We start from the raw sequence: 57,671 nt of genomic DNA, 5'->3' as shown, positions 1-57,671 counted from the left end.
TTCTCTTCACAAAAAGCAAAGTCAGGATTGATATGCCTAGCCTTAGTGATAATCTCTTCCATAAGGGCTGCGGGCATAGCATGTCCCATATCCATCATCACTCCATCAATTCCAAAGGTTTCTTGATAGTAAGGAATGACTCCTGACAGTTTATCCCATAGAGGACGATTGACGTTTTTTTCCTTTGCTAACTTAGGATCGTAATAACGTATGGTATTATAGGCAATGTAATTATAGTCGTTTCTTGTATTGTCTATAGGGTAATTATACATCCTCAAATATGTTACATCTGACCATGCCGGTTGAGGATCATCGGGTGGCCAGTCGGCAAAGGCACCGGGAATGACCAATCGCCCTTCTTCGGTATAAGCGACATACTTCCCTTGCTCTACTTTAATTTCTTCCGGTTGTGGAGGTGCTTTGAAAAGGGAGCGAAATTTTAGATCAGGCATGTGATAAGTCCCTTTCCCATGAGGAATAAGCTTGATTTCATCTAGCTCTTTTTGTAGGAAAGCTGGACTACTGTATTCCTCTACTCTGGAAGCATCAATCCAGTAATACCACTCTGGGTGCTCTTTGACCCAATCTCCCCCTAAAGAAGAGGTTCTCAGTACAAACTCCACAATGACTCTCATCCCCATAGAATGTGCAGCTTCGACAAAAGCTTGAAACTGTTCTTCTACGCTAAAGTCAGGCAATAGGGGATCTGCCAGAAATTGATCCAGTTTATATTGATTTTTAATCGCATAGGGAGAACCTAAATCCCCTCGGTTGCCATCTTCTCCAATACTTGTAATCGGAAGACAGTATACTGTATCTATACCTAAGGAATGAAGGTAAGGAAGTAAAGCAATACTTTTTAAAAAAGTACCTGTTTCCCTAAAACCATTTAAGCTTAAGGTAGTGTCGTGTGTGGCTATGCCCACATGTCCATCCTGATCGTGGTCATAGGAAGTGGTCATACGGGGAAAAAGATTGTAGAATCGGCTGTGCATGGTCCAATTGCCACCACTAATCTCCGAATGATGTAATAGGGATAGAGGTTGTTGGTAGTCTTTTCCTTCTTGTTGTTGATGAAGGATGCGATCGATTAGATCGGCATACCATCGACTAGGATTTTTTTTCAAGGGCCTGCAAGCACCTTCTACTCCATCCCATAAGGAAGGAATATAGTATTCCCGTTCATCTTGATCAGCCTGTTGCTGGAAGTAATGGCTGATTTTCTGAAGTATGGTCATCTTTTGTTGTGGTATAGTTTCAAAGATTAAACCACCAAAATATTGAATAATTTATTCAGTTTTAATGATTCTACTCAAGTGGTTTTAATGGAATATACATAATTCAACTTACCTCGTTCACAATCAAAAAGTTAATATGAGGCGAAAAATTACAGGAAAGCAAAGATCATAAGGAGTTTCGGTAGATTGCTTATGGATTATCGTTTAAAAAAGATTGAAAAAAGTTTATTGGTTATTGTTTATCGCTTATTGTTTAAAAAAAGTGTTGAAAAAATACCGATAGGGTATTGTATGTTACTTAGGGTTAAAATAATTTTCTTAACCGATAATAACCTAATCACTATGAAAAAAACAATCAAAATTATCTCATTACTGACCTTACTGTTGCCTGGAATTTCTCTGGCGCAAGCTCCCTGTCAAAATCCCATTTTCGTAGAGCAAAATGGGTTGGTGGTTGTTGAGGCTGAAAGTGCCGCTCAACTGGGGAATGGATGGAAAATTGAAAATGCTTATGCGGAAGCTGCATTAGGAGGAGCGTATATTGTTTACAAAGGAGGGAACTACTTGCATCAAGTGCCAGCCAGTACGATTACTACCTATAAAATAAAGATCAGTACTCCTGGGAAGTATCAGTTTAAATGGCGTTCCCGTAATGGGCAGGGTGCTATTGCTAGTGATCAGGAAAATGATAGCTGGTTAAACATAGAAGCGGATGAGTTTTATGGAGAAGCTGGGGGAAAAGTAGTTATCGGAGCAAACTATGCCAAGCTGTGGGTACATAGCATGGATCAATGGAGCTGGGAAGGAAAAGGGGAGTATGAGGAAGCCAATGGATTGCGTTTATTTGCTCAGTTCAATCAGGCTGGGACTTATACGGTTAATATCGCAGGACGTTCGAATGGACATCCGGTTGATCGTTTTGCCCTTTTCTTAAAAGAACAATCAACAGCAGCCGTAAATGACGCAACCATACCTTCTTCAATAGACTGCGGCAAAGGAGTAGAGACCAAAGAGTGGGCAGATTCCTTAGGCTTGTCAATGGGATATGCTTCAGGCTTTGTAATCGATGGTGAGTTAGATACGCTTTGGGAGTCTGTGGAGACACATAAAGTAGCCTATGATGTGTTGAATCAAGGAGTGCCTGCCAATACTGATTTAAGTGCGACCTATAGGTTAGCCTTCGATACGGGGTATGTATATATTTTTGCAGAGGTGAAGGATCAACAAGTATTAGTATCAGAAGGAGACAAGGATACAGAGGTCGCCTATGACGATCATATATTAGTTGGGTTCAATCCTGATGGCAAACATGAAACAGGAGGAGCTTTAGGGGAGGATGCGGTGACGCTACGTTTTGGGTATGGTAGAGAAGATACGCAATGGATAGGTCTTGGAGCCTGGAAGTCAGACGCTACTGTAATGTATCGTTCCAAAGTTATAACAGGAGGATATACGATGGAAATACAAATCCCATGGAGCGGCATTCTAGGGGAAGGTGAAAAGCCAGTAGCTGGAAGTCTTATGGGATTTGAGTTAGAGGTTGTTGATCAGGACGGACAGGGTGCTGCCAATAATCATCTGGCATGGGCCAATAATACCAAGGTGAACGCAGGCCACAATGATACCCGTAAATGGGGATATATGACTTTGCTGGAAATCCCTGAGAAGGAAATCATTCAATCCGTAGAAAATCATTTGTCTACGCAGTTGCTGGTCTACCCTAATCCTATGTTGAATCAGGAGTTTCAGCTGAGAACGGAAAACACACAGCCTCTACAATTGACTTTAGTAGATCTTAATGGTAAGGTGATATGGGAGCGGTCTATACAAGGTCAGCGACAGTATCTTTTAAAACCAGAGGTGCCAATGGCAGCCGGAGTGTATTTGTTGCAAGTAAGAAATCGTCAAGGTGCGACAGCAGTACATCGATTGCTAGTAGATTAATTTATGGTAGGGTCGCCCCCAATGCTGTCAATTTAAGCTGAAAGTAAAAAGGTAGAAACTGGTCGTAGGGTCCTCCCTACGACCTGCAGCGGGTTTGCACTACGCTTTCTACATGCACTATTTCCTTAAGTTGACGACATTAACTTTAACTAGTGATATAGCTTGTTTCCAAACATCCCGTAAATTAATTTCATTCTTCATTCTTCATTCTTCATTCTTCATTCTTCATTCTTCATTCTAATATTAGGCTGTCTTCACTTTTTTCTCCTAACTCTTTTTCCCCTCCTACTTTTTTTCGGAACTTGCACCCTATCATGAATGAACATAAGTATTACATTATTTATAAGCCGTTTGGTATGCTGCCTCAGTTTAAGGACGAGGCGGGTCGTCCTGTGTTGGGAGAACTATATGATTTCCCTAAAGATGTGTATCCAGTAGGACGTTTGGATATGGACAGTGAGGGATTACTGATCCTTACCAATGATACAAAATTAAACCACCGTTTACTCAACCCGAAGTTCAAGCATAGTAAAAAATACTTGGTACAAGTAGATGGGGCTGTTACACCACAAGCGATACAGCAGTTGGAGAAAGGAGTGACGATTTCTGTCAATAAAAAGAAGCATCACACTTTACCTGCCAAGGCACAAATTTTAGATCAAGATCCTCAGCTTCCAGATAGGGATCCTCCAGTGCGCTTCCGAAAAAACATACCGACTTCTTTTATCACGCTAACCTTGACGGAAGGCAAGAACCGACAGGTACGTAAAATGACCGCAGCGGTAGGCTTTCCCACCTTGCGTCTGATCCGTATTAATATTGAGAAGCTGCGTTTGGGGAATATGCAGCCTGGAGAGGTGATGGAGTTAAGTAGAAACCAGGTTTATAAGGCATTGTTTAACGAGAAGAGGAAGTAATCAGTTATCGGGCGCCATGCAATGGTTATCGTTTACCGGTTATCGCTTATTGTTTAAAAAAAATGTTGGTAGGTTGTTACTTATCGTTTAGAGGTAAAATAGTTTACCTTAACCGATAACCGATAACCATTGCATGGCACCCGATAACCGATCCTTTCAAATAGTGATTTTCAAAGCGATAATAGGATTGTGCATACTTTTTGTGATTACTTGTTCGTTGATTACATAAAAAATTAAATAATCGATCACCTCATTCCGATTAGGATTATAGCGACCGTTTGTGGGGTATTGTTTGCCGTTTAATATTCAGCCTAAATTAAACGATAAGCGATAAGCGATAAGCGATAAACGATAAGCGATAAGCGATAAACGATAAGCGATAAACAAACTATTAATGCGTTACCTCATTTTCATCATTTTCATAGGACTTAGTCTCCCGTTATCGGCCCAGATCACTGCTCCGAAGTATTCCAATGAGTACCTTTTCATTGGAGCAGGAGCCAGAGGGTTAGCCATGGGCAATACACAGGTGGCCATTGTTGATGATGCCACTTCGGGTTACTGGAATCCGGCTGGTATGTTGCAGATAGATAGCCGATATTCCGGAGCGTTGATGCATGCTCAGTATTTTGGTGGAATAGCCAATTATGATTATGCCTCTTTTGTGGGAAGGGTAGACCAGCGTAGTCGCTTTGGTGTATCTGTGATTCGATTCGCGGTGGATGATATTCCAGATACCCGTTACTTGTTTGACAACGGACAGGTGGATTATTCCAGGGTGACGTCTTTTTCTGCCGCTGATTATGCGTTTATCTTTTCCTATGCTCACAAGTTTAACCTTCTGAAGGATTTCAATTTTGGCGCCAATGCCAAGGTGCTTTACCGAAACGTAGGCATTTTTGCGAATGCCTGGGGATTCGGCTTGGATTTTGGCTTGCAGACAGAAATTTCCGGATGGCAACTAGGAGTGGTTGGTAAAGACATTACAACCACCTTTAATGCCTGGAGTTTTAACCAGGAAGCACTCTATGATATTTATGCTACTACAGGTAATACCTTACCGAATAATTCCTTGGAATTAACCTTACCTCGATTGATGCTAGGGGTGGGGAGAGATATTATGTTATGGAAAGGAGCCAATGAGACCAGACCTTTAGCTACCATGTTGCTCTCTGCAGGACTAGACCTCACTTTTGATGGACCAAGAAATACTTTGCTTCAAACCCCTGTATTGAGTGGAGACCCTCATGCTGGCGTAGAATTTGCCTTTTACGAGGTAGCCTTTGTCAGAGGAGGGATAGGAGGTTTTCAGGCCATCAAAGGAAGTACCGGAGGAGATATTCCCGAACAATGGGTGATGCAACCTAGTTTCGGGATAGGAGTAAAGCTTAAGACTTTTACCCTGGACTATGCTTTTTCTACTTTATCAGAGGAAGTTGGAGGATTATATTCCCATACCTTCTCTCTAAAAGCAGACCTGGAAGCCTCCAAGAATAAAACACCACGCTACCAAAAACGCAGAGCCGTAGAGTTTTATTAATCAATACACGTAACAGTTCAATTCGATTCAACAACCTTAGCATGTACCAGAGAATACTACTGACTTTTTACAGCTCACTAATTACCCTCCTTCCAGCCATCGGGCAAGTATACCAGATGGATACGAGTAACTACAATTGGATGAACAAGGAGGTTCCCCACTTGAAAATTACTGTAAAGGAAGATGGCATCTATAAAGTAACTGGCAGAGAGCTAGAAGAAGCCGGTTATGAGCTACTCGCTACCAAGTTTTCCGAGCTAAAGATGCTTTATAGAGGCAAAGAGGTAGCCATCAAAGAAGTAGATCAGAATGGGGATGATATCGTGAATGAGTCCGATTACTTTCTGTTCTATGGGCAGAAAAATGACGGGGCGTTGGATAAGGTACTTTTTACTCAGGATGGAGGAGAACCTGTCAATCCTTATCAGAGTATGTATGGTGATGAGTCAGCTTATTTTTTGGTAAAGGAGCAATTGGGTGAGGGGGAGTTTCATAAGCGAATTAAGGAAGCTGCTCCAATTACAGGACCTACTGCTGCGCCTGAGCATATTTTGAAGGAACAGTTGCATAGTTTTAGGGATAGGGTGGTGCAAGGGATTGATGTTTTTGCAGAGCCTGGCTATGGCACGTTTGGTAGTAGCCGTTATGAGAAAAAAGAAGGATTTGTAGAAGCCCTTTCTAAAGGCGGCACGATAGAGAAACGCTTTATATTACCAAATATAGAGGAGTCTTTGTTGGGTACTGAGAATGCCCGTTTGGAAACGAATATATTACCTGTTTTAAGGGCTGAAAATTATGAATCGGATATACAATTACAGGTTGAAGAGGGAACGACAATCTCAACAAGAAAGTTGATAAAAAACCGGTCATTTCTTATTGATACTCCTCTGAGTAGAGATTGGATCAGTAACGGAACGCTACGGTTGGTAATAAAAGATGGCAATCATACGACAGGAGATAAGAGCAATCAATTTTCAGCGGCTTATTATAAAATAACCTACCCTTTAGCTAGTGTGCAAACCAATGAAGGGGATATTCAGATGGTTTTGGCAGAATCGACGACAGCATATCATTTTAATGTAGATAAAAGTAGTGATCAAACTGTAGTATGGGATGTAACCGATCCATTATATCCTCAACCTTTATTTAGAGATGAAATTCAAGGAAATTATAAGGGCAGGTCACATGGGGCAATTTTTCGGCAAGTTATCGTTTCCTCTCAGGCTAGGGAAGTGTCAGGTGTAGTCAAAGCGGACTTTGTGGATTATACTTCTGATATTCCTTACAACTACTTTATTATTACTCATGATAATTTACTTGAGTATGTTGATGAAAAAGGGAAGGTGCATTATCCAGTCAATGAATATGTGAAATATAGGGAGGGTACTGGTTATCAGGTGTTAAAGATGACAATTGAAGAAGTATATAATACATTCTCTTTTGGAGAACGTACTCCTTATGCCTTGAAAGCTTTTGCCCGTATGGTAGATCGTACGTTTAGGTATGAAACTCCTCCCAAGTTATTTATTATTGGAAAAGGGATATCTCTGGAAGAAGATAAAACGCTTACACATCCGGATAACTTAATCCCCCCTTTAGGGATACCAGCTTCCGATAATAATATCGTAGCAACCCATTATTCTTCATCATACACTATGAGTATGGCAGTGGGCCGATTATCTGCCGTGACTCCTCAGCAAGTAAAGAGTTACCTAGATAAAGTAAATAGAATGGAAAGCTCCGGATTTAAGCCAAGTCCAGGAGTGCAGGAGGTGCCGGGAGAACAAGATCTTTGGCGTAAGAATACTTTATTATTAGCAGGCGGATACGAAGATTCATTGCTGATCAGGGAGCGAGATCCAATAACAGGTGAGCCTGGGTCTAATGGGAAAAGAATGGATAAAGAGTTTTTTGTTGAACGTTTGCAGCAATATGCCTCTTATATTCAGGAAGGACCACTAGGTGGGGTATCACCGTCTTTGATTATTAAAAGCTCTAGCTCTAATACAACAGAGTTGATTGATGTCAGTAAGCAGATCAATCAAGGAGTAGGATTGTTGATTTTCTTTGGACATGCAAGTATTTACGGTCCCGATTTAGATATTGGAAGAGTTGAGCGTGGTTATGAGAATGAAGGTCGATATCCTGTAATATTAATGAATGGGTGTTCTGGAGGGGATGTGTTTAGGAAAGGGGAAAGCTGGGCAGAGAACTGGATTTTGGCAGATAAAAAAGGAGCGGTTCTTTTTATTTCTAAAAACCGTTACTCTTTTCCGGAACAAGCAGACGAAGTTGCAGGTCAGTTCTTTAATCATACTTATGGTAGCAGGCTTAATCAGGGAACATTACATGAAGATGATTTTGGAAGTGTATCCGCAGGAGAAAAATTTAGGAGAGCGATAGAGGAATATACTTCTTGGTTTAATATTTTCCCTGGTTTTAGGGCCCTTGATTATATTTCTTTAGAGCAAATGGTTTTTCAAGGCGACCCTGCTTTAGTGATTACACCAAGAAACCCCTCAGTTGCGATCAAAAAAGATGAGTTTGAGCTACTACCTACCGGAAATGATTTACAGGTTTCTGCTCAGTCCAATTCATTTGCTTTTGAGTTTCCTTTATACAATTTCGGTAAAGTGCCAGAAGGTGTTGATTCTGTTACTATAGAGATTGAAAGAGTTTTTCCAGACCCAAGTCTTTCTGAGATCATCCGATTTCGTAAAAAGATTCCTAGGAATGTAAGTCAGGAGCGTATTGTTTGGGATAATACATTCGGAAAACCTTATGCTAATGGGGTGAATAAATTTACTGTGAGGGTTGATCCTCCTGTTCGGGATGTAGTCTTGAATAACAACGCTATCACCGATTTTGACTTTTATTATTCTTTTCCAGAGAATACCTTAAGGGTCGTAGCTCCCTTCGATCATGCTATCCTCAATCAGGATAGCCTAACTGTATGGATTGATGATCTCAATCCTAAGGCGAGAGAAAGAAACTATACCTTGACGATAGGAAGAGATTCTGCATTGACAGATCGTATCGAATTGGATACCACAGGTTTCGATATGCTGTCGTGGAAACTGGATGTAAAGACATTTTACCCTAGTCTAAAATCTGGAGATGTGGTATACCTCTACGCTGATTATAGTACGTATGAAGAAGGTGACCTGCAAGGAGGAGATACTGTATCTGTGACTTACGAGCCCACTTTAGCCAAAGGGTGGAAACAAACTGTAGCCCAGCAGGCTTTTGCTGATAGTGCCTTTACAAATTTGACCTATCAGTCTCCTTCCTTCTTCGTGAGAGGACGGGAGTTAACGTTGGATATGTATACTTCTTCTATATTTGGTGCAGATTGGAATATGACTTATGAAGGAGCTCCTTTAACAGGTAATGAAGCTACATCTGCAGCAAGAGAGTTAATTTTGCTAGGAGTCAGTGCGACCACGGGAGGTTATTATTTTCCTAATTATAACATATGGGGAAAAGGATTAGATCGTTTGGTTGGCTTTAAAGTGGACGAAAGAGATCAGACCGTAAGGGGACCAATGGTACGTCTCAATCAACTAGACCTTGTTGGTCAGAACAGCACTTTATTAAAAGCATTTGTAGAAGGAGATTCTTCCGTCGTGAAGCAAGATGGAGATTATGTAGTACTATTGAGTAGAGGGGGTATTGATATGGAGCAGATCGTAGCTTATGACTCAGCGGGAGTACTTACTTCTTTAGGGTTTGATACTAATGAACTGAAAAAAGTAAAGAAGAATGCTTTTATAGGGGTGGGACGTAGAGGTATGCTACGTTCTTTCCTGAATAGAAGTGATACGTTGATGGCTTCAGGGGAAAGAGCTGTAGAAGCTTCCTATACCATTGTTACGGTGCCTGATTCTGGTTCGGTGAAGTCAGAGTGGATAGGACCGGCAAGGCAATGGGAGACTTTAGAGTTTGAAGTAGCCCCAGGTGATCGATCAGATGATTGGGAGTTGGTAGTTTATGGAAAAGGTGATACTGGTGTAGTAGATTCATTGGGCACGTTTACTGCTGACGGACGTATAGGGTTGAATGAAATATACCAGCAGTACCCTTACCTCCGTTTGGAATGGAAAGTGGGTAGACCTGCGGCAGGGCAGCAGTCTTCTCAATTACGCGATTGGAAGGTGACGTATGCTTCTCTTCCCGAAGGCGCTCTCTACACCGAGAAAATCCAGCACACCGTAGAAGAAAGCTACCTGAATAAAGAGGATGCTTATTATCAAGGAGAAGACCTTCGTTTGCGTTATGTATTCAGGCTCTTGACGGAAGAAAAATATGAAGAGGCACTGCCTGTATTCTATTCCTTGAAAGGTAAGACGGTAGAAACGGATAGTATCCCCGCTTCGGTATGGGAACAGCAGGATTCCGTACACCTTAAGGTAAATGTAGATACTTGGAAAGAGTCCTTATTGGGAGGGAATAGTTTGTTCCTGACTGCAGGAACACCTGATAATGAAGTATACTTCTTTAATAATGTGAGAGAGTATGCTTTTCATGTAGAGGAAGATAAGGTGAATCCTTTATTGGAAGTGTTTTTGGATGGACGTAGAATTCTGGATGGGGATATTATCTCCCCAAAGGCGGAGTTAACGATTTCTTTAAGGGATGACAATCCATTCTTGCGCTTGTCTGAAAATACAGCGTCTGTGAAGATGAAATTGCGAAGTCAGGCTACCGCAGAAGAAGGAGGAGAGATCCTCTTGGAAAAAGACCTGAAGGATATAGGTTTGGTAAAGTCGGATAATAAGGGTAATAATCAATATACCGCTAGCTTTAATATAGCCCATTTGGTAGCAGATCAGAATAATGATGTTTCTAACCTAAGGGTTGTAGAAGGTGAACCTTTATTAAAAGATGGAGAGTATCAGCTATCTATAGAAGCTACAGATGTCAATGGAAACTATGTTGGAGGAAACTTGATTGAACAGGAAATAGATACGGTAGCTTTCAGACAGTCCTACAAGGTAGCCTTCACAGTAAACACAGAGGAGGCTGTAACGAATTTCTATCCATACCCCAATCCATTCTCAGATAATGTGCGCTTTGTATTTACCTTAACGGGAACGGATATTCCAGAGGAAATAAAGATTCAGATTATGACGGTGACAGGCAGGGTAGTTCGTGAAATTACACAAGAAGAGTTGGGACCTGTCCACATAGGTAACAATATTTCACGCTATGCCTGGGATGGAACGGATGAGTTTGGAGATCGGTTGGCCAATGGGGTATATCTCTATCGGGTGATTGTGAAGAAGTCAGGAGAAGTTATGAAAAAGAGTGATATTGATAAGGGTAATGATGGGTTATTCAAACATAATATTGGTAAGCTTTACTTGATGCGATAATGATAAAAAAGGGATTATTAGAGCTTGTTTGGAATCCAGATTTAAGGCGGCGTGCAACGCAGAAAACTTCTATAAATTGACTGAGAAAGTTCTGATTTGAGCCTAATAGTGGTTCTATTTGGGGATAATCAGGACTTTCTCAGTCAAAATTAGAGGAATTTTATTCCAAAAGATGTGGTTCCAAACAAGCTCTTAAATGATCCCTTTTTTTATGCAGTCGGCGATCAGTTGTACACTGTTGGAAAAGCCTGTTTTATGCAACATATTCTTTTGATGGGTACGTATCGTATGTACAGAGCTATTTAATTGGATTCCAATTTCCTTGGCCGAGAGACCTTGAGCCATTAATGTAATGATCGTAGTCTCTTGCTGCGTGAACTTGATGGGATTTTTATCTTTTGGAGTTAATGTGTAGGGGTCCAGGGAATAAAAAGAAGGAAACTTTGAGCTGATAAAGGAAATAGACTGATCAATTGAGGGATGCAGGTGTGTAATATCCGTGATGACATTAATGGTTTTACGGATCTTTCCGTAGGTATTTAAGGCAAGTACCTGTCCCTGTCGCAAGAAGGTTCTGTAGCCTCCGGTAGGTGTTTTTAAACGAAAAGTAGAAGAAGCTTTATAGTGGGGAACCTGCTCAATAGGAATGCGATTGTTGAAAAACTCAAAGGCTGCTTCTTCTTTGGCTTGCATCGTTTTTAGGTCATCAACATGAACCGCTTCCATGAGTGTGTTGATTTGTAAGGCTTCCTTATTGATTCCTACGACCGAAAAGGGATCTCCTCCAATACTTTCTATTTTGAGGTCACAGAGGTTGAAAATGAAATAAAAGTAATTTCCCGGAGCAAAATATTGTCCAATTTCTTCTACAATGGTTGGTTTTTGAATTGTGGTTTCTTGTATGTCTGTGAGGCTCTGGTTTTGCCAAACCGTAACCACTTGATTGATATACTGGTTCTTTGAGAGGGGCATGGTTGAGATCAGTTTCATGATATTACTGGGATTAAATATACTTAATTTTAGGTATTGTGCAAGGTGTTAGTTTTAGGCATTTTTGCAATAGACTACAGAACACAAATGAGAACAAAATGAGGTGTTTTATTCTGTCTTTGTGAAACTATTTGGTAACATGAAGATTACTTTCTTTGGAAGGATATTATAGACGGTATTTTTTCTGTTTACATTTCAATAGTAGCAGACTGGAAATAATGTCTAAAAGAGAAAACTAGGAATAAATACCTTGTAGCTAATTTGAAAAGAAGTAAAAAACAGGAAAACCTGAGAAAGCTTGTACTATCTCAGGTTTTTTATGCTTAATAGTAAGATGTTGCTTAATTGATTTTGAATATTTATAGGTCATACTATTAAACAGCTCTGTTGAATCGTTGAATTAAGCTTCGCTAGTTGAATCGTTGATTCGAGTTGAACTGTTTATCGAAGGTTTACTAAGGTAATCAAACAACAACTCAACTCGAATCAACGAGCGAAGCTTAATTCAACGGTTCAACGATTCAACAAAGCTGTTATGGTAGTATAACAGTTATTTATTCAAACGTAATTACGCTTCCAGCTTCTCAATCGCCACATCAATACGAGCCGCTACTTCTTCCTTACCAATAATCTCTTGCATGATCATTAGGTCTGGCCCCATTCCTTTTCCGGAAATTGCTAAACGAAGGGCAGGCATTACTTGTCCTAGTTTAAGACCAGCATCCTCAATCAATCCCATAAAAGTAGACTTGGCAGAGGCAGCGTTGAAGTCGGCATTATCCATAGCCACAATAGCGTCTTTGTATTTTGCCAATACCTCTACGGCTTCTGGCTTCCACTTTTTCTTTACAGTCTTCTCATCGTAGCTGTCAGGCTGCTGGAAGAAGAACTTACCTTCTGGCCAGAACTCGTTAGGGAATACCACACGTTCTTTCAGCTGATTAGCCACCAAGGCAGCTTTCTCTGGAGAACATTCGATACCTTCTTTTTCAAGGTCAGCCAATAGGTACTGTGCTAACTCAGTATCAGGCTTCTCTTTTAGGTATTGCTGGTTGAACCACTTCGCTTTGTCGTAGTCAAACTTCGTTCCCGCTTTACCTACACGCTCAATGGTAAATACTTCTACCAATTTCTCTAGGGTAAACATTTCGTCGTTGTTTCCTGGAGACCATCCCAGGAATGCCAGGAAGTTGATGAATGCTTCAGGAAGGAATCCATCTTCCTTGTACCCTTGAGAGATATCTCCTGTGCTAGGGTCAGCCCATTGCATAGGGAATACCGGGAACCCTAGACGGTCACCGTCACGCTTACTTAACTTACCATGGCCGTCAGGCTTAAGTAGAAGTGGCAAGTGTGCGAAGCGAGGCATGGTATCTTCCCATCCCAGGTATTGGTATAATAATACGTGTAAAGGTGCTGACGGTAACCACTCCTCACCACGAATGACGTGTGTAATGCCCATCAAATGGTCATCTACAACGTTTGCCAGGTGATACGTAGGCATCCCATCTGATTTCATTAGGATTTTATCGTCAATGGTGTGTGAGTGTACCATCACCCATCCACGTACCATGTCATTCAATCTAACCTCTTCCTTTCTAGGAACTTTCAAACGAATAACATATGGCTCACCAGACTCCAATCGACGTTTTACGTCATCTTCTGGAAGTGTCAGGGAGTTTTTCATTTGCATACGAGTGATTCCGTTGTACTGAGGGGTAGCAACTTTCGCCTTTTTCAGGCGCTCACGCATAGCATCCAGTTCTTCTGGCGTATCAAAGGCATAGTAAGCGTTTCCTTCGTCAATCAGCTTCTGGGCATACTCCATATACATGCCTTTACGCTCAGACTGTCTGTATGGGCCACACTCGCCCGGATTCCACGGAGACTCATCAGGAGAGATTCCTACCCATTCCAATGATTTCTGAATATACTCTTCTGCTCCCGGTACAAAACGTGTTTGGTCAGTATCCTCGATTCTTAGAAGGAACTCACCATTGTTGTGTTTTGCGAAAAGATAGTTAAACAATGCTGTTCTAACTCCACCGATATGTAGAGGTCCTGTGGGGCTTGGTGCAAATCTTACCCTTACTTTATCCATTATTAATTGTCTTTATTTATGCCTGTATTGAATTTTTTACAAGTCTAGGCGTTTTTCACGCGTAACCGCAAAAGTAATTAAAATATGTTCCTATTGACAAACTTAATAGATTGAAAGTTTGTAGACGATGAGATAATCGCTTATCGTTTTAAAAAAGTTGATCGCTTATTGGTTATCGCTTATCGTTTAAATAACTTCTTTCACCGCTCACCGCTCACCGCTCACCGCTCACCGCTCACCGCTCACCGCTCACTGCTCACTGCTCACTGCTCACTGCTCACTGCTCACTGCTCACTGCTCACTGCTCACTGCTCACTGCTCATAAGACCTTGATTTGATACTTCTGTAACAGTCCAATCAGATTTTCGGTAGAAAAAATAGCTCCTTTGACTACGTTGTTCTCAGGATCAATGGAGAAATTAAGAGCCGTACTTAAGTTTGCTTTGCGAAGGTTTGTTCGATCAAACGTGCTGCCAACTAGATCACAGGATTGAAAAACAGCTTCCTCTAGCTGTGTTTCTGTAAAGTCACATCCTTGCAGTTTACTGTTAAGGAAGCGCGTTTTTTTCATTTTTAATTGGTAGAAGGAGGAGTGAGAGAGATTACATTCCTCAAAGGATACGTCAAAGCCAAATGTGTTACATTCTTCGAAATGAATGCCCAATAACTTGCATGATTTGAATAGCACTTCCTGTAGTGCGGTATCGTGTAATGTGACATTACTCAGATCACACTCCTCAAATTCGCACTCCAAAAAACGAGTACCGGATAGGTCTATAGTAGAAAAGTTACAGTTTTGAAAGCGACAATATTCGTAAGTATTTCCAGTAATGGCTCCTTCCTGGAAGTTGATGTTATTAAAAGTTTGTTCTTCGTAAATGCTCATTGTCAATTGAATCGTTCAAGATGTCGATTTAGTTTATCGGCTATCATTAGAGCTTGTTTGGAATACGTCTTCAGATAGAAAATTCCTCTAATCACTGTTCAAATCAACTCAAATTTTTGACAAATAGAACCACTATTATTCTCAAATTTGAATCAATTTGAACAGGTTATAGAAATTTTCTCTATCTAAATCAGTATTCCAAACAAGCTCTAAAGTTCTGTTATCTACTTTGTTTCAATGATAATCGACAAGCAATAAACAAAAAGATAACCGATAAACCACTTAACATTACTTTGACGCTTCCATATACTTTTGCTCTACCACTTCCCAGTTAATGGCTTTTAAGAAATTATCGACATACGTAGCGCGATCATTCTGATATTTGAGGTAATAAGCATGCTCCCAAACATCAATACCTAAAATAGGGGTACCGTAAGTATTTTCGACTTGACGCATTAAGGGATTGTTTTGGTTAGGGGTATGACAAATGAATAACTTTTTATCGTCTCCCAAACAGACCCAAGCCCATCCAGATCCAAAGACACCTAAAGCTGCAGACCGGAAGGTGACGAGAAAATCCTCGTAAGAAACAAAGGATTGTTCGATAGCCTCTTTCAGGGTTTTTCCAGGAAGCTCTTTTCCTCTTGGTGTGAGTGTTTCCCATAAGAGGGAATGATTGTAGTGTCCTCCAGCATTTTGAAGGATATTTTCTTCTACAGTAGTTACTTGCCCTAGAATATCTACTAGAAGCTTTCCTTCTAAAGCACTTCCTTTCAATGCATTATTTAGTTTTCGGACGTATCCTGCGTGATGTTTTTGGTGATGTATATACATGGTTTGCTTATCAATAAATGGTTCGATAGCATCATAGGTATATCCAAGTTGGGGGAGTTCAAAGGGTTTGTTTCTTGCAAGTAATATTGTAGGAGCTAGACTAAGTGCTAAGCCTGTCCATCCAGCTTTCTGCATAAAATCTCTTCTTTCCATAGTATAGTGTTTGGGTTTTGTTTCCTTAACAAAGGAGTGAAGAGAATGGTTGAGAGAAGAAACGAAGGTGTAATGTAGTGGAGGTTTATAGATACAATAAGTAGGCTGTAAATTGATCGGTTTTAGTAAAAAGTGCACGAATATGAACACATTTGATTAGATGGGATATTAGGTGGTTGGTATTTAATTGATTGTTTTTCACTGTTTTGTGAGTTTTGGTACGTTCATGGTGACGTAATGAACAAGTGTCAAATTAAGAAACTAACGACTTTGCAAATGAGACCATAAGTCTCTCAATATATTTCTAGTGTCAGATTAACTACCTACAGTGAATAGTGATTAATTTTCAATTTTCAATGATTAATTAATGAATAGCAAATCGTTGAAAATTGAAAATTAATCATTAAAAATTAATATAAGTCTCTCAATTCTTTCAATACCGCCTCCATTTTCTCCTTAATACGTGAACTACTGCTCATATAATGGTTATGCATATAGCTGAAGATTAAAATCTTTCCTGATTTCGTAATCAGATAGCCACTAAGGGAATGGTTATTGGAAAGTGTACCAGTTTTTCCATAGATATATGGACTTTCCGCTTTGTAAAATCGACTCAATGTACCACTCTCACCACTTGCAGCCAGCATATTGAACAAGCGATCCTGAGGGATACTATGATAAAGCCTGTTGAATACGTGTACGGTATTTCTAGGAGTAAATAGGTTGTAGCGTGATAGTCCAGAACCGTCTACCCATCTTGGAGTATCAGGCAACTCAGGGAGTAGGGAATCCAGCGCATGACGAATCATCTTTCGGGAAGAAAATTCATCAGTCAATTCATTATGACACATTAATAGTAATTGCTCCGCCATGAAATTATCACTGGTTTGCATCATTACTTTTAGAAGGGAGTCAGTGGAAACGCTATTCACAAAATAACGTTCTTGCTCGTTTACAAATACAGGGTCATAGGGCTGTATTGGTATCTCACGGTTTAGAGTATCTTCTAATAATTGAATATTTAGTTCAGAGGAGTGAATAAATGGGATTTGCTCATTCATGTCAGCATTTTGTCCATACCTCAGGGTGAAAATATTGGACTTAAGGTCTCTACGTACAGAGGTATAGCTGCTATCCGGAATGACGAGTAAGGAGTCCACAAAGGCCATAGGGGATAGGTTGAAGAGCTCTTCTTCGGGTTGTTTGCTAACTGTAATGACGTTGCCATAGATCGGGAAAGCACTTCGTTCTGCTGAGTAATAATCATTGTAATCATCCCAGGCCCATCCTGGTCCAAAAGCACCCTCATAATAAGGCTTGTCCAGAAAAACCAATGTCTCCGTTCTGTTTTTTAAGAACTCCAAAACACGATCTTGCTCTTGCTCCATATTAGGGTTAAGGAGAGAGGGATCTGCTGTGCCCCAGAAAAAAAGAGAATCATTGCGTACCGTATATTCTAAGCCTTTGATCGAGTCTCCCAATATCCTTAAGGAAGTATAGAAGGTATAGATCTTGGTATTGGAAGCAGGAGTAAAGTAACGGTCGGCATGATAGTCATAGATCATTTCTCCCTTTGCAGGGTCGTACACAGCCAAGCCAGCCAGGTATTGTAATTCTTTCTCACTGTCAGTTACAGTACGGTGTATCTGTTTTACTAACTGTTGTTGCTTACAACCAGCTAGTAGTAAGAAGGCTAATAAGGTAAAAAATGCTAAGTAGTTCTTTTTCATAATCACGTTTTTAATAATCAATCACTTTTCACTTTTTCCATCTCTTCCAGTTTCTCCATCAAATAATCAAGGTCCGAAGCTGTATGCGTGGCATTAATCACAATTCGATTGAGTAAAGGGGAGGTTGCAGTAGGATAATGGAAGCTTGATATGACAATATTGTTTTGCTGAAGGTAGGCAGCCATCGCTTCTTTCTTTCCTGCAAAGACAGGGTAGTCTTTAAGGGTTTGGAAGTGATTTTGAATGATGCTTTCCTTTGTTATCTGTTTCAGGTTAGTACTTAAAAGGCTTTGTTGTTGCCTGATAATATCCATGGCATGTATAAAAGCATGTAAAAACCCTGGAGCAGCAGGAGAACTGCCTCCAAATAGCGGATTACCTTTAAGGGTATCAATGATATTGCGGTCTGCTAGAATAATGCCTGCTGGGAGACTATAGGCTTTCCCTAAAGAACCAAGCAATACCAACTTGATATGATATAGTTGAGCAATCTTAGTTTTTAATTCGTATAGGAGTTGATCAGCAACACCAAAAGCATGGGAAGCATCTACTACTAAGGTTATCTCCTTTGTAGGGTCTGTATCGTGTAGCCATTCAAAATCAATAGGTTGACAGAATAGAGGGTCAACAGCATTACAGAAAATAGTCACAGGACCTTCGTGAGCATTAATAACTGCTGCACCATGTTGATCGGCCTCCAGAAATATATTTCCCTCAGGCTGGTAGAGACAAGGATGTGTCCCTTTAACATAGAACCTGGGCATATCTTTAGAGTAAGCTTGTACAAACAACTGTGCTGCCAGCGTTCCAGAGGAAACCACAAGACTGTCTTCGGAGTACATCAGTTCAGCAAAGAAACGTTCGAATTGATCATAAATGTCCAATCGTAGGTTACCAAGCCTGGAAGCACCAAAATAGTGTCCGTAGCGAGAGAATCCTTCCATAAGAATTCCCCTGAAGCCAGTGTGTACATCTAGTCCCAGATAGGCCGTTCCTCCAAAGTACAAGTTTTCTTGTCCTTGCTGAAGAATACTTCTCCCCGATATTTTATTGGTGTCAAAATGCATAAGTCTTAGGATTAAAAAGACCTTGAAGGGTCCATTGTAGAAGCTACTATATTCTTGAAGAGGAAAAAAGTAGGAGGATGTAACTACTAGACTAAATGATAAGTTTGTAATTGGAGTAGTTACGGATCGTAACGTTATACGTATAATGCTACGACCCGTAGCGGTCTTATGCAGTGCATCCTATTTACAATGTTTTCCTAAGAGCTTGTTAACCATAAGGGGACTAAATTCCTTCTACCTTTATAAGTTCTACTCTTAAATGATGCAAGTTTTCTTCTAGTCCTACGGGATAGCTATGGGGGTTACTTAATCGTTTAATCCCTTTGTGTAGCTTTTGTAACTCTTGCTTGGTCCGCTCCCTACTTTCTTGAATACTAGGAGATTGATAAACGAGTTTCCCATTTCTGAAAATAGGGTGTAAGAGATCTTCATATGGTGTTTCCTCTGAGATCTTTTTATTACGGAAAGCGTTATTTGGGTCAATAATACAGCTACTCTTTGAAAGGGGCTGTAGCTCATTGTAGATCATGTCTGCCATGTATTGCCCGTCATCATACGTATACCTTCTGACTTGTTGCATGCCCGGAATGGATACCTTAATCATCTGTTCGGAAAGTTTAATTTTAGGCAACCATTCCTGTGTAGGGCTACTGCGAATACAGCCTAGTTTATATACTCCTCCTAAGGCAGGTTGATCATGGGCCGTAGCTAAACGTGTACCTACTCCCCATACAGTAATTGCTGCATCCTGTTCATTCTTTAAGCTGGAAATTAAGTATTCGTCCAGATCGTTGGAGGCTACAATCGTAGTGTCCGTAAGGCCGGCCTCATCCAATAATTTACGAGCCTCAATACTTAAGAAAGCTAAGTCACCAGAGTCCAGTCGAATTCCCGCCAGTCGATGCCCTTTTTGTTTTAAGTCTAAGCCAATCTTGATGGCATGCTTTACTCCTTCAATGGTATCATAGGTATCTACAAGGAGTGTACAGTTATTTGGTTGGGCTTGTGCGTAGGCTTCAAACGCTTCTGTTTCATTGTCATGGGCCATCACCCAGCTATGGGCATGAGTTCCTTTTACGGGAATGCCAAAGAGTTTTCCAGCCAATACATTGGAGGTGGCATCACAGCCTCCGATATAAGCTGCCTTACTGGCACTGATACTTCCATCTATACCTTGGGCTCGTCGTAGCCCAAACTCCAGGACTAGATCATCTTTGGCTGCTTCTTTGATACGAGCCGCTTTGGTTGCAATCAATGTTTGGAAGTTAATGATATTTAGAATAGCTGTTTCCAGAATCATGCATTGTAGTAGGGGGCCTTTAACCCTTAGTAAAGGTTGATTAGGGAATACAGGAGTACCTTCAGGAATGGCGTCTATATCACAATCAAATTCCATCGTGCGGAGGTAGTCAATAAAGCCGCTTTCAAATAGAGGGCTTCCATCATTTCCTTCTAGTTCCTGAAGATATGCCAGATCGGATTCTTCAAAACGGAAATTCTGCAGGTAGTCAATGATCGTGGAAAGTCCACAACTAATGGCATAGCCACTATTGAACGGCGTTTTCCTGAAGTAAGCATGAAATACAGCCTCTTTTTGGGTTGCTTTATTTTTCCAAAGACTATAAGCCATGGTGAGCTGATAGAGGTCTGTAAGAAGTATCAGGGAGGTACGGTAGATTTCGTTGAGTAGGTTCATAAAATTATAATGTGATGGAATCAAGAAATAGCTTGGACTATTTAAGTTAACGCTCGTTAATTTAAGGACTTTTTATAAATTCATTGACATCTGTTTTGTTCTGAAGCGTATTACCCCTTCCATATCTATAAGAGAAGGGGGGCATTATTGCTTGACCGACTAACTCTTAATAACCTATGTACTTTCAACTATTACGGATACTTACTATATCCTTTATTATATTATTTCATGCAGGGAGTATTGTTGCTCAATATCCGGCAAATATCAAATGGGCTGATGCCCTTTTAGGGATCTCATCGGAACAAGTAGTTTCATTTCGAACAAAGCAATCTAAGGGAGTGCAGGCTTTGGGTATTCCAAATGTACTGCCTTGTGCTGGTCCATCGTATTGTGCCTGGTCTCCGGCTTCTCAGAATAACCCTAAAGGAGAATGGATAAAGGTAGGCTTTGAAGAAGCTCGTTCGATTCGACAAGTAGCCGTAGCGGAGAGTTTTAATCCAGGGAGTATACAACGCATTGTTCTTTATGACGAAGAAGGAGAGAAGCATACCGTATATGAGATATTTAAAATAAATCCTGTAGCCCAGAAAGGACGTATGTTGAATGTCATTTTGGAAGAGATGACTCCTTATAAAGTAGTGGCAGTTGAAGTAATCATGAACACTTCGGCGGTAAAGGGCTGGAATCATATTGATGCAATTGGTACCTCTGATATGGTGGAACCCATAGAAGCATTGATTCATTTGGATTATGACGAGGATCGTAAAATCAATAAAGTGACCCACATGGATGCTGCTATCAATACGCCATATGATGAAGTTTTTCCTGTGGTCAGTCCTGATGGTAACACTTTGTACTTTACAAGGAAAGATCATCCCGAAAATATTGGAACAGCACACAATGATGATATTTGGGTCTCTCGAAAGATGGAAGAGACAGGTTGGTGGTCTTCTCCTGTTAATATGGGATCTCCTCTTAACGACTATAATCACAATTATGTTTGTGCGGCTCCTAATGAAGGGAATACGTTACTGTTAGGGAATCAATATCATAGGGGACAAGAAGCGACTAGTGGGATCTCAATAAGTCATTTTTTAGAAGGAAAATGGAGTTATCCCGAAGCATTAAAGATAGATGGGTATCATAATCATAGTAGCTTTAGCGAATACTCTATGAGTATTGATGGAAATGTGATGCTGATGGCTATAGAGGCAAATGATAGCCATGGAGATAGGGATTTATATGTGAGCTTCAGGCAAGACAACAATACTTGGACAACTCCTATGAATCTAGGAGCTGAGATTAATTCAGCAAGTACAGAACTAACCCCTTTTCTTGCTGCTGATGGGCGTTCTCTTTTCTTTGCTTCTATGGGGTATAGTGGATTTGGGTTGGCAGACTTATATATGAGTTATAGACTAGATGACTCTTGGCAACATTGGTCCTCTCCTGTAAACCTAGGGCCGAGAGTTAATTCAGCAGATTGGGAGTCTGGGTATACCATGGACAAAGAAGGAAAACAGGCCTTTTTTGTGTCTTATAAAAGTGGGAATCATCAACATGCTGATTTATTCCAAATCGATAGAGAAGGCCTTTTGGGAAGCCAGTGGTATAAGGTCAAAATGGATAAAATCATCCTAGTGAAGGATCAGTACACAGGAGAACTACTGAGTAGTAGGATGCAGCTAAAGCAAGATACTACCTTGATAAATGTATTGGAAGGCGCTGCAATGACTTTGCATTTAGCCGAAGGAATCTACGAGGTAGTATTGCAGGCAAAAGGCTATTGGGGTACTTCTCGTATGTTTCGAGTGACAGAGCAAGATGCGGCTACAGATACGCTAGAGGTATTGTTGCAGCCTTTAGAAGAAGGTATGTTGGTTAACCTAAAATCAGTATTGTTTGAGCGTACCAAAGCCACTTTGTTACCTTCGTCTTATAGAGATTTACATAACCTGATAGGGGTGTTATCTATGAATGAGAATATAAAAATACTATTGGAAGGACATACGGATACTGAAGGAAACCCTAGGGCTAATTTATACCTGTCCAGAAAAAGAGTCGAAATGGTCAAGCGTTATTTGATAAAGAATGGAGTAGAGGAGGAACGTATCGATGTGAAGGCATTTGGAGGACAGCGTCCACTAACGTCAGGTAGAAGTGAGCAGGATAAGCAAAAGAACAGAAGAGTGGAAGTGAGATTATTAGGCAATGACACTCCTTAGTTGAGCGTGCTACGCACTGTTGAGTAGCACTTCGTGCTGTTGAGGTTCACCTTCGGTGAGTTGAGTTTGTAGAATGAAGCTCTATTCAACAGTATGACGCCCTGCTCAACAGAGCAAAGCGCTACTCAACCAGCGGCGCAAGCCGCCTCAACAATTATTTCTCTTCCATTAAAGGAAGTGCTTCTTTTTTGCTGTTAATATCTATTTCTCCTGTAGCAACATCTCCAATCTCATTCAAGTCTTCTTCCCTGAATTCTTTTGGAGAAGGAAGGTCTTTGATACTATTGATGCCGAAATAGTCTAAAAATTTCTCAGAAGTACCATAAAGAAGCGGACGCCCAATAGCCTCAGATTTTCCTTTAATTTCTACCAGATCCTTATCAAGTAATTTCTTTACGGCATAATCACAACCGACACCCCTGATTTGTTCTAGCTCTGTCTTGCTGATCGGTTGCTTATAGGCAATAATGGAAAGGGTTTCTAAAGCTGATTTGGATAATTTCTTATTGGAGCGGTTCTTAAGAAAGGCGCCCACACTGTCATTACACTCTTCCTTGGTCATAAATGAGTATCCCCCTGCAGACTGTACGATCTCAAAGGCATAGCCTCCTTTTTTGTATTTTTGTATCAATGTAGCAATCGCTTTATTTATTTCTTCTACATTGACCATATCTCCCAGAGACTCTTGTAAGGCATTAAAAATCTCCTCAACGGTAACAGAGGAAGGGGCACAAAAAATAATTGCTTCTACGTGTTTGACTAGGGTACTCATAAGTTATAAAAATCGATTGGCCATAAAGAAGAGTCTGGAACAGACTCTGTCAAAAATACAAATTATATCAAAGATATACGTTTGTAATGCTGAAGGAGAAAGGATGAAGGAATAAAAACCTTGTATGAAGGTGCTTTCCTTTATCTTTTCTCCTTTATTCATTTGAAGGCTGGTTTCAGCGATCAAATAGTCTTTAAATAATGTTTTTTAGTAGTTGCTTAACTAACTCTTGGCAAGTTTTGCTTCAATCGAATGCATCGTATGAGGGACGGCACGAAGACGTTCTTTAGAGATGAGCTTTCCAGTGTCAATACAGATGCCGTAAGTACCATTTTTGATTCTGATCAACGCTTTCTCCAATTGCGTTTTATACTTAAGGGTACGGGCAGCTAACTGATTTAGTTGCTCCTTTTCGTAAGCGTCCGCTCCATCTTCCAGTGTTTTTCCACCAGAGTGATTAGAGTCTTGTCCACTGCTTCCTTTACTAATGGAAACTTTCAAGTGCTCAAGCTCACTGTTTGCTTGATCTAACTTCGCCCGAATGATTTCCTCAAATTCTCGAAGTTCTTCTGTACTGTAGCGTAATTGTTCTGTTGCCATAGTTAAAATCAGTTAGTTTGGTTTGAGATTGTGAAGGTCCTCTGCCCAAGCTGCTGATAGCTTGTGTAGCAATGTATACCGCTATAATACAATAACGATATGCCACTGTGCTAGGTTGCCACAAAAATAAAAAATATATTCTAATTTTTGTCTAAAACTATGCCGAGTTTTTATAGTATGCTATACTATACAGGAAATAAAAGTAGGAGTTCTTTAGGTAGTGCAATTAATAATTTGTTTAATTATACTTTTTTGGGAGGAATTTTTTTGATGATCAAAAAAAGAGGGATAGAGTGTATTGAGAAAGTCCAAATTCAAGCATAAAAAAAGTACCAGTTTAACACTGGTACTTTATTAATTAAACAATTCCTATATGAGCTGCTTTAGGTCAACTTGTTCGCAATACTTGAGTAACTCTTCCGAGTCGTTAATCACTCGTATGTCTGCAATATGTAGTGACTCATTCTTGACAATAACTTCTAAATAAGTACCGCCAATACAATATAATTCAATTCGCTCATCCCCAATCACCAAAGACACTAGCATTTCAGCATAATTATATAGCGTTTGTATCTTCTTTTCATAGGACATTCCGTTAAAGAATGTAGTAGAAATTTTCATATAGAAATAAAGATGGTTCGGCTGACAATATATTTATTTTTTTTATAAGAGAATAAAGAATATGATAGAACTTTCCTGTTTCCGTTTCTAAGTATCTGTAAATAAATAGGTTGTGAAAAGTGGTTTTTTGGAGATTAAAGAGGCTTTTATTGTAAGAAATCCATGATTTTGTTAATTTATTTAATCACAAACTAACCCACTACTATGAAGTATTCAGACTCAATTATAGACACTATAGGCAATACGCCATTGATTAAGCTCAACAAATTAGCGGAAGGAATTCCAGGGACGATTCTTGTAAAACCAGAATATTTTAATCCTGGTAATTCCATGAAAGATCGTATGGCACTCAAGATGGTTGAAATGGCAGAAGAAGAGGGTATACTCAAACCAGGAGGCACGATTATCGAGGGAACCTCAGGGAATACAGGGATGGGATTGGCCTTGGTAGCGATTGCGAAGGGGTATAAATGTATTTTTACCGTATCAGATAAACAGTCTCAGGAAAAGATCAATATCCTTAGGGCAGTAGGTGCAGAAGTCATCGTTTGTCCTACTAACGTAGCCCCTGATGATCCTCGTTCTTATTATTCAGTAGCGAAGAAGTTGAATGAGGAAATCCCCAATTCATTTTATCCTAACCAATATGACAATCCAGGGAATGCCTTGGCGCATTATGAAACTACTGGGCCAGAAGTATGGGAGCAGACAGAAGGGCAAGTGACGCATTATGCTGCTGGAGTAGGTACCGGTGGGTCAATGTGTGGTGTTGCTCGTTATCTGAAAGAGAAAAATAAGGATATTGTGACGATTGGCATGGACAGTTATGGGTCCGTTTTCAAGAAGTATAAGGAAACGGGGATTTTTGATGAGCGAGAAATTTACCCTTATATGTTGGAGGGAATAGGGGAGGATATCTTGCCAAAGAATGTTGATTTTGACTTAATTGATCAATTTATCAAGGTATCAGATAAGGATGCAGCGGTAATGACAAGAAGAATGGCCAGGGAGGAAGGGCTGTTTATCGGCTGGTCTTGTGGTGCGGCAGTACACGGGGCCTTGCAATACGCCAAAGAGCACTTGAAGGAAGGGGATGTGATGGTCGTTATTTTGCCGGACCATGGTACCCGTTACTTGAATAAGGTATACAATGATAGCTGGATGAAGGATCATGGCTTTTTGGAAGAACGAGAGTTTGCTACAGCAGGAGATATTATTGCCCAACGTCCCCCTTCTTCCCAGGTGCTGAGTGTATCTCATAACACATTGGTTGGAGAGGCCGTACGTTTGATGAATGAAAAAAACATTTCCCAACTTCCAGTAACAGATAATACTACCTATGTTGGTAGCCTGGTGGATTCTCATGTTTTACAACGCTTGATTGAGACACCTGAACTGAGTCAGGCTGCTGTAAAGGAAGTGATGGATTTGCCATTCCCTTTTGTTAGTATAAAGCATACGATAGATGTATTGTCTTCTTTGATGCAGCAGGAAGCCCATAAAGCAGTATTACTCCGTGATGAGCAGGAAAAGGTGCATATTATCACTCGACACGATTTATTGGGAGCGATGACAAGACAAGGGAATTAAATCCACGGTGCTTTACATTTATTAAAAAAACAGAAAATAACAGGCAGTTCCCATTAAACCTTTTATCTTTGCACTCCAAATCAGGGGACCCCAATCCCCTGATGTTAAGCGTTTGTTGTCCCCATTTTTCTAATTAACCTACAGAATTTATGCTTTCTGAATCAAAAAGAGAAGAACTGCTACAGCTACTGCAGTTGCTTGAAAGCGACCGATCCTTAGGAGTTTCTGAGTTCAAGAAAAAGGTATCTGCTATTGTAGGCGTACAGAAGGCAGAACTTTTTGTCGATATATTTATTAATGAGCAACAAGGGTTGAAGCAAGAAATCTTCAATCATGTGGAAGAGAAATTTCAGGAGAAATTACGTGAAGGTGCGCATCGCTCTGTGGTACGTTATATTGAAAAGCATTTTCCTGCTGGATTGATGTTGAACACTTCTTCCTATCTGAAAGAAGTGTATCGTAAGTTAGAGCGTATAGAAGCCCAACAGCAAAAATCAGAAAAAGATCCTTTGCCAGAAACCGTGGCTTCTCTGCAGACAGACCTTCGTTCCTTAGAACGTCGATTTGAGGAAATAGATGTGTATACTGATCATTTGGAGCAGAGACTAGCCAAGCAGGAGAAGTTATTTTCAGGACAAGTACAACAACTGCAGGCACAGTTGGAAGCACTCCAACAGCAACAGGCTATTGTTACAAAAGAGCTAACAGAGAATAAAAAGGTAGCTCCTGAAGTAGAAGAGAAGGAAGAAGTAACCCAAGAGATTACTCTCCATTCTAACTCATCCATATCTTCATCAGGAGAGCTACATATGGAGTTATTACCCGAAGAAGGAGAAAATGCCGAGTTTGCTAGAGTATCAGAAACAGAGGATTATTATGCCTTGGGAAAAGGAGGGCATTTTCTGGACCTTAGTAGGGTAGATAAAGGATTTGATCGACAGTTCCGCTTGACAGTCATCAATGAAGATGAGGCAGCTTTTGAGCTGATTAATCATCCTTTGAAGATACAGCAGGCCAATACACAGTTTGAGGATTCTATTCTTCCTTTTGTAGAACTGGCATCAGGTAGCGCTCCTGAAGCAACGACCAAGGTTAATGTATTGCAAGCAGGCACTGCCGTGAAAGAGGCTGAGGGATGGGTTGTCAAGGAAAAATGTGTGATCACTTATTGTTAAGAGGGTGGGAGTTATTTTTATGAAAGGCTGGAATTCCACTTATGATCAATAATAATAGAAAGGAAAGATACCCTACCTTATACCTTGATAAAGTGCCTAGGTTAGGAGAGGCAAACGCCAACAGGGGGATCAGTAATGCAATATAAGGAAGTACTGCCCATAAAAAGGGGAGTGCTTTTTTTTGTACTTTCCATGACCTGAAAAAATAAATACTGGTCATTGAGAGTAGAAGCAGTAAACTATTCTCTATACTTTGAAGGGTCTGAAGTAAGGTGTTTTTCTCCCAAAGATAAGGCCTAAAAAGCCCCTCAGTAATGGCTTGTGGTACATGGGAAATAAATGAGCGTAAAGTAGGTCGCAGATCGGGTATAAGGATGCTTTGATGTACGGTGCCCGATAGTTTTTCGTAGTTAAGGTAAATCACTTCTAGTACTCGTTCTATTTGCAAGTTGGGGTGGCTAACGGTCATAGCTCCAATGACTGTTAAAAGAAGTACACAAGACATAATGAAAACCCTGAGAGGGGGATACTTCCAGCGAATAATGAATAGATAGGAAGTGACTAGAATAAGTAAACAAGGGAAGTAGATAGCAAAGTAATAGTATTTTAGTCGAAAAATCACCCAAAGTAATCCTCCAACTCCAAGGAGAAGGGAAAAGGATTTGATCCCTTTAAATTCACGTAATAATAGGATGACGATAGCAGTGCATAATCCAATGGCACCTAAAAGTATACTTTCTTTCATGATACCACTACTCCAAAAAGTGACACTGGGATAGAAAAGGAATGAAACAACGATCCCACTTCTTAAAGTAGGAAATTGCTTGTAAAGCTGTGTACTCAGTACCCAACATCCCCAAAAACTAAACAAACTGAAGTAGCATGCCGTAACCCAATAGTTGTTATTGGTGAGTATGTTGACTAGACTGATCCACTTGGCCATAAACACCGCACGCTCATTCCGGTTACTCAATTGAAGCAGAATGCTTTCTGGGTAATCTTCTGTGCTGTGCAGTAGAAAATCCAGGTACTGAGGTATAGATTCCTTGAGTACCTGATGAAGGACTATTCCATCTTTAAATAAGGCGAAAGTATCCCCTCCTTGATAATAATAGGTATATACCCATCCTACCAATAGTCCACATATCATCTTAAATAGTAAAGCAGGAAAGAAGTATTTCTTTAACGGAGAGGATTTTGTGATACGGTGGAAGGTAAGTATAAAAAAGAAGAGGAGGAGTATACCTATGATGGTCATCTTATGGCAGGTGTTCAGTAGTACAATAACAGTTTGTTCATAATGTTTAGTTAAGCTTTGCTCGTTCATATTGTTTAGTTGTTTTTTTGTATCAATAAATCTCAACTAAACATTATGAATGAGCGAAGCTCAACTGAACAACATGAACAAAAGGTCTAATTTCTAGAGAAGAAGATTTTCTGGCGTTGCTCGCCTTCCTTTAATCCATTAAGCTTTCTAAGTCCCTCTAAGCTGATACCATAACGTTTGGCAATAGACTCCTGTGTGTCTCCTTCTTCCCAAATGTGGAAGGTAGATAGTAGAATCTCATCAGGGCTTTTTTCCAGGTAATAAAAAGCACCTTCTTCCAGAGATGCATCGGCAGTTAAATAGTTAAAAGCTAGAAACTCCATCTCGGAGATTTCTCCAGCTTGAGCGAGTTTTTCTGGTGTATCTCCTTTTTGTGCATAGATGGCTTTCAACCCATTCACTGAGATAAGGGCTCTATTTTCAGCTGTGCTATCAGGAGCAACGTCCATAATAAAAGGGTAAAGTTCTAGTACCTCAGGAACATAAACGGCTGAAGTATTACGCGTACCTTTTAGCTCTTCCTTAAAAGAGGTGGATAATGCCATAAGGACTTCTTGGTCGTCAACGCTATTGGCAGGAACTACCACAGAGTATATTTTATCGTTAGGAATGATCTTATCAGGGTTCTTGAGCCATTTATTGTATTCCTGAAGATTCTCTATTGGAGTTCCGGTAGTTGTTGAAACCTTGGAGAAAGTGGTGTTGACAAATTCCATAGGTACTAAATATGGAGGCTTGTTCTCAATATTACTATCTCCAAAGGCAAAGTAATGTGCCAAGAAGTGAATGATATAATGATGGGTATTTTCATCAACAACGATACGCATAGGATTTAGCCTGTTGTCTCGGATATAGTTTTTACAACCGGTTAGACCAAGATTGTAGCTTAATAAGGCATAGATCCACGAACCATTAAGGTATTGTGCATTTCGTTTTAGGTAAACAGCAGCGGCATGACTGGAATTATAAATATTCATACGCTCATCAACATCTACATCTTCTCGATCAGGGTCACCGTCAACTCTTAAAAGGCGTTCCCTTGCTGTCGCAATTTTAAATTGCCAATACCCCACAGCCATAGAGCGTGAAACCGCTTCAGCTCTTAGCGCACTTTCTTGTAGCGCTAGGTATTTAAAGTCGGAAGGAACACCATGCTCCTTCATGGCTTCTTGAATAATAGGAAAGTAGGTATTGCATCGTTGTGCATATTCCTGATAGTGCTTTGGGCTACGTGTAAGACTATTGTATTTTTGTAAAATCTTAGCTCTTCCTCCTTCTGTAATGGTTATATCAGAGTCCAATACCCGAACCTGAGAAGGAATTTGTGCCAAAGTTATTTGGCTACAAAGTAGGCCAAAAAGTAGTGTAAAAAGATATTTTCTCATTTTTATAATTGCGTTAAAACAATAAATACTTATCAGTGAACAGTGAGTCGTATAATTAACATGCAAGGTAGGGTGAGTAGTAAATAATTGAAAATTAATCATTGAAAATTGAAAATTAAATACCACTACACTAGTGATTATATCGACAAAGTATCAATCCCCTCACTGCTCACTGCTAGAAGTAAAGCTTGCTTGCTGAATGGACCATTTGTTCTCTATGATATTCCGATAACTTCCAAACCCTCTTTGGTTAAAGACAGATAAGTCTGTGATAGGGCGATTGGAGGTCAGTAAGATAAGGTGATCAGTGCCAAAAGGTGGATGTACCTGTATGGGAGTGTTTAGATCAATAATACTTTTGTATCGACCTGTGGCGGGGTCAAGGCCTATACGATTAATAGTATTTTCAGTACTGCTTATTTCAGGGAAAATTAAATGGAAATCACCTTGATTGGAGATACTGAAAATATATAAGAAGCGGTTACTCTTATTCCAATAAGGGTATAGTGTTGCATCTTGATGCAATACTAGGCGATAGGAATAGCCTTCATAGATATTTCCTTTCTCGAGCATCTCATTAGTAGCCATATTTTGCAATGATAATCGATAAGGAAAATGGTCTTGGTCGGGAGGTGAAGCAAGCCCTAACCAAGAGATGATATTACTAATCTTGGCAGCGTCTTCTATCATTTGTGTAGCGAGATTTCCTTCGGTATTTAGCACATGCCAATCAGAATGTAAAGGCAGGGCACTTCGGGTGAGCACACCTTCTCCTTTATACTTGATGTTGGTCCAGGTGTAAGCCAATAAACTCTGTGGCCCACTATAGTCTACTCCTCCATATACTTGGTAATGTGCTGCACTTGGAGTATTGACGATTCTAATGTTAGCCTTTTCCTTGAAGGCAGTCATTAGGTCATCATATAAATCCTTTGGGTAAGGGATATTGACGGAAAGTGTTTGTTGTAGTGACCCTACTGATCCCATGGCTTGTAGTAGCTCTTGGGCTGTAAATGATTTGCGCAGTGTAGCATGACGACCAAGTTGCCCAGAAAGCTCCCAATGATTTCCGTTAAAATTAAGGAGGATTTCAGGGCTGCTAAGGCGAGTGTCATAGTCTAATTTCACTCCCGATTTAGCTGCTTCTGAGAATGTTAAGAACAAGCTTCTAAGGTCCTGTCCTGAAAAGGATGAAGGTGGGAGGTATAGGTTAAGGATATTATTTCCTTGAGCATTCCAGCTATTCACAGGAAGCAGGGTCCCTGTAGGTACGGTAGGGCCGTGCACAACCTTTGCCTTGGCCTGTACCAGACCAATATCTGAAGTAACGATTAGCTTTGAGCTGACTCCGTTTGGGCGAATATAAGAAATCTCGCTACCGGGTTGTAAGCCGATGGAGTAGCCCCCTCCCAAGATAATGTGGTTAGGATCATCTCCTTTTAAGACAGATACCATAATACCATATTCTTTTACGGCATCTCCAAAATCCAATAAAGGTTTTTGTAAACGATCAGTGTTAGCCTCCAATACAGGGTTTTGGAGAGGGCCTGTTTGATACTCTAGAATAGAAGCTACCCTTTTGAATAAGTTGAGCACAGATTCTCGGTTATTACTGGAAAGTAAAGCATAGGAAAGCGCAAAGGTAAAAGCTCCCCTGGTTTGCTGTGTTGTAGGATCAAAGACCTCTCCAGCTTGCTCATAGTCCTGAGCTGCAGAGATCACTAACGCTCCTCTCTCGGCAAGGCTACGTGTTTTGCTAAAAGGCATCTTCAGGTCTACGCTGTAGGTTGGTGCTACACGGGGAGAGAAGTCGGCGTGGGTCAAAGTACTTCGAGATACGGAGCCACTATTGCAACTGTCAAAAATAACCGTCAATCGCCCTCCTTTATCCATAATCTGGTGTAGGTAGGCATTCAATTCCGTGTCTAGCAGATAGTAATTAACCCCTTTGTTACCATCAGATGGGACAATGGTTTCATGTTTTTGATCCGATTCAAAGAAAAGGGAGTTTCGGACTTGGGCACCATGTCCCGCATAATAAATGAATATAATATCGTCCTGTTCCGTTTGTTCGCTGAGTTGCTTAAGAGCAGCTTTTAGGGCTTGCTTGGTGGTAGTCTTTGGAGTGATCAGTTTTTGTATATGGTTGTCTTGAAATCCATATTTGGAAGTTAAGATACTATAGATGGCCTCCACGTCATTAATGGCTCCTTCTAAGTTTCTCCATTCTCCAGAAGTCCCAGGAGTACGATATTCGTTGATACCGATTAAGAGTGCTTTTTTCCCTTTAGCTTGAATGAAATGAGGAGGTGATAAGAGGAAAAGCAATAACGTTAATAGGAATAATGAGGTCTTCATGTTTTTCTGGTTTTGTTATTTAGCAAGGTAATATATGATTTTAGAGATAATACGGTAAAGTTCCAAACTTTAAAACTCCATAGTAGAGAAAGTAAAAGGTGAAAGGCGATTATATTCCTGTTTCTACGCCTTTCTTAAAAAAAATCACATCCTCAAGGGGGGATTATACCAGTCAAGCTGTTGTTTATATAAGCGAACTCTAAAAATTATTTTTATTGGATTTTTTTGACGAATAACAGAATACAGTTGTCCCTAATAAGAGAAGTAATATGCAGGAAATGGGTTGTGTAGGGGAGTCTTGTTAAGATTATATACATATGTTAATTACCCATGAATAAATGGCCTATGTAGTATTTTTTTTATAATATTTGTTTACATTTGTTTTCAAAATTTACACCATATATTAACCTAGATGTGATCTAGGTTATTGCTTAGCTAAAAAACTATTACGTGAATGTATAAGGTATTTTGTCCTTGACATTCCTACTTATGACTGTTGATTGGTCAATATCTAACTAAAATAAATCTTCTTGGTATAATGATTAGCAATCTGAAGATTCTTGTACTATCCATATTATTTACCTATTGGATTACGCCTTTATGCGCAGCAGAAATCAAGTTATCTGGCGTCTATAAGGGTAGTAACTTATATATTGAAAACCCTATTGATGAGAGTGGAACACCCTGTGTACAGGAAGTGTATGTTAACGGTAAAAAACAATTAGAATCCCCTAAACAGAGGGCCTTCATTCTGGACTTGTCTCATTTGCATAGAGATCAGGATATAGATATTCTAATAGTACACAATGAAGGATGTACACCTAAAGTGATTAACCCTAATGCCATTAAAAAAGTAGCAGGACAATTTATATTTAGCCGTTCTAAGGTAGACGATGACAAGATCGTTTGGACGACATCTGGAGAGATTGATGGAGGCTATTTCTTGGTGATGAAGTGGTTGATTAGTGAATGGGAAGAGGTGAAGATGGTGAGTGGAAAAGGAAGTGAGCGATATAATTTCTATTCTATTCCTGTGCGTCACCATGAAGGGCTGAATCAGTATAAAATTATCTACATCAAACCGGATGGAAAGGTAACAGTTTCTCCAATGCTTGAGATCAACTCTGAACAGGAAATGGTGACATTTTACCCTAAGAGAGTAGAAAAAGAGTTATTCTTCAGCCGAATGGTGAAATATTCTGTGATGGATATTCATGGTAAGGTTGTGTTGAAGGGGGAAGGAGATGTCGTAGATTGTTCGGCTTTATCAAAAGGTAAAAGCTACTATCTGACTTACGATAATAAAACAGGTAAGTTTTATAAGGAATAGAGCTGCAGCTAAAAAAGCTTGTTGTTCATAATGTTTAATTGGGCTTTGCCCGTTCATGCTGTTTAGTTGAAATATTGACTACACCCAAAGGTAAATTCAAGAACTCAACTAAACATCATGATCACAATGATGTAGTCATTGTAATTAAACATTATGAACTTTTTTATTTATTAGACTAATTGCTTTTTTATTCGTATAAATACATAAAGACAATTGAATGTATGTTTTCTTACTTTTTTGAAAGCATCGGTAAGATAAAAAATATATAGACTATGGGAGATTGGATCATGGTACTGTCCTTATTAGGATTTGGAGTGATATTATTGCTGGTGGAGTTTTTCTTGATACCAGGAACAACGATTGCTGGTGTATTAGGCTTTTTGGCAGCTTTGTCAGGAATCTATATGGGCTATGAGTTCTTTGGAGCGATGACAGGACATATGATTCTCGCCGGTACTTTAGTGGTTACCTTGGCGGCTTTTATTCAGAGCTTTCGTTCTAATACATGGAACCAATTAGCACTTAAAAAATCAATAGATAGTAAGGTCAATGAAGATGATCTTCCTTTAGAGGTCGGAGATATAGGATTGACGGTTTCTGCTTTGCGTCCATCAGGATCGGCTAATTTTGATGGAGATATCCGTGAGGTATGTACGTTTGGGCAGTTTGTCAATACCAATACTTCCGTCAGAGTGACACGAGTAGAAGGAGTGAAGATCTATGTAGAAGAAGTGTAATATTGAAAAAAAGAAAGGGCGACCCTTAGGGTCGCCCTTTCTTTTTCTCTATAAATTACTCATATAGTGGAGGGAATTGCTTAGGACTCACCTCACTCATAAGGTCGTAAATTCTATCAAATACCGTTTCTACGTTTGGTTTAGAGAAGTAATCTCCATCCGAAGAGTAGGCAGGACGGTGATCTTTGGCTGAGATACATACTGGTTGAGAATCTAAGTAGCTATAGGCTCCTTGCTCATCTACCACTTTCTGCATCATATAAGCCGTAGCTCCTCCGCTAACATCCTCATCGGCAAATACCACACGATTGGTCTTCTTGATGGATTCCACAATACTATGGTGCACATCAAATGGTAATAGGGATTGTACGTCAATAATCTCTACCTGAACACCAATTTTGGACAGTTGCTCTGCTGCATCCATTACGATTCTACACATAGAACCATAGGTTACGACAGTAACGTCATTACCTTCTCGGATGGTTTCTGGTATCCCTAATGGTGTACAAACCTCTCCGATATTAGTTGGCATTTTTTCTTTCAATCGGTAACCGTTCAGGCACTCGATAATTACAGCAGGCTCATCTGATTTCAATAGGGTGTTGTAGAAACCTGCTGCTTTGGTCATATTTCTAGGAACCAATAGGTGCATTCCTCTCAAACTGCCTAAAAGCATACTGATTGGAGAACCTGAGTGCCATATGCCTTCCAAACGGTGTCCTCTTGTACGGATAATAAGTGGTGCTTTTTGTCCACCCTTGGTACGGTATTGTAGACAAGTTAGATCATCCGCCAGTGTTTGTACAGCATAGTAAATATAATCCAGGTATTGGATCTCAGTGATTGGACGAAGCCCTCTAAGCGCAGCGCCAATACCTTGCCCAATAATGGTTGCCTCACGAATACCAGTATCTGTTACTCTTAGTTCACCATATTTTTCTTGAAGACCAGCAAAACCTTGGTTTACATCTCCAATTTTACCTACATCCTCTCCAATAGCAAATACACGAGGATCACGGGCGAGCATATCATCAAAACATGCTTGCATGATCTCTCTACCATCTACCATTGGGCTATTTTCTACATATGTAGGTTCCTCAGCCGTTATATTCAAGGCCGATTCCGCTGACTCGCTGTAAAGGTGAGAGCTATATCTTTCTTCATTTTCTGCAAGAATTTGTTTTAACCAATCTTGCATTTCTTTTTTCAAAGGAAGTTGCTCGTGGCGCATCTCACGAATAGCCTTCTTGATGCTTCTAACAGCATCCATACGAATTGGGTTAAGCGTTTTCTCCAGTTCGTTGGTGATTTGTCCCAAGGCGCTTTTCTGAGGAAGTGCTTTAGAAGCTCTTTTCAAGAGTTCCAAGGCTTTCTCATAATCTCCTTGCATAGAGTTTTGGAAAGCATCCCAAGCGGTTTTTCTAGCTTTCTTTACCTTGTCGATCGCCGCTTTTTCGATTTCTTCGATCTCGACTTCTGAAGCATACCCTTCTTTAATAACCCAAGCTTTGAACTGCGTAAGACAGTCATACTTTTTTTCCCACTCCAAACGATCTGCAGATTTATAACGCTCGTGCGATCCGGAAGTAGAGTGTCCTTGTGGTTGAGTCACTTCTGTAACGTGCACAAAAGTAGGGACATGCTCTTCACGACATACTTTTTCTGCTTTTAGGTAAGTATCGATTAGGGCAGTATAGTCCCAACCGTTCACTTTATAGATTTCGTATCCTTTGAGCTTTTTGGTACGTTGGTATCCTTTAAGGATCTCAGAAACAGAGTCCTTGGTCATTTGATAGCTGTTAGGTACCGAAATACCATAACCATCATCCCATACAGACATCATCATAGGAATTTGCAATACACCAGCTGCATTGATGGCTTCAAAGAAAAGTCCCTCGGCAGCAGAGGCATTACCAATAGTACCAAAAGCAATCTCATTTCCATTATTGGAAAATTGTGTCATGTGGTGTAGGTCCTCATTTTCTCGGTAAAGCTTAGAGGCGTAAGCCAATCCTACCAAGCGAGGCATTTGTCCCGCGGTATTAGAGGTGTCTGAACTAGAGTTTTTCTGTTCTGTAAGGTTTTTCCAAGACCCATCCTCATTAAGACTTCTTGTAGAGAAGTGTGAATTCATACAACGACCAGCACTGGAAGGATCTGCTTCTACATCAGTGTGAGCGTATAACTGTGCAAAGAATGCTTCTAAAGATAGCTGTCCAATAGCAAACATGAATGTTTGATCACGGTAATAGCCTGAACGGAAATCTCCATTTTTAAAGGCTTTAGCCATGGCAATTTGTGCCAGCTCTTTACCATCTCCAAAGATGCCGAACTTGGCCTTACCCATGAACACTTCTTTTCTACCAATATAACTAGCATGACGACTTTCTAACGCAACCCTCAGGTCATTTAGAACTTCATCCTTGGTTAATGCTCCTTTTTCGATCGTTTGCTTCACGGTAATTTTTACTTAATGTTATCAGTCAAAATAGCTTGCTCACTGCCAAAATAGGGAAAAAATACAATTATTTAAATTACATTTCCTATTGTCATAGGTAAACTTATTCCCTATATCGTATTTTTGATGGAATATTAGCATATAAAAATGGAAGTGATCAATATAAGATAAGCGTTTAATGTACACTTAAATATATAATCTTTTTTTCATTTTTTTGATTAAAAAAAACAATACTTGGAACAGTGCAGGAGGAAAGCTATAAAAATACAAGATGTAATCTAATTGTGATTACAGGACCTACCGCTAGTGGAAAAACGGCATTTGCGGCCCAGTTGGCCAGGCAGATGAATACGGAGATTATTAGTGCTGATTCTCGTCAAGTATATCGTGAGATGGACTTGGGTACAGGCAAGGATTATCAAGATTATTGGGTAGACGGCATACAAGTGCCGGTACATTTATTAGATATTCATGATCCCGGCTACAAATATAACGTACATGAGTTTGTACAAGATTTTTGGAATGTGTATGCATCCATATGGGAGAAGGGAAAGATACCGATTCTATGTGGAGGCACAGGGATGTATATTGATGCTATTCTCCGAGGATATGGATTGAGTAGTATTCCTGTGGATGAGGAGTTAAGGGATAGGTTACAGGATTGCTCTCAAGAGCAGTTGCTGGAGCAACTGGATTCTTACGATTATGGGAAGCAATTTGCTGATCGGCACCATCGAAAACGAACCATTAGGGCGATTGAGGTAGGTAAGTACCTGAAGGAACATCCAGATTTTGAGCCAGCACAGCTTCCTTATCCTTTGTGCCCATTAGTTATAGGAATGCATGTAGAGCGTGAGACCCGAAGAGAACGTATTACACAAAGACTGTATGAGCGTGTAGAGGAAGGAATGATTGAGGAAGTACAGCAGTTGATGCAAAAAACTACAGCTGAGGATTTGATGTACTATGGATTGGAGTATAAGTTTATCACCCAGTACTTGTTGGGGGCACTGGATAAAGCCACTATGCTATCTCGTTTGGAAACGGCCATTCATCGTTTTGCCAAGCGACAAATGACCTGGTTTCGCAAAATGGAAAAAGATGGAGTCGATATTCATTGGATTCCTTCCCTCTGGCCCTTGAAGAAGAAACAAGAGAAAGTAGAGGGTTTATTGAAAAAGTTATAAAAATTAATAGATTTGTTAAATTATCAATGATGCAACATACAGGAGGCGAATTGGAGATTATTATATTATTTTTTTGATAATATTTATCATCCTTTTAATGCGTAGATTCCTGCATTTTTGCATTACGCCACAAGCAATCAAACCAAGAAAAAAACTTAAAAATGAATATTGATCAATTTTCAGCAGAAGATTTCCATGTACAAACATTAGGCGACTGCGCCATTACAACACCACTTGTACACACTTACGATACTCCAGATTATTCTCACGATTTTGCCAAAGATGACCAACGTGTCCTTTTTGATGCCTCTGTGGAGGGATTCAGAAAAGCAGTAGAGTCTGGCGAAGAGCCTATTTCCTTTGAGGTAGCGGGGCCTAGAGAGAAGATTTATTTTACACCAGCCAATACAAAAGCGGCCATCGTGACTTGTGGCGGTCTTTGTCCTGGGTTGAATAATGTGATCCGTAGTATTGTGATGGGATTGTATTATCGTTACGGTGTTCAGAATATTGTTGGAATTCCTTACGGATACCAAGGGTTGAATCCAGCGTATAATCACAAGTTTATCAATCTTGATCCAGAAGTAGTAAAGGATATTCACCTGTTTGGAGGTTCTATTTTGGGATCATCCAGAGGACAGCAGGATATTGGTGTGATGGTGGATACATTGGTGCGTAATAACGTTAATATGCTCTTTACAATTGGTGGAGATGGTACCCTAAGTGGTGCACACGCCATTGCTGAGGAAATTAAGCGCCGCAACCTGAAAATTGCTGTGGCAGGGGTTCCTAAGACAATTGACAACGACGTTAACTTTATTCAGAAGACATTTGGCTTTGAAACAGCCTTTACAACAGCAGCCCCAATTCTTCGTGATGCACACAATGAGGCAACGGGAGCTTACAATGGTGTTGCGATCGTAAAATTGATGGGTAGAGATTCTGGTTTCATTGCGGCGAATGCAGCGATGGCCATGCCAGACGTAAACTTTGTACTGGTACCAGAGAACCCATTTGAATTGGAAGGACCACACGGCTTCTTGCCAGAGCTAAAGAAAAGGGTGCAAGAGAAAAAGCATGCCTTGGTGGTCGTTGCTGAGGGAGCTGGACAGAACTTGTTTGAGAATCTGAGCGAAGAGGAAGTAAAGAAAGATGCTTCTGGTAATATTCGTTATAAAGATATCGGACTGTTCCTGAAAGATAAGATTACAGAATACCTAACGAAGGAAGGTATGGACCCTACGGTGAAGTATATTGATCCATCGTATATCATCCGTTCAAAGGCAGCGAATGCAAGTGATAGTATCTTCTGTTCTAAGTTGGCTTTGAATGCTGTTCACGGTGTGATGGCAGGAAAAACGGATTTCGTAGTAGGTCGTTGGCACCATAGCTTTACTTACCTGCCAATTCCTGTATGTACAAAAACACGTAAGAAAATCAATATTAATGGGGACCTTTGGTGGAGTGTCTTGGAGACTACAGGACAGCCTCCAATGATGAAATAATTCCAGAGGTATTCAGGAAAAAATTATATATTTGATTAGATTATTAGGCACATGTCTTCGGCATGTGCCTTTGTATTATACTAACCCTAAAGTTAAAAGCTATGGAGGATGCTAAAAATTATAAAGCCATAGATCCCTCGTTTTGGGAGGGGAGAATAGATGGAACAGCCTGGGAGGATATGCGTTGGCATCAGGTTGTACAGGCCATTGATTTGAGTCAAAAAGAATTACCAATTTTACAGCCTGCAGAGAGGGGTGTTGTGCTAATTGGTTTTATGTGTGATGAAGGAGTACGTCGTAACAAAGGGCGTACGGGAGCCAAGAATGGTTCTTATGATTTACGTAAGGCTAGTATGAATCTTCCGGTACATTTTGATGATCAACTGAAATTGATTGACGGAGGAAATATAGAATGTAACGATAAGGATATGGAAGGGGCGCAGGAAACCTTAGGAAAGGTAGTCGCCAAAGTCCTGAAAGCGGGTTATAAACCTATCGTACTAGGTGGAGGACACGAAGTGGCTTATGGGCATTATCTGGGGATTAAGGAGTTCATGAAAGAAAAGCATCCTGATAAAAAACTAGGGATCGTGAACTTTGATGCCCATTTTGATATGAGAGAACTGGAAGAAGGAGTAGGAAGTTCAGGTACACCATTTTTGCAGATTGCTCGCGATATGGAGCAGGAAGGGAATGAGTTTCATTATCTCGTATTAGGCTTACAAAAAAATAGCAATACCAAGCGCCTTTATCAGACTGCTGAAAAGTATGGGGTATCCTATGTTACAGGAGATAAGTTCAATGAAGGATATCGCACGAAGGTGTTCCAAGAAGTAAGTGATTTTGTAGATAAGGTAGACTTCATCTATAACACGAACTGTTTGGATGTATTTTCGTCAGCTTATGCTCCAGGTGTAAGTGCTACGGCATTTACAGGGATTGTACCGGATGCCTTCTTTACCAAGACATTCAAGAAATTGTACAAATCCCAAAAGGTAATCACTTCAGATATTGCTGAACTAAATCCAGAATATGATAAGGATAGACAGACCGCTAAACTAGCGGCAGCGCTTACTTTTATCATGGTCGGAAATGCGTAAGTTTTTATAAGAAAGTTTATCGCTTATTGCTTATCGTTTCTAAACGATAAGCAATAAGCGATAAACTTTATATTCCCTATAATCAATAAACGATGGACGTAAAAATAGCACCCTCATGGAAAGAGGCTTTGGGCGCAGAGTTCGAGAAGCCTTATTTTCAGGAGTTAGTCAATTTTGTAAAGGAAGAATATCAAACACAAACGATTTATCCTGCCGGGAAGCACATCTTCAATGCCTTCAACCACTGTACTTTTGAGGATATTAAAGTAGTCATTTTAGGGCAAGATCCTTACCATGGCCCAGGGCAAGCCAATGGCCTTTGTTTTTCCGTAAATGATGGGGTTCCTTTTCCTCCTTCTTTAAGAAATATCTTCAAGGAAATAGAAAATGATTTAGCGAAAGAGGTTCCTTCTACCGGAAATCTTGAACGTTGGGCGGACCAGGGTGTTCTATTATTAAATGCTACCTTGACGGTAAGAGCACATCAGGCAGGTTCTCACCAGAATAGAGGATGGGAAACCTTTACGGATGAAGTCATTAAGCAAATTGCAGAACAGTGTGAAGGCGTTGTGTTCTTGTTATGGGGGGCTTATGCCCAGAAAAAAGGAAAAGTGATTGATAAGAGTAAACATTTGGTCTTGCAATCGCCGCATCCTTCTCCTTTATCTGCGCATAGAGGCTTCTTTGGTAATAAGCACTTTAGCCAGGCGAATGAGTATTTGGAGCAACAGGGCAAAGCACCTATCGAGTGGTAATAAAGTTGAGGCGGCTTGCGCCGCTGGTTGAGTAGCACTGCGTGCTGTTGAGTTTCACCTTCGGTGAGTTGAGTTTTTTAATGATTCAAATGACCGAAGGTGAAATTTAAAAAATGATGTCATGGGTCTAATAGAAAGTTCAAATGCCTGAAGTTGACATTCGATAAGTGATATCATAGACTAATTTAGACTCATATAAAAAGCTCAACTCACCGAAGGTGAAACTCAACAGCGAAGCGCTCAACCAGCGGCGCAAGCCGCCTCAACAAAAACGTTTACAGAAGCATGAAGACATTAAACGACATTAAGGGGATTTTATGTGACTTGGATGGTGTCATGTATGTCAGTAATAAGCCCATTGAAGGCTCTATTGAGGCGATTAAAGCATTAAGAGAAAAAGGAAAAGAAATTAGATTCTTAACCAATACCTCAGGGCGTACGGTTAGTTTTATACAGCAACGCTTACATGATATGGGGTTGGAGGTCTCTACAGACCATATTATTAACCCTCCTAAAGCAGCCTTGGAGTATATGAGACAACAGGATATCAAACGCTTTTATCCTGCTTTACCAGATAGTGTTTCAGAAAGCTTCAAGCAGGAGTTTACTTATGACGAAGGAAATCCAGAGATCGTACTGATGGGAGACTTAGGAATCGAGTGGAATGCTGACTTGATGAATAAGTTATTTGGTATGGTCATGAATGGAGCTAAAATCCTAACCTTAAATAAAGGGAAGTTCTGGAAAACCTCTAAAGGAATTCAGATGGGAATAGGGGCCTATGTCGCTGGCCTTGAATATACGACAGGTACAGAGGCCGTAGTATTAGGCAAGCCGTCTGCTTCATTTTTCGAGCTGGGAGTGAAAAGTCTCGGTATGCCCAAAGATCAAATCATTATGGTGGGGGATGATATAGAAGGAGATGTAGGTGGAGCGCAAGAAGCTGGTATTAGAGGGGTATTGGTTCGCACAGGGAAATATCAGAAAGCTTTTGCAGACGCTTCTGTCGTGCAGCCAGACTTGGTGGTAGACGATCTGGCAGCGTTGGTTAATTTTTAATTATCAATTATCAATGTTAGCTTTTTAACAGCCATAAATCCACCTTATTGATATTTGAAAATCAAGACATTGATAATTGATAATTAATCATTGAAAATTTAACGTGCTAGTGGAGGGGTACCTTTTTTCCCTTCCATGGGATTATAGAAAATACGCTGGGTAGGGTAGGCTAGATCTATATCTTCGTGTTGGGAAAATGTCTTCAGAATAGCTTCCCACAATTTCTCTTCCGTATTTCTACGACTTCTGGGTGGACAGATATATCGCATAGTCAGCATTACCCCGCTATCTTTTACCGTAAGGTATATAGTAGGAGTAAGGTGTTGGTAGAAGATCATAAACTTCTCAGAGGCCCTCCTCAATCGTTTTTCAGCGGATTCGGATAAGTGCACGGTTTCTTTTTCCAGAATCTCTAATAATATTTTTCGTGCTTTCTCCCAGTTGCTTTCAAAGGTAATCAGGATGCCTATTTCGTTCCATATATGTGTAAATCCTTGGTTATAGTTGGCGATATTTTCCTTGAACACCTTACCGTTGGGCACATGGATAATTCTTCCGGTACTTTGCTCTGCATCTACCCAGTTACCTATTTCATTGATGGTAAACTGGAAAAACCGTATATCAATCACATCACCGGCAACATTCTCACCAATCTGTATGCGGTCACCCACCTCAAAAGGCTTTCTGGAAATAATAAAAAGCCATCCTACAAATCCGGCCACAATATCCTGTAGGGCAATGGCTAGACCAGCTGTGACGATCCCCAAAAAGGTAGCCAAGGAGTTGACACTCTCTACCCATATGGCGGTAATGATCAGAAAAATTAAGGAATAGTATACGTTGCGTACTCCATTACGCCAGCCATATCGTTGCTTGGGGTCAGTAATACGGCGATAGATGATTTTCAGGATAAATTTCTGTAAAGTCCATAATACCAAAAAGGTTAAAATGGATAAGAAAATTTTACCCTGTGTATCTGGCTCGATATGCCAGCTTTCTTCAATCCATTCCCCGATAGTTTTAACTGTTTTGGGAATTGATTTTTCCACATTTTTGGGTACAGTGCTCATGAGCTATTTCTATTTCAATGGTCGTGTGTTGTATTGATTTGGCTTCAAGAATTTTACGAATCTCTTGTTTGATATGATAACAACGTTCTAGATCGCTGTCACTATTAACAACAACATGAATGGTCATGATGTTAAATTCTCCATCCATACTCCAGGCATGCAGGTCGTGAACTTCCAGTACATCAGGGATCTTTTCTAGCTGTTTTCGAAGCTGTGTTGGGTGTATATTCTCTGGAATAGCTTGTAGGAATATGGGAAGAATTTTTTTAAGATTTTTAATTGCGTTAAAAAGAATATACAACCCAATACCAAACGATAAGATTGGGTCAAGGATAGGTACGTCATAAAAATACATGATGATACTGCCGATGAGGACCGCTACCCATCCCAGAACATCTTCCATCAAGTGGAGCATCATGACTCTTTGGTTGGCTGAGTTATGATCTTTTTTTAGCTTGAACACTGCAGCCCCATTGACGATTACCCCTACAATGGCAAAGAGAATCATTCCTTCCTGATGAACTTCTTCTGGTTTTAATAGTCGGGGAATCGTTTGAGCGACAATATAAATAGACCCAGTGGTGAGTACTGCCGCATTGATGACAGCCGCCAGGGTAGAGTATCTTCTGTAACCATAGGTGTAATGGGTATCTTCCTTTTTGAGAGAGACCTTTTCCAGGTAAAGTCCCATGCCAAGAGCAAAGGTATCTCCCAAGTCGTGAATAGCGTCAGATAGAATCGCCATGGAGTTGGTGAAAATACCCCCTGCGATCTCAAAAATTGTAAATAATAAGTTGAGAATAAATGCCGAGCGAATGCTTCGGTCGCTATGGGTGTGTGGAATAAAGTGGTGATGATCGTTATGTTGAAATTTGTCCATCGTAGTTACATTTAAGGGTGAATGTACAGCTCCTTGCCCTACAATTTAAACTTAATTCATAGAATCAAAATTGATACGATCATATAATTTGATTTCTTTGAAAAATTCTATTAAATAGGCATAAAAGATACTTTCACGCATAACAAATTTTCATTGCCATGGATATGTTCGAGTTGCTGGCCGCATTGGTAGGGTTTATTATTTATTGGTTCCTTTCTTCTAAGAAAAAGAAAGATAATCGTTCGATGACTAGTAAAAAACGTGTAGAAATGCCCGAAGTGGAGTATCAGAACTTGCCGGAGTATCAGATGGAGACAGAAGAGTATGAGGAGGCCGAAAATGAGGAATTTAAACGATTACTTAAAGAGTTTGCAGATAAGGAGGAACGAAAAAAAGGCCTGGAGGAGCAGGGACAACTGATCGATGCAAAAAAAGCAGAGCAGAGAGCGATAGAGCAACTTTCAGGAGATGTAGAGGTAGTCAATAGAGAACGTGATGGACGGGTGATCTATCAATCAATAGATCAGGCCTCCCTTAAGAAAAATACGAGAAGCCAAAGAAGGGGTTCCTCTACAAAAAGAAAAAGTACTGTACAGGAGTTGCTATCTTCTCCGCATGCCATGAAAAATGCTTTTATCTTCAAAGAAATTATTGATCGAAAAGAGTGGTAGTTTGGTTGAACAGTTGATTTGATTGCTGAACTCAACCAACAAATCAACTCGAATCAACTCAATACAAAGTATTGAAATTCAACGAATCAACGATTCAACATATAGTCGTGGTATCCACGCATGAAAAGCCTGTGAAGAATGATTAATCTCACAGGCTTTTTCTATGCTAATGCTTAACTTAATAGGAATTACGTTTATGATGATAACGTATGCCAATAATCCTAATAAACCCACTTAGCCATGAAAAATTTTAGACTATATACTCTTTTGTTTCCCTTATGCTTATTACTGTCCACGACAACCGTTCCTGATAAGAAGGAGAAAAAACTACGAAAGGCATTAGCTCAAATCGATCAGGATATGGTTTTGATTCAGGGAGGACGTTTTGTAATGGGGGGAGATATCAAAAAAGCAAAGCGTCATAAAGTAAAACTTAAAGATTACTATCTCAGTAAATATGAGGTAACCCAGACTTTATGGGAAACGATTATGGAGTACAACCCTAGTAGCTTTAATGGATGTGCTGATTGTCCTGTAGAAAATATCAGTTGGGAGGAGGTATTGCTATTTATTGAAAAGCTCAATGCCTTGACCGGTATGGACTATCGCTTACCTACAGAAGCAGAATGGGAATACGCAGCCATCGGAGCAAAGAAAGAAAGGGGGTATACCTACGCTGGTAGTGATCAGCTAGTAAATGTTGCTTGGTACACACAAAATAGCTTTGGACGAACTCACCCCGTAGGGATGAAAATGAGTAATTCGTTAGGATTACACGATATGAGTGGCAATGTATATGAATGGTGTAATGATTGGTATAAGAAAGGATACTATAAACGTTGGTCTGCTCGTAAAAACCCTCAAGGTCCTCGAAAAGGAAAATATAAAGTGTGTAGAGGAGGGAGTTGGTATAGTGGAGATGAATATGAGCATGTACAGGCCCGTAACTATTTAAGAACAGATATAAAATACAAGAACGTAGGGTTTCGACTTGCTCGCTCTGTGAAATAATAGGACTTAGATAAGGGGTATTGATTAAGATTGAAAAAATAACCGTCATACTACCTAATAGCTTTGTTGAACCGTTGAATTTCACCTTTGGTGAGTTGATTCGAGTTGAATCGTTTATTGAATTCAATAAACGATTCAACTCGAATCAACGAGCGAAGCTCAATTCAACTCAATACGAAGTATTGAAATTCAACGATTCAACAAAGCTATTAGGTAGTGTGACAGATAAATATTCAAACTTAATTAATAATACAGAATATTGCCAACCGTACAGGATGTGACTCATAGTACAGGGCATCGCCCTGTATAAGAAAAATCATGGAATTTTCAGGACTTAATAGAGGTTGTCTAGTTGGTAACACAATTTAACCACTAGACAATATGGCACAAGCAGTTCACATGATAGAAGGAATCAATGGGACTTATGCAGAGATGCTCCATAAGATAGGCATTGATACCGTCGAGCAATTATTGAATAGAGGTGCTACAGCACAGGGACGTAAGCAAATAGCACAGCAGGCATTATTGCAAGAAGATAAAATATACGAATGGGTTCACAAAGGTGATTTATTTCGTATTGAGGGAATGAATGTGGAGTACGTAAAACTTTTACACAGAATAGGAGTGTATTCTGTCAGTAACTTAGGTGATTGGAACCCTCATACGCTCTACGGAGCTATTGATATTATGAATGAAGAGGAAAGGCTGACGCTCCGCACTCCCACAGAGGAAGAAGTAGCGCACTTTGTGGAGAGAGCTCAGCAATTATCGCCTATAGAAATCGATTAGACAGCTAATAATTTTCAATGATTAATTTTCAATTATCAATGAACAGTGGCTTTGTTGCAACGATATGAAAAAGGCATGAAAAAGTGGTAAGTTTAAGTGCGAACCAAAACAAAACACCTTAATCATGCCTGAGCCTAAAGATAAGTATAAACTTAAAAACTGGAAAGAATACAATACTTCTTTAATTCAAAGAGGTAGTCTTACCATTTGGTTAGATAAAAATACTCTACGCAGATGGCGTGAATGTAGCTATCAGGATAAAGTGGTAGGAGAGAAGCAATATACAGATGATATTATAGAGCTTTGTTTAACTCTTCGATACCTTTATAAGCTAAAACTACGTCAGAGTACTGGCTTTTTGGCAAGTGTTTTTGAATTGATGGGAATTAACGATATACAAGTTCCAGATTATACTACCGTATCTCGTAGAGCACAACATTTATCCATCACGCTAGACCCTATATCATCTGGAGAAGCGGTAAATATAGCCATAGATAGTACCGGTCTGAAAGTGTATGGTGAAGGAGAATGGAAAGTACGTAAACATGGAGCTGGTAAGCGTAGAACATGGCAAAAACTGCATTTAGGGGTGGATACAGAGACACAACAGATCATTTGTGCCAAATTAACAACCAACGCGATAGACGATGGAGAAGTTGTAGAAGACTTATTGGCACCTATTGAAACAGTTGGAGAATTTTATGGAGATGGCGCTTACGACAAGTATAAATCTCGAAAAGCAGTTAAAAAGAAAGGGGGGGTAAATATTGTTCCTCCCCAAAAAAATGGCGTCAAGACAAAGGTCAAAGAGCCTACATTGGCACATTTGGAACGTTTTGACACCTTGGATCGAATAGAAGAAATAGGAAGAGAAGAGTGGAAAAAAGAATCAGGGTATCACCAAAGAAGTTTATCAGAAACAGCAATGTTTCGTTATAAAACAATTATTGGAAATACCCTTCTATCCAGAAAATTTGATAGCCAAGTCACCGAGGTGATGATTGGTTGTAAAGTCTTAAATAAGTTCAATGGGATAGGTATGCCCAATTCGTTCAAAATTTAAAAATAAGCAACGAGCCTTAGAGAGTATAGACTCGTTGCAACAAAGCCATGAACAGTAGTGAAGAGGGGTGTTGGATAATTAAAAATTGATCATTGAAAATTATAAATACCACTACACTAGCAATGATATACATAAAGTATCAATTTGCTCACTGCTCACTGCTCACTGCTCACTGCTCACTGCTCACTGCTCACTGCTCACTGCTCACTGCTTATAATGTAAATATGATTAATTTGTAGTATTATTGTATCTTATTGAATGTTACGTGTTGTGTGTTTTGTGCTGCTTTTTAAGTTTACTCACACGTTACATTATTCTGATTAGCTGATTTACGTTTAAAAACTACAATTAAAATGAGATTTATGAATGCTCAATCCAATCAGAGGAGCGGTTCATTAGTAGGCTTATGGTTGGCTTGCTTGATGATGCTAGCTCCTGCTTTGTTATGGGCTAATGAGCCTACCTACCCTTTAGTGAAACAAGGAGAGCAATTTGCGACAGCAGTGAACTATACCTCTAACGGAAAGTTATATGTAGGTGAGTATTATGAAGAAGGCTTAGGTATATTAACATACGATAAGGGAGGCGCTTTGATCGCAAGGACTGATATAATCAGTATAGTAAACGCTGGAGACCACTATATTTTTCTGCAAATTGAAGTAGATGAAAGTACTGGGGAGATTGTAGCGATGGGTGATTTCCGAGGTCAATTAAATGTAGGTGGAACGATTTACAATTCCACGACGGGATCTGAAGGTGATCAGTTTATTATTCGCTATGATGCAGAAGGTAATATTGTCAAGTTTAAGAACTTTCCGATACAAGGGGGAGCGGCTAATAGACAAATTGCTGTAGGCAGTGATGGGAATATTATTTTTTCCTTTGGGATTTTTCAGACGATTTCTGTTGATGGAGTAACGATCGACCCGGCGAACGGAGATTATTTCATAGGTAAGTTTGATGAGGCGAACTTCAACTTGATGACTTATCAGCAGTACGCAGGGTGGAGACGTGTATATCAATCTCCGTTAGGAAAGTTATACTTGACTGGTCATGACGGAAATATAGGAGCTGATCTGGATCCAGCTACCTTAACAGAAGGAACTAATCTAGGGCTTCTCCCTAATGAGGTTCAAACAGACGATATCCAAATAGCCAGAGGCCCTGACGGTAACTTTTTGGTTGTCGCAAATTATTATACGACCAGTAATGCAGTACAGATTTTTATTGGAAAATGGAATCCATCAAGTAATGCATGGGTATACCAAAAGTCTGTTGGTGGGATTGGTGATGATGGAGGAGGCCTTCGTATGGCCACTGATCAGCAAGGAAATATCTTTCTTGCAGCAAACTTTAGAAATGCCTGGTCGTGGGATGGCGTAACGATGAGTAGTAAAGGAGATAATGATATCTTCCTGGCTAAAATTTCCAATGCAACAGGAAACCTGTTGTGGATAAAGCAGTTTGGAGCGCAGGACCATGATAGTATTTATGCGTTTGATGTGGCCCCGAATGGAAGTCATATTCGCATGTATGGTTGGATCTCAGGTCAAGCAGAAGTAGATGGTGCTATGATATCACCGAACAATAACTACATGTTGGAGTGGGCGCAGAATCCAATGCCTGCGTTAACACCAAGTTCTCATAGAGGATATGGGGAGGGTATAGATTTTCGTAATGATACCTGGGCAGGATCTACTTTCTCGAATGGGATGACTTTTGAGATGCTTTATAACCCTCAGTTTGTGCCACAAAGTACGGGGTATTGGATGGTATTGGCAGATGGAGACTTTTTCAAGTTGCAATACCATCTAGCAGATGATGGAAGGGAGGTAATGGAAGTATACCTTGGCGATGGGATGGATAATGGTTTTTCAAATAAAGATCTTTTTTATGCTTTTGATATGCGTGAGCATGGAGGGTTTCAGACTGATCGTTGGTATCACTTTGCTTTTACTTACCATAAAAAGATGCTTACGATTTATATGGATGGTGTTGTGGTACTCTCTGTGCCAGCAGCACAATGGAGCGGAATACCTTCCTCAAGTTTCTTTGCAGTGCCAAATGAAGAGGCTTATGTAGATGAGATTCGTTTATGGGATGATATTCGAACGAGTAAGGAAATTAGGGATAATGTAACGACTACCTTAGACTTACCACAGACAGGATTGGTAGGTTACTGGCCGATGAATGCTTCAACGCACTTTGGAGGAGATGATTATGCTACACCGGATGAGTCTGGATTTGGCTATGACCTAAACTATAATGGAACTACTTCTGAGATTGTGGCAGTGAAGCCTCCGGTATTGAATGTGCCTACCAATGTAACGGAAAACGGTTTTGAGGTTTCTTGGGATGAAGTGGTTGGAGCACAGAAGATTTGGTTACAGGTGTCAGATCAAATGGATTTTTCAACGATAGTGTTCGATGAATCCAATGCGTTTACTCCTTATCAAGTTAATAACCTGAAGCCGGGGACTACATATTACGTGCGTGCAACGGCTTTTGATGGAGATGGTTTTACCGCTTGGTCAGCGACACAGGAAGTGACGACAGAAGGGTTGTTGATTGATGGTTTGGTGGCACATTATCCATTTAGAGAAGATTTTACCGATAGAAGTGGAAATGATTATGATGCTACTTCCTTAGGGGGTGCTTATATTCTTGAAAGTGAATTATTTATTGGCGATAATGCGCAAGATGCTGTAGCAATCCCGGCAGAGGTTGTAAATGGTAATGGAAATTTCACCTTGTCTGCATGGGTGCGTTTTGATACGTTTGCCTTTTCCGGAAATACGGTGTTTTCAGCTTTTAGCGCTTCGGTTGCTGATGTGTTAAATATAGAGTATAATGAAGGGGGTGATGCATGGGTCGTAAGTATCAATGATCAGCCTTATTGGTTTTATGGTAATACTGTAGAAGACTTAGCGTATCACCATATTACTGTAACAAGAGACGGTACAACGCTTTCTTTCTATCTGGATGGATCACTATTGGATTCTGATACAGGTGCAGATAATACTGTTTTAGGAGTAAGCTCTGCCGTAGTTGGGCAGGATTTGGTTACTGCAACTGCTTATTATTCCAATAAAGCCTTGGGTGGTAACGTAGGTCAATTAAGAATTTTTGACCGTGCGCTTTTGAGTGATGAAGTAAGCATGGTTTATAATTATGATTTACAGCCTGGGGCAGTGCCTATCGTGTTGGAAGATCTTATTGATGTGAGTCAAACAGAGCAATTGAATGAAAATACTAACAATATAGTGAACGATGTTTACGCTATTCAGTTTGCTCAGGGTGAAAATATACAACGTGTAGAACTGAATGTGATCTCTACAGACGATTACTTTACGGGAGATCTTCCTTCGACTTACACGATGTCTCCATTGGGTGGAGGCCGTTTCGAGGTGACGACTTTCGGTTCTTCCAATTTTGGAGTATACTATGACTTTATCATCGAGTTGACCAATGGACAAGTATTGACCTTCCCTGAGGAGGATTATTACCTTCGTTATCAGACGTATGACCAAGGACTATATAACTTTGTAGACTTTATGGGCATAGGGCTTGATCAGGATGATTATAGCATCTTCTCTATACCATTTGCGGAGCAAGATAAGCGTATGAGAGTGTCTGACCTATTCCCTAACTTGGGAGAGACTGATAAGAGTAGATGGAGAATAGTGGAATGGAGTGGGAATACTTATCGTGACCTAAGTGCTTCATCCGTAATACAGCCGGGGAAAGCGTATTGGGCCTTAATGAGTGATTATACAGACCTACCATCCCCTTATATGACGACAGAAACTGCTACAGGTGTTGGTAAATGGGATGAGCAAGGAATGAAGCCATTTACCTTGACGCTTAAGCCAGGGTGGAACATGGTCTCTATTCCATTTAACTATGAGATCAATTGGGGTAGAATTATTGATCTGAATGCAGATTGGGCCTTTGAGGATGGCAATGAAGCATTGGGAGTAACGTTAATCAATGATATTTCTTACGACCTGTTGACTTGGAATTATGGGGTAGATAATAGGAGTGTTATGTCTCCTTTTGAAGGGTATTTTGTGGAAAACAGAAGTTTTTCAGACGTTCAAATAGATATTTACCCTGTAGCGATGCTGTATAGTGAGGAAGGATTTGTCAGAACTGCGGCTTCACAGCAATGGAAACTCTCTATGTCCGTGAAGCAAGGAGAACTATGGCATGAAACAGCCTTCTTGGGTATGCACGAAAAAGCCTCCAAGTCATTGGATGGTAGAGACCTTAAAATGGCTCCTATGTTGTTAGATAATCTTCCAAAAGTAACCTTTGAAAGAGCTGAACTAGAAGGAGAAGCAGTCATTGGGGATATTGTTCCATTGTCAGATAAAGAGGAATGGAAAGTACGTTTTGCCTCAGTAGATGGAAATGGAATGACACTGAAATGGAATAAGCCTGAACTGCCTCTAGGAAAACAACTATTGTTGTTGGATGAACAGCAGCAAAAGGTGATCGATATGGGCGTGCAACAGCAATACCAACAAGTAACGGCTTCTGCTACCTATACCGTGCTTTACGGGAATAGTGAAGAGTTGGCCGATCAGTTATTAGCCAAGGGAATGTTGCCGGTAAATGTTTATCCAAATCCAGCAGTAAGCAGTACACAGTTGGAAGTGATATTACCATTACAAACGGCACAAACAGACTTGTCGGTATCTATTATGGATATTACCGGTAGGAAGGTAAAACAACTCTATCAAGGAACTACTTTGGGAGGAAGAAGTACTTTCACTTGGGATGTGATAGGAGATGATGGGGCAAGAGTGAAAAGCGGCGTATATATCTATCAGATTACTATCGATGGAAAAGCTCCAGTCAACGGTAAGATTATAGTTGCCAACTGAATTTAGTCTGGAGTCTGGAGTTAGGAGTGCAAAGTATTCAAACTTGATGAAGAATACTTTGCGCTCTTTTTTTTGTGTAGAAGTGTAGAATGTAAAATTTAAAGTTCTATACTTTACACCCCTACACTTTACACTAAAAATTAAATGCTTTAGCAATCAAGTCACCAGTGGACTGAACGCCAAGTAAACTTATAGTTAAGAGCTACTTTTAAGGGGTTTAAGGAAGAAGGATAAAGGAATAGGAACCTATGGATGGTAATCCTTTATCCTTCTTCCTTCCTCCTTTATCCATTTGGAAGTAGCACCTTTATTTCTATCAGAACGCTTAGTGTTTAGACCATTAGCATAAACGAACTCAACTCACCGAAGGTGAATCTCAACAGCGAAGCGCTCAACAAGCCACACAAGTGGCCTCAACTATTCAACCACTATCGCCTTATTGATGAAGGTCTTCAAAAAATGTGTTTCCTGTGTGTTTAGATCCTTGATGGCTATACTTCCATTAAACTGTAAGGTTGTATTTCCTTCCGATAGAGGGGAAAGCGTCAGGTACCAATAGCTAACAGGGCCATTGAGCTTTAAAGAGTCCTGAGTAATTTTCAATAGCTTTTTTGTTTGTCCTACACCAACTCTAACATCTTTGACTAGCTCTACACTACGTCCTTGTAGTAGAGATGAAACTTGCTCTTTTTTATTCGAGAGTTCCTTTACCTCTTCTTTAATATTTTCGAGCTGTACATGAGCTTGAGAAACAGGGTGTAATCCATTGAGATACTCTCCTGCTACAGAAGTACCCTTTTTGAATAACACTTGTTGCTCAGCGAACTTTAAGTCTTCCTTGTCAATGATAATGTCTTGTAATAGAAGATCTTGCAAAGCAATGTATAGGGGGTCCATATTATTCTTGAACCAAGGTTGTTCTTCCGGCCTTAATCGATTGTAGAGATTTTCGATCTGGTACATGCTTATCACAATCTCTTGGGCTGAGGAAAAGAGAAAAGACTGCGCTTCTTGTAATTGCACATAGAGTAACTCTCCTCTGCTATAGTCAAATACTTCTTCAGAAGCATCCTTGACATAGAGTAACATCTCCTCACAAGCACCCGCTAGGTTTTCATAGCTTTGGATATGTTGTTCCTGATAAAGGCGCAGTCGGTTGATCTTACTTTGTACTGCTGCAGGAGCGGTTGTATAGTGCTTTCCTTGTTGTAGATATAGATCCGTTACTTTTTTACTGATTTCATAGCTGTGTTTGATTTTTTCAGCTTCTGTTACCATTTCCTCTAAGACCTCAATAACAATATCTTTCCCCTCGTTTTGAGCATCCCATAAGTGCATGATATTTTGGTTCAATGCATTTATTTTCTTCTGCTTATTGATGATTTGTGTTTCATATTTGTCCAAGTCCAAAATCGGCAATTCAATGATGACTTGCTGTTGGTTAGAAAGGTGTGACGGGATATCTATTTTTATGTTATCTTCTACGTAGTCTGTGTATATCTCATATCTATTTTTTTCAAAGGTTTTTTCTGATTTAAAAAAAGAGTACCATAACAAAAAGCCACCTGCTAAAAAAAGTACCATTGGAATTAGAAGTAGGTAAGGCTTCCTAATTATCAATTGGCGTAATTGCATCATCCTATTATCTATTTTTGGTGTTATTTCAATTATACTGATCGAAAAATGAGACAAAATACGCTCATATACGCACTTGTCACTAGATCATATTAAGATAACGAACAAATTCTTGGATTAGTGAAAACATAGGTCATATTAAAAGGTAAAAGGTAAAAGGTAAAAGGTAAAAGGTAGGGGCGACCCCATTTGGTCGCCCATTGGTACAGTACCTATTATCCTTCAAAGTGATGCACTGTCTATTTAAAAATGTACCCTCCCTGAAAATGGCTATTTTTTTATAAAAAATAATGGTATTGTTACATTTGGAAGAACTTTTTATTAATATTTATCATATGAAAATACATTATGCTGCTTGGTAGAATGTATTTCTTTTTTGACTAAAGATAAAAATGATTGTGAACTACAGATATCCGAGTATTTTTCTTTCCATTTTATTACTGTTTTCCTTTCCTGTACAAGCCCAGGAAGACCAGCTTGCTTATGGGCAGTTGACAACGGCAGATGGATTGACAAACAATCATATCTCGGATATACTGTTTGACGAGAAGGGCTTTTTCTGGATTGGAACGAATGATGGACTGCTTCGTTATGACGGAACTTCCTTTGAAGTGTTCAAGGTGGAGAATGAAGAAGGGGGCTTTCGCTCCAATAGGGTTATTGATTTGCATAAGGCCGGAAATACTGATTTGTTGATCTGTACAGAAGGAGGAGGGGTGAGCCGTTACAATACAAAAACAGAGCGTTTTACCTGGTTGAATGACCGACTCGGTATGCTGAATGAATCGGATCGTTATAACTGTACTTTCGTAGATGCTAAAGGAAGAATATGGATTGGGGCTTATAGTGGTGTATATTTAATAGAACACCTTGATCAAAAAAACAAGGCGATCTTTTTTTCGGATAATAATGCCAATACTCCTATAAAGGATATTCGATTTATCCTGGAAGATGCAGAAGGACGACTTTGGTTTGCTACCCCTCAGGAGATTTATACTTATCAGGAGGACACAAAGACCTTTGAGAAGTACACCACTCTGAAAGATAAAATGGGTCAGCTGATGGGGAATATCACTCATTTTTCAGCCAATAAAGAAAAGTCAGTCCTTTGGGTAGGCTTAGATAATGGATTGGCTGAGATTCAAATATCATCAGGGGAAATAAGACATTTTGGACAGAAGGGAAGTGTATTTAAAACAACAGGAGGACGTACGATATGGACAGTCTATGAAGATACGAGGGGGAGCCTTTGGGTAGGACACCAAGAAGGAGCGAGCCTGTTAAGAAAGGGGAGCAAGGAGTTTGAGCCTGTTAAGAGTATTGATAATCCTATTTACACAATCATAGAAGGAGTAGGAGAAAGATTGTGGTTAGGGAGTGTGTCCAAGGGGATTTATTTTACAGATCCTTTTATCAGTAGGTTTGAGCTTTATACACAAACAGATAAGGGAAAGGGGGCACTGGCTAATAATGTGGTGCTGTCTTTTATGGAGGATGAGGATAGACAAGTTTGGGTAGGGACTGATGGAGGAGGAATCCATGTGATAGACCAAAATGGGGTACTACACCATAAGAAAGGGTCACAATTCTTAGAAGATAAGGTGATACTTTCTTTCTTATATGCGGGTAATAACAAGGCTTGGGTAGGGACGTATGCTAATGGCTTAAATTTTATTGATCTAAAGAAAGGTCTACTGAAGCAATATAAGAAGCAAGAAGAAAAAGGCTTACCGTCTAATGATATTAGAGTGATTTATCCCGATGTCGATGGTACCCTTTGGTTAGGTTTGAACAACGGTGGGCTGTCTCATTTTGATCCTAAAAAAGAAACGTTTGAGAACTTTCAAGAAGAGGTAGGGCGCTGGGATGTATTGCCTAGTAATAGTGTGTCAGGAGTACTTCGTGATCAGGAAGGCTTACTTTGGGTCAGTACATATTATGGGTTGGCATTGATGACGGATGAAAATAAAGGTGTATTTAAGCGTTATTTTCCGGGGGATGATCTAGATATTCCTCGTATTGGAAATATGCTTTCTTGTATGTTCATTGATAGCCACAATAATTTTTGGGTAGGATCTTATGGAGGGGGATTGTTATTGTTTGACCATAAAAAAGGAGAGTTTGTTAAGCAATATGGAGAGAAAGATGGATTGCCTAATAATACGGTTTACGGAATATTGGAAGATGCTTCAGGGAAACTGTGGATCAGCACGAACCAAGGGATTTCCATGTTGGACCTCTCGACAGAAAGCTTCACCTCTTATAAGGTAAAGGATGGCTTGCAAAGTAATGAGTTCCGTTATGGGGCTTATATGAAATCATCTTCAGGGAAGATGTACTTTGGTGGAGTAAAAGGCTTTAATAGTTTTTATCCGGAACGAGTATACTTTAATACTTATATACCTCCTGTAGCATTGACCCATTTGACGGTGGGGAAGGATGAAGTACAAGTTGGAGATGAGTATGGTATATTGGATACTTCTTTGCTTTATACAGATGCTATTACCCTGAAATCGGATCAGTCTTCTTTTTCGATTGAATTCGCAGCATTGAGTTATATCAATACAGAGAAGAACCAATACCTTTATAAATTAGAGGGATTTGATAAAGATTGGGTAAGAACCACCATCCCAAGAGCGAAGTATACCAATATTCCTTTTGGTGAATACACATTTCGAGTGAAAGCTTCTAATCATGATAATACCTGGAATGAGAAAGGAGCGAGCTTGGAGGTAGTTATTCTACCTGCATACTGGGAAACCTTATGGTTCAAACTCTTACTCTTGCTAATAGGAATAATGGCGATGATTATGTTGCTAAGATGGCGATTGAATCGCGTTAAGGAAAGAGGGGTGATTTTGGAGCAAAGAGTTAAGGAGCGAAGTGACTTGTTGTTGGAGCAAGCCAAAGAGTTAGACCAAAAGAATAAGGTATTGGACCAGCAGTCAGCCTTGTTGTTGGAGCAGTCCAAGGACCTTTTGAAGCAAAATGAGGAGTTGGAAGTGAAA

General features: G+C 40.0%; 38 protein-coding genes (2 of these 38 running past the window's edge). 20 read left to right on the top strand and 18 right to left on the bottom strand.

The window, feature by feature from the left end:
* A protein-coding gene (locus tag ABD985_RS05915; protein ID WP_345370010.1) for an alpha-amylase family glycosyl hydrolase crosses the window boundary here: on the bottom strand, positions 1-1,238 show its 5' portion. It extends 745 nt beyond the left edge of the window; the window shows 1,238 of its 1,983 coding nt (coding positions 1-1,238); the start codon lies at positions 1,236-1,238; the stop codon falls past the left edge of the window.
* Positions 1,239-1,580: 342 nt separating this feature from the next.
* Here ABD985_RS05915 and ABD985_RS05910 point away from each other — a divergent pair, with 342 nt between their 5' ends.
* The 4 genes from ABD985_RS05910 (at position 1,581) to porU2 (ending at position 11,014) form a co-directional block, all read left to right on the top strand.
* On the top strand, positions 1,581-3,182 hold the full coding sequence (locus tag ABD985_RS05910) for a sugar-binding protein (RefSeq protein ID WP_345370008.1): 1,602 nt from the start codon (positions 1,581-1,583) through the stop codon (positions 3,180-3,182).
* A 314-nt stretch (positions 3,183-3,496) separates the two neighbouring features.
* On the top strand, positions 3,497-4,099 hold the full coding sequence (locus tag ABD985_RS05905) for a pseudouridine synthase (RefSeq protein WP_345370006.1): 603 nt from the start codon (positions 3,497-3,499) through the stop codon (positions 4,097-4,099).
* A gap of 394 nt (positions 4,100-4,493) precedes the next feature.
* Positions 4,494-5,639: a putative type IX sorting system protein PorV2 gene (locus tag ABD985_RS05900; protein ID WP_345370004.1), complete on the top strand. Its 1,146-nt coding sequence runs from the start codon at positions 4,494-4,496 to the stop codon at positions 5,637-5,639.
* Positions 5,640-5,680: 41 nt separating this feature from the next.
* Positions 5,681-11,014, top strand: a complete 5,334-nt coding sequence (gene porU2, locus ABD985_RS05895; RefSeq protein ID WP_345370002.1) for a putative type IX secretion system sortase PorU2 — start codon at positions 5,681-5,683, stop codon at positions 11,012-11,014.
* A gap of 192 nt (positions 11,015-11,206) precedes the next feature.
* Here porU2 and ABD985_RS05890 read toward each other — a convergent pair whose 3' ends face one another.
* From ABD985_RS05890 to ABD985_RS05860, 7 genes are all read right to left on the bottom strand, one after another.
* The gene (locus tag ABD985_RS05890) at positions 11,207-12,004 is read right to left on the bottom strand and encodes a response regulator transcription factor (protein ID WP_345370000.1); all 798 of its coding nucleotides are present in this window, start codon (positions 12,002-12,004) and stop codon (positions 11,207-11,209) included.
* A gap of 568 nt (positions 12,005-12,572) precedes the next feature.
* Complete coding sequence (gene gltX, locus ABD985_RS05885) at positions 12,573-14,108, bottom strand: glutamate--tRNA ligase (RefSeq protein WP_345370237.1); 1,536 nt, start codon at positions 14,106-14,108, stop codon at positions 12,573-12,575.
* 316 nt (positions 14,109-14,424) lie between these two features.
* Positions 14,425-14,991, bottom strand: coding sequence for a pentapeptide repeat-containing protein (locus tag ABD985_RS05880; protein WP_345369999.1), 567 nt, complete (start codon positions 14,989-14,991; stop codon positions 14,425-14,427).
* Between the two features lie 288 nt (positions 14,992-15,279).
* Positions 15,280-15,978: a Fe-Mn family superoxide dismutase gene (locus ABD985_RS05875; RefSeq protein ID WP_345369997.1), complete on the bottom strand. Its 699-nt coding sequence runs from the start codon at positions 15,976-15,978 to the stop codon at positions 15,280-15,282.
* 410 nt (positions 15,979-16,388) lie between these two features.
* Entirely contained in the window at positions 16,389-17,708 is a 1,320-nt protein-coding gene (locus ABD985_RS05870) for a D-alanyl-D-alanine carboxypeptidase/D-alanyl-D-alanine-endopeptidase (RefSeq protein ID WP_345369996.1), read from the bottom strand.
* Positions 17,709-17,725: 17 nt separating this feature from the next.
* A complete protein-coding gene (locus tag ABD985_RS05865; RefSeq protein WP_345369994.1) occupies positions 17,726-18,775 on the bottom strand; it encodes an aminotransferase class I/II-fold pyridoxal phosphate-dependent enzyme in 1,050 nt (349 codons plus the stop codon).
* 223 nt (positions 18,776-18,998) lie between these two features.
* Positions 18,999-20,471: a nicotinate phosphoribosyltransferase gene (locus ABD985_RS05860; RefSeq protein ID WP_345369993.1), complete on the bottom strand. Its 1,473-nt coding sequence runs from the start codon at positions 20,469-20,471 to the stop codon at positions 18,999-19,001.
* A gap of 176 nt (positions 20,472-20,647) precedes the next feature.
* Between ABD985_RS05860 and ABD985_RS05855 the strand changes: the two genes are divergently transcribed.
* Positions 20,648-22,696 (top strand): OmpA family protein, encoded by a 2,049-nt coding sequence (locus tag ABD985_RS05855; protein WP_345369992.1) that lies wholly within the window; start codon positions 20,648-20,650, stop codon positions 22,694-22,696.
* 154 nt (positions 22,697-22,850) lie between these two features.
* Here ABD985_RS05855 and scpB read toward each other — a convergent pair whose 3' ends face one another.
* The 3 genes from scpB to ABD985_RS05840 all read right to left on the bottom strand — a co-directional run bounded on the left by scpB (position 22,851) and on the right by ABD985_RS05840 (position 24,689).
* Positions 22,851-23,468, bottom strand: a complete 618-nt coding sequence (scpB, locus tag ABD985_RS05850) for an SMC-Scp complex subunit ScpB (protein ID WP_345369991.1) — start codon at positions 23,466-23,468, stop codon at positions 22,851-22,853.
* A gap of 222 nt (positions 23,469-23,690) precedes the next feature.
* Complete coding sequence (locus ABD985_RS05845; RefSeq protein WP_345369989.1) at positions 23,691-24,068, bottom strand: TraR/DksA family transcriptional regulator; 378 nt, start codon at positions 24,066-24,068, stop codon at positions 23,691-23,693.
* Positions 24,069-24,437: 369 nt separating this feature from the next.
* Entirely contained in the window at positions 24,438-24,689 is a 252-nt protein-coding gene (locus tag ABD985_RS05840) for a hypothetical protein (protein ID WP_345369988.1), read from the bottom strand.
* A 204-nt stretch (positions 24,690-24,893) separates the two neighbouring features.
* On the opposite strand from ABD985_RS05840, the gene ABD985_RS05835 reads away from it, so the two are divergent.
* Entirely contained in the window at positions 24,894-26,279 is a 1,386-nt protein-coding gene (locus tag ABD985_RS05835) for a pyridoxal-phosphate dependent enzyme (RefSeq protein ID WP_345369987.1), read from the top strand.
* A gap of 149 nt (positions 26,280-26,428) precedes the next feature.
* Positions 26,429-27,454 carry a hypothetical protein gene (locus tag ABD985_RS05830; RefSeq protein ID WP_345369986.1) on the top strand — a complete coding sequence of 342 codons (1,026 nt, stop codon included), beginning with the start codon at positions 26,429-26,431 and terminating at the stop codon, positions 27,452-27,454.
* Here the strand turns inward: ABD985_RS05830 and ABD985_RS05825 are convergent.
* The 3 genes from ABD985_RS05825 to ABD985_RS05815 all read right to left on the bottom strand — a co-directional run bounded on the left by ABD985_RS05825 (position 27,441) and on the right by ABD985_RS05815 (position 32,524).
* Complete coding sequence (locus ABD985_RS05825) at positions 27,441-28,781, bottom strand: hypothetical protein (protein WP_345369985.1); 1,341 nt, start codon at positions 28,779-28,781, stop codon at positions 27,441-27,443. The genes ABD985_RS05830 and ABD985_RS05825 overlap by 14 nt on opposite strands.
* 86 nt (positions 28,782-28,867) lie before the next feature.
* The gene (locus ABD985_RS05820; RefSeq protein ID WP_345369983.1) at positions 28,868-30,166 is read right to left on the bottom strand and encodes a lytic transglycosylase domain-containing protein; all 1,299 of its coding nucleotides are present in this window, start codon (positions 30,164-30,166) and stop codon (positions 28,868-28,870) included.
* A gap of 162 nt (positions 30,167-30,328) precedes the next feature.
* The gene (locus tag ABD985_RS05815) at positions 30,329-32,524 is read right to left on the bottom strand and encodes a caspase family protein (protein ID WP_345369982.1); all 2,196 of its coding nucleotides are present in this window, start codon (positions 32,522-32,524) and stop codon (positions 30,329-30,331) included.
* 538 nt (positions 32,525-33,062) lie between these two features.
* Here ABD985_RS05815 and ABD985_RS05810 point away from each other — a divergent pair.
* A complete protein-coding gene (locus ABD985_RS05810; protein WP_345369980.1) occupies positions 33,063-33,854 on the top strand; it encodes a hypothetical protein in 792 nt (263 codons plus the stop codon).
* Positions 33,855-34,126: 272 nt separating this feature from the next.
* Complete coding sequence (locus ABD985_RS05805; RefSeq protein WP_345369978.1) at positions 34,127-34,591, top strand: NfeD family protein; 465 nt, start codon at positions 34,127-34,129, stop codon at positions 34,589-34,591.
* Positions 34,592-34,646: 55 nt separating this feature from the next.
* On the opposite strand, the gene ABD985_RS05800 is transcribed toward ABD985_RS05805, so the two are convergent.
* Positions 34,647-37,055, bottom strand: coding sequence for an alpha-ketoacid dehydrogenase subunit alpha/beta (locus ABD985_RS05800; protein ID WP_425550437.1), 2,409 nt, complete (start codon positions 37,053-37,055; stop codon positions 34,647-34,649).
* Positions 37,056-37,291: 236 nt separating this feature from the next.
* Between ABD985_RS05800 and miaA the strand changes: the two genes are divergently transcribed.
* The 5 genes from miaA (at position 37,292) to ABD985_RS05775 (ending at position 42,655) form a co-directional block, all read left to right on the top strand.
* Entirely contained in the window at positions 37,292-38,236 is a 945-nt protein-coding gene (miaA, locus tag ABD985_RS05795) for a tRNA (adenosine(37)-N6)-dimethylallyltransferase MiaA (protein ID WP_345369975.1), read from the top strand.
* A 161-nt stretch (positions 38,237-38,397) separates the two neighbouring features.
* Complete coding sequence (locus tag ABD985_RS05790) at positions 38,398-39,741, top strand: ATP-dependent 6-phosphofructokinase (RefSeq protein ID WP_345369973.1); 1,344 nt, start codon at positions 38,398-38,400, stop codon at positions 39,739-39,741.
* Between the two features lie 101 nt (positions 39,742-39,842).
* The gene (gene hutG, locus ABD985_RS05785; protein WP_345369971.1) at positions 39,843-40,841 is read left to right on the top strand and encodes a formimidoylglutamase; all 999 of its coding nucleotides are present in this window, start codon (positions 39,843-39,845) and stop codon (positions 40,839-40,841) included.
* 92 nt (positions 40,842-40,933) lie between these two features.
* A complete protein-coding gene (gene ung / locus ABD985_RS05780; RefSeq protein ID WP_345369969.1) occupies positions 40,934-41,596 on the top strand; it encodes a uracil-DNA glycosylase in 663 nt (220 codons plus the stop codon).
* Between the two features lie 285 nt (positions 41,597-41,881).
* Positions 41,882-42,655 carry a TIGR01458 family HAD-type hydrolase gene (locus ABD985_RS05775; protein ID WP_345369968.1) on the top strand — a complete coding sequence of 258 codons (774 nt, stop codon included), beginning with the start codon at positions 41,882-41,884 and terminating at the stop codon, positions 42,653-42,655.
* Positions 42,656-42,753: 98 nt separating this feature from the next.
* Here the strand turns inward: ABD985_RS05775 and ABD985_RS05770 are convergent, their stop codons facing one another.
* Positions 42,754-43,725, bottom strand: coding sequence for a mechanosensitive ion channel family protein (locus ABD985_RS05770; RefSeq protein ID WP_345369967.1), 972 nt, complete (start codon positions 43,723-43,725; stop codon positions 42,754-42,756).
* Positions 43,676-44,605 carry a cation diffusion facilitator family transporter gene (locus ABD985_RS05765; protein ID WP_345369965.1) on the bottom strand — a complete coding sequence of 310 codons (930 nt, stop codon included), beginning with the start codon at positions 44,603-44,605 and terminating at the stop codon, positions 43,676-43,678. The genes ABD985_RS05770 and ABD985_RS05765 overlap by 50 nt, the downstream gene beginning before the upstream one ends.
* A 158-nt stretch (positions 44,606-44,763) precedes the next feature.
* Between ABD985_RS05765 and ABD985_RS05760 the strand changes: the two genes are divergently transcribed.
* From ABD985_RS05760 to ABD985_RS05740, 5 genes are all read left to right on the top strand, one after another.
* Positions 44,764-45,276, top strand: a complete 513-nt coding sequence (locus ABD985_RS05760) for a hypothetical protein (protein ID WP_345369963.1) — start codon at positions 44,764-44,766, stop codon at positions 45,274-45,276.
* A gap of 240 nt (positions 45,277-45,516) precedes the next feature.
* Positions 45,517-46,287, top strand: coding sequence for a formylglycine-generating enzyme family protein (locus ABD985_RS05755; RefSeq protein WP_345369961.1), 771 nt, complete (start codon positions 45,517-45,519; stop codon positions 46,285-46,287).
* Positions 46,288-46,668: 381 nt separating this feature from the next.
* Positions 46,669-47,076, top strand: coding sequence for a DUF4332 domain-containing protein (locus tag ABD985_RS05750; protein ID WP_345369960.1), 408 nt, complete (start codon positions 46,669-46,671; stop codon positions 47,074-47,076).
* A gap of 124 nt (positions 47,077-47,200) precedes the next feature.
* Positions 47,201-48,139 (top strand): IS5 family transposase, encoded by a 939-nt coding sequence (locus tag ABD985_RS05745; RefSeq protein ID WP_345369959.1) that lies wholly within the window; start codon positions 47,201-47,203, stop codon positions 48,137-48,139.
* A 353-nt stretch (positions 48,140-48,492) separates the two neighbouring features.
* Positions 48,493-53,028 carry a LamG-like jellyroll fold domain-containing protein gene (locus ABD985_RS05740; protein ID WP_345369957.1) on the top strand — a complete coding sequence of 1,512 codons (4,536 nt, stop codon included), beginning with the start codon at positions 48,493-48,495 and terminating at the stop codon, positions 53,026-53,028.
* 417 nt (positions 53,029-53,445) lie between these two features.
* On the opposite strand, the gene ABD985_RS05735 is transcribed toward ABD985_RS05740, so the two are convergent.
* On the bottom strand, positions 53,446-54,612 hold the full coding sequence (locus ABD985_RS05735; RefSeq protein ID WP_345369955.1) for a hypothetical protein: 1,167 nt from the start codon (positions 54,610-54,612) through the stop codon (positions 53,446-53,448).
* A 449-nt stretch (positions 54,613-55,061) separates the two neighbouring features.
* Here ABD985_RS05735 and ABD985_RS05730 point away from each other — a divergent pair, with 449 nt between their 5' ends.
* Positions 55,062-57,671, top strand: the 5' portion of a protein-coding gene (locus ABD985_RS05730; RefSeq protein WP_345369953.1) for a two-component regulator propeller domain-containing protein. It continues 825 nt past the right edge of the window; 2,610 of the gene's 3,435 nt are visible here — the first part of the coding sequence; it begins with the start codon at positions 55,062-55,064; the stop codon falls past the right edge of the window.

It is taken from the genome of Algivirga pacifica (assembly GCF_039543525.1).
Taxonomy (GTDB): domain Bacteria; phylum Bacteroidota; class Bacteroidia; order Cytophagales; family Flammeovirgaceae; genus Algivirga; species Algivirga pacifica.
This window is presented reverse-complemented; position numbering and strand designations above follow the sequence as displayed.

Bases quoted from the DNA above. Each gene is read 5' to 3' on its own strand.
- ABD985_RS05910 (WP_345370008.1), top strand. From the start codon at position 1,581: ATGAAAAAAACAATCAAAATTATCTCATTACTGACCTTACTGTTGCCT.
- ABD985_RS05905 (WP_345370006.1), top strand. From the start codon at position 3,497: ATGAATGAACATAAGTATTACATTATTTATAAGCCGTTTGGTATGCTG.
- ABD985_RS05900 (WP_345370004.1), top strand. From the start codon at position 4,494: ATGCGTTACCTCATTTTCATCATTTTCATAGGACTTAGTCTCCCGTTA.
- porU2 (WP_345370002.1), top strand. From the start codon at position 5,681: ATGTACCAGAGAATACTACTGACTTTTTACAGCTCACTAATTACCCTC.
- ABD985_RS05890 (WP_345370000.1), bottom strand. From the start codon at position 12,004: ATGAAACTGATCTCAACCATGCCCCTCTCAAAGAACCAGTATATCAAT.
- ABD985_RS05880 (WP_345369999.1), bottom strand. From the start codon at position 14,991: ATGAGCATTTACGAAGAACAAACTTTTAATAACATCAACTTCCAGGAA.
- ABD985_RS05875 (WP_345369997.1), bottom strand. From the start codon at position 15,978: ATGGAAAGAAGAGATTTTATGCAGAAAGCTGGATGGACAGGCTTAGCA.
- ABD985_RS05870 (WP_345369996.1), bottom strand. From the start codon at position 17,708: ATGAAAAAGAACTACTTAGCATTTTTTACCTTATTAGCCTTCTTACTA.
- ABD985_RS05865 (WP_345369994.1), bottom strand. From the start codon at position 18,775: ATGCATTTTGACACCAATAAAATATCGGGGAGAAGTATTCTTCAGCAA.
- ABD985_RS05860 (WP_345369993.1), bottom strand. From the start codon at position 20,471: ATGAACCTACTCAACGAAATCTACCGTACCTCCCTGATACTTCTTACA.
- ABD985_RS05855 (WP_345369992.1), top strand. From the start codon at position 20,648: ATGTACTTTCAACTATTACGGATACTTACTATATCCTTTATTATATTA.
- scpB (WP_345369991.1), bottom strand. From the start codon at position 23,468: ATGAGTACCCTAGTCAAACACGTAGAAGCAATTATTTTTTGTGCCCCT.
- ABD985_RS05845 (WP_345369989.1), bottom strand. From the start codon at position 24,068: ATGGCAACAGAACAATTACGCTACAGTACAGAAGAACTTCGAGAATTT.
- ABD985_RS05840 (WP_345369988.1), bottom strand. From the start codon at position 24,689: ATGAAAATTTCTACTACATTCTTTAACGGAATGTCCTATGAAAAGAAG.
- ABD985_RS05835 (WP_345369987.1), top strand. From the start codon at position 24,894: ATGAAGTATTCAGACTCAATTATAGACACTATAGGCAATACGCCATTG.
- ABD985_RS05830 (WP_345369986.1), top strand. From the start codon at position 26,429: ATGCTTTCTGAATCAAAAAGAGAAGAACTGCTACAGCTACTGCAGTTG.
- ABD985_RS05825 (WP_345369985.1), bottom strand. From the start codon at position 28,781: ATGAACGAGCAAAGCTTAACTAAACATTATGAACAAACTGTTATTGTA.
- ABD985_RS05820 (WP_345369983.1), bottom strand. From the start codon at position 30,166: ATGAGAAAATATCTTTTTACACTACTTTTTGGCCTACTTTGTAGCCAA.
- ABD985_RS05815 (WP_345369982.1), bottom strand. From the start codon at position 32,524: ATGAAGACCTCATTATTCCTATTAACGTTATTGCTTTTCCTCTTATCA.
- ABD985_RS05810 (WP_345369980.1), top strand. From the start codon at position 33,063: ATGATTAGCAATCTGAAGATTCTTGTACTATCCATATTATTTACCTAT.
- ABD985_RS05805 (WP_345369978.1), top strand. From the start codon at position 34,127: ATGGGAGATTGGATCATGGTACTGTCCTTATTAGGATTTGGAGTGATA.
- ABD985_RS05790 (WP_345369973.1), top strand. From the start codon at position 38,398: ATGAATATTGATCAATTTTCAGCAGAAGATTTCCATGTACAAACATTA.
- hutG (WP_345369971.1), top strand. From the start codon at position 39,843: ATGGAGGATGCTAAAAATTATAAAGCCATAGATCCCTCGTTTTGGGAG.
- ung (WP_345369969.1), top strand. From the start codon at position 40,934: ATGGACGTAAAAATAGCACCCTCATGGAAAGAGGCTTTGGGCGCAGAG.
- ABD985_RS05775 (WP_345369968.1), top strand. From the start codon at position 41,882: ATGAAGACATTAAACGACATTAAGGGGATTTTATGTGACTTGGATGGT.
- ABD985_RS05770 (WP_345369967.1), bottom strand. From the start codon at position 43,725: ATGAGCACTGTACCCAAAAATGTGGAAAAATCAATTCCCAAAACAGTT.
- ABD985_RS05765 (WP_345369965.1), bottom strand. From the start codon at position 44,605: ATGGACAAATTTCAACATAACGATCATCACCACTTTATTCCACACACC.
- ABD985_RS05760 (WP_345369963.1), top strand. From the start codon at position 44,764: ATGGATATGTTCGAGTTGCTGGCCGCATTGGTAGGGTTTATTATTTAT.
- ABD985_RS05755 (WP_345369961.1), top strand. From the start codon at position 45,517: ATGAAAAATTTTAGACTATATACTCTTTTGTTTCCCTTATGCTTATTA.
- ABD985_RS05750 (WP_345369960.1), top strand. From the start codon at position 46,669: ATGGCACAAGCAGTTCACATGATAGAAGGAATCAATGGGACTTATGCA.
- ABD985_RS05745 (WP_345369959.1), top strand. From the start codon at position 47,201: ATGCCTGAGCCTAAAGATAAGTATAAACTTAAAAACTGGAAAGAATAC.
- ABD985_RS05740 (WP_345369957.1), top strand. From the start codon at position 48,493: ATGAGATTTATGAATGCTCAATCCAATCAGAGGAGCGGTTCATTAGTA.
- ABD985_RS05735 (WP_345369955.1), bottom strand. From the start codon at position 54,612: ATGGTACTTTTTTTAGCAGGTGGCTTTTTGTTATGGTACTCTTTTTTT.